47 protein-coding genes and 1 pseudogene (2 of these 48 cut by a window edge) are annotated in these 56,945 nt (G+C 74.2%); 22 read left to right on the top strand and 26 right to left on the bottom strand.

What is annotated here, in order from left to right:
* A protein-coding gene (locus ACIBQZ_RS12515) for a hypothetical protein (RefSeq protein ID WP_396088681.1) crosses the window boundary here: on the top strand, positions 1-138 show its 3' end. 264 nt of this gene lie to the left of the window's left edge; 138 of the gene's 402 nt are visible here — the last part of the coding sequence; the start codon falls outside the window, past its left edge; it ends in the stop codon at positions 136-138.
* A gap of 7 nt (positions 139-145) precedes the next feature.
* On the opposite strand, the gene ACIBQZ_RS12510 is transcribed toward ACIBQZ_RS12515, so the two are convergent.
* From ACIBQZ_RS12510 to ACIBQZ_RS12495, 4 genes are all read right to left on the bottom strand, one after another.
* On the bottom strand, positions 146-1,075 hold the full coding sequence (locus ACIBQZ_RS12510; protein WP_396088680.1) for a diacylglycerol/lipid kinase family protein: 930 nt from the start codon (positions 1,073-1,075) through the stop codon (positions 146-148).
* 26 nt (positions 1,076-1,101) lie between these two features.
* Positions 1,102-1,785: an alpha/beta fold hydrolase gene (locus ACIBQZ_RS12505; protein ID WP_396088679.1), complete on the bottom strand. Its 684-nt coding sequence runs from the start codon at positions 1,783-1,785 to the stop codon at positions 1,102-1,104.
* A gap of 54 nt (positions 1,786-1,839) precedes the next feature.
* Entirely contained in the window at positions 1,840-1,965 is a 126-nt protein-coding gene (locus ACIBQZ_RS12500; RefSeq protein ID WP_396088678.1) for a hypothetical protein, read from the bottom strand.
* A gap of 76 nt (positions 1,966-2,041) precedes the next feature.
* A complete protein-coding gene (locus ACIBQZ_RS12495; RefSeq protein WP_396088677.1) occupies positions 2,042-2,647 on the bottom strand; it encodes an HAD family acid phosphatase in 606 nt (201 codons plus the stop codon).
* Positions 2,648-2,860: 213 nt separating this feature from the next.
* Here ACIBQZ_RS12495 and ACIBQZ_RS12490 point away from each other — a divergent pair, with 213 nt between their 5' ends.
* From ACIBQZ_RS12490 to ACIBQZ_RS12480, 3 genes are read left to right on the top strand one after another with little or no spacing between them, the layout of a single operon-like run.
* Entirely contained in the window at positions 2,861-3,379 is a 519-nt protein-coding gene (locus ACIBQZ_RS12490) for a SigE family RNA polymerase sigma factor (RefSeq protein ID WP_396088676.1), read from the top strand.
* Positions 3,376-4,203 carry a hypothetical protein gene (locus ACIBQZ_RS12485; protein WP_396088675.1) on the top strand — a complete coding sequence of 276 codons (828 nt, stop codon included), beginning with the start codon at positions 3,376-3,378 and terminating at the stop codon, positions 4,201-4,203. The genes ACIBQZ_RS12490 and ACIBQZ_RS12485 overlap by 4 nt, the downstream gene beginning before the upstream one ends.
* Complete coding sequence (locus ACIBQZ_RS12480; protein WP_396088674.1) at positions 4,200-5,321, top strand: amidoligase family protein; 1,122 nt, start codon at positions 4,200-4,202, stop codon at positions 5,319-5,321. The genes ACIBQZ_RS12485 and ACIBQZ_RS12480 overlap by 4 nt, the downstream gene beginning before the upstream one ends.
* Positions 5,322-5,479: 158 nt before the next feature.
* Here the strand turns inward: ACIBQZ_RS12480 and ACIBQZ_RS12475 are convergent, their stop codons facing one another.
* Positions 5,480-6,574 carry a Gfo/Idh/MocA family protein gene (locus ACIBQZ_RS12475; RefSeq protein ID WP_396088673.1) on the bottom strand — a complete coding sequence of 365 codons (1,095 nt, stop codon included), beginning with the start codon at positions 6,572-6,574 and terminating at the stop codon, positions 5,480-5,482.
* Positions 6,559-7,260, bottom strand: a complete 702-nt coding sequence (locus ACIBQZ_RS12470) for a ThuA domain-containing protein (RefSeq protein WP_396088672.1) — start codon at positions 7,258-7,260, stop codon at positions 6,559-6,561. Before ACIBQZ_RS12470 ends, ACIBQZ_RS12475 begins: the two co-directional genes overlap by 16 nt.
* Positions 7,261-7,395: 135 nt before the next feature.
* On the opposite strand from ACIBQZ_RS12470, the gene ACIBQZ_RS12465 reads away from it, so the two are divergent.
* The 5 genes and pseudogenes from ACIBQZ_RS12465 to ACIBQZ_RS12445 all read left to right on the top strand — a co-directional run.
* On the top strand, positions 7,396-8,781 hold the full coding sequence (locus ACIBQZ_RS12465; protein ID WP_396088671.1) for an AI-2E family transporter: 1,386 nt from the start codon (positions 7,396-7,398) through the stop codon (positions 8,779-8,781).
* A gap of 140 nt (positions 8,782-8,921) precedes the next feature.
* Positions 8,922-9,605 (top strand): DivIVA domain-containing protein, encoded by a 684-nt coding sequence (locus ACIBQZ_RS12460; protein WP_396088670.1) that lies wholly within the window; start codon positions 8,922-8,924, stop codon positions 9,603-9,605.
* A 35-nt stretch (positions 9,606-9,640) separates the two neighbouring features.
* Positions 9,641-11,140 (top strand): FAD-dependent oxidoreductase, encoded by a 1,500-nt coding sequence (locus ACIBQZ_RS12455; RefSeq protein ID WP_396088669.1) that lies wholly within the window; start codon positions 9,641-9,643, stop codon positions 11,138-11,140.
* Between the two features lie 110 nt (positions 11,141-11,250).
* Complete coding sequence (locus ACIBQZ_RS12450) at positions 11,251-11,496, top strand: PspC domain-containing protein (protein ID WP_396088668.1); 246 nt, start codon at positions 11,251-11,253, stop codon at positions 11,494-11,496.
* Positions 11,497-11,735: 239 nt separating this feature from the next.
* Positions 11,736-12,071 (top strand): annotated as a pseudogene (locus ACIBQZ_RS12445) (DedA family protein); the annotation flags it as partial.
* A 171-nt stretch (positions 12,072-12,242) separates the two neighbouring features.
* Here the strand turns inward: ACIBQZ_RS12445 and ACIBQZ_RS12440 are convergent.
* The 3 genes from ACIBQZ_RS12440 to ACIBQZ_RS12430 all read right to left on the bottom strand — a co-directional run bounded on the left by ACIBQZ_RS12440 (position 12,243) and on the right by ACIBQZ_RS12430 (position 17,220).
* Positions 12,243-12,923 carry a hypothetical protein gene (locus ACIBQZ_RS12440; RefSeq protein ID WP_396088760.1) on the bottom strand — a complete coding sequence of 227 codons (681 nt, stop codon included), beginning with the start codon at positions 12,921-12,923 and terminating at the stop codon, positions 12,243-12,245.
* Positions 12,924-13,017: 94 nt separating this feature from the next.
* Positions 13,018-14,781 (bottom strand): cellulase family glycosylhydrolase, encoded by a 1,764-nt coding sequence (locus ACIBQZ_RS12435; RefSeq protein ID WP_396088667.1) that lies wholly within the window; start codon positions 14,779-14,781, stop codon positions 13,018-13,020.
* 81 nt (positions 14,782-14,862) lie between these two features.
* Positions 14,863-17,220, bottom strand: a complete 2,358-nt coding sequence (locus tag ACIBQZ_RS12430; RefSeq protein WP_396088666.1) for a putative bifunctional diguanylate cyclase/phosphodiesterase — start codon at positions 17,218-17,220, stop codon at positions 14,863-14,865.
* Between the two features lie 92 nt (positions 17,221-17,312).
* Between ACIBQZ_RS12430 and ACIBQZ_RS12425 the strand changes: the two genes are divergently transcribed.
* The 5 genes from ACIBQZ_RS12425 to ACIBQZ_RS12405 all read left to right on the top strand — a co-directional run bounded on the left by ACIBQZ_RS12425 (position 17,313) and on the right by ACIBQZ_RS12405 (position 22,166).
* Positions 17,313-17,537: a hypothetical protein gene (locus ACIBQZ_RS12425; protein ID WP_396088665.1), complete on the top strand. Its 225-nt coding sequence runs from the start codon at positions 17,313-17,315 to the stop codon at positions 17,535-17,537.
* A gap of 9 nt (positions 17,538-17,546) precedes the next feature.
* The gene (locus tag ACIBQZ_RS12420; protein WP_396088664.1) at positions 17,547-18,425 is read left to right on the top strand and encodes a GNAT family N-acetyltransferase; all 879 of its coding nucleotides are present in this window, start codon (positions 17,547-17,549) and stop codon (positions 18,423-18,425) included.
* A 120-nt stretch (positions 18,426-18,545) separates the two neighbouring features.
* A complete protein-coding gene (locus ACIBQZ_RS12415) occupies positions 18,546-19,595 on the top strand; it encodes a LuxR C-terminal-related transcriptional regulator (RefSeq protein WP_396088663.1) in 1,050 nt (349 codons plus the stop codon).
* Complete coding sequence (locus tag ACIBQZ_RS12410; RefSeq protein WP_396088662.1) at positions 19,592-20,194, top strand: hypothetical protein; 603 nt, start codon at positions 19,592-19,594, stop codon at positions 20,192-20,194. The genes ACIBQZ_RS12415 and ACIBQZ_RS12410 overlap by 4 nt, the downstream gene beginning before the upstream one ends.
* Positions 20,195-20,738: 544 nt before the next feature.
* Positions 20,739-22,166 (top strand): YdiU family protein, encoded by a 1,428-nt coding sequence (locus tag ACIBQZ_RS12405; protein ID WP_396088661.1) that lies wholly within the window; start codon positions 20,739-20,741, stop codon positions 22,164-22,166.
* Between the two features lie 227 nt (positions 22,167-22,393).
* On the opposite strand, the gene ACIBQZ_RS12400 is transcribed toward ACIBQZ_RS12405, so the two are convergent.
* The 7 genes from ACIBQZ_RS12400 to pdhA all read right to left on the bottom strand — a co-directional run bounded on the left by ACIBQZ_RS12400 (position 22,394) and on the right by pdhA (position 31,121).
* Complete coding sequence (locus ACIBQZ_RS12400) at positions 22,394-23,269, bottom strand: hypothetical protein (protein WP_396088660.1); 876 nt, start codon at positions 23,267-23,269, stop codon at positions 22,394-22,396.
* Between the two features lie 11 nt (positions 23,270-23,280).
* Positions 23,281-23,775, bottom strand: a complete 495-nt coding sequence (locus ACIBQZ_RS12395) for a SigE family RNA polymerase sigma factor (protein ID WP_396088659.1) — start codon at positions 23,773-23,775, stop codon at positions 23,281-23,283.
* 127 nt (positions 23,776-23,902) lie between these two features.
* Entirely contained in the window at positions 23,903-26,140 is a 2,238-nt protein-coding gene (locus ACIBQZ_RS12390; RefSeq protein ID WP_396088658.1) for a rhamnogalacturonan lyase, read from the bottom strand.
* A 166-nt stretch (positions 26,141-26,306) separates the two neighbouring features.
* A complete protein-coding gene (locus tag ACIBQZ_RS12385; protein ID WP_396088657.1) occupies positions 26,307-27,566 on the bottom strand; it encodes a carbohydrate-binding protein in 1,260 nt (419 codons plus the stop codon).
* A gap of 78 nt (positions 27,567-27,644) precedes the next feature.
* On the bottom strand, positions 27,645-28,943 hold the full coding sequence (locus ACIBQZ_RS12380; RefSeq protein ID WP_396088656.1) for a dihydrolipoamide acetyltransferase family protein: 1,299 nt from the start codon (positions 28,941-28,943) through the stop codon (positions 27,645-27,647).
* Entirely contained in the window at positions 28,940-29,941 is a 1,002-nt protein-coding gene (locus ACIBQZ_RS12375; RefSeq protein WP_396088655.1) for an alpha-ketoacid dehydrogenase subunit beta, read from the bottom strand. Before ACIBQZ_RS12375 ends, ACIBQZ_RS12380 begins: the two co-directional genes overlap by 4 nt.
* 85 nt (positions 29,942-30,026) lie before the next feature.
* Positions 30,027-31,121: a pyruvate dehydrogenase (acetyl-transferring) E1 component subunit alpha gene (gene pdhA / locus ACIBQZ_RS12370; RefSeq protein ID WP_396088654.1), complete on the bottom strand. Its 1,095-nt coding sequence runs from the start codon at positions 31,119-31,121 to the stop codon at positions 30,027-30,029.
* 131 nt (positions 31,122-31,252) lie between these two features.
* On the opposite strand from pdhA, the gene ACIBQZ_RS12365 reads away from it, so the two are divergent.
* The 3 genes from ACIBQZ_RS12365 to ACIBQZ_RS12355 are packed head-to-tail and all read left to right on the top strand — an operon-like array spanning position 31,253 to position 34,138.
* Positions 31,253-31,717, top strand: coding sequence for an Lrp/AsnC family transcriptional regulator (locus ACIBQZ_RS12365; RefSeq protein ID WP_396088653.1), 465 nt, complete (start codon positions 31,253-31,255; stop codon positions 31,715-31,717).
* A 4-nt stretch (positions 31,718-31,721) separates the two neighbouring features.
* On the top strand, positions 31,722-33,158 hold the full coding sequence (locus ACIBQZ_RS12360; protein WP_396088652.1) for a gamma-glutamyltransferase: 1,437 nt from the start codon (positions 31,722-31,724) through the stop codon (positions 33,156-33,158).
* A 41-nt stretch (positions 33,159-33,199) separates the two neighbouring features.
* A complete protein-coding gene (locus ACIBQZ_RS12355; RefSeq protein WP_396088651.1) occupies positions 33,200-34,138 on the top strand; it encodes a phosphotransferase enzyme family protein in 939 nt (312 codons plus the stop codon).
* A gap of 140 nt (positions 34,139-34,278) precedes the next feature.
* Here ACIBQZ_RS12355 and ACIBQZ_RS12350 read toward each other — a convergent pair whose 3' ends face one another.
* The 3 genes from ACIBQZ_RS12350 to ACIBQZ_RS12340 are packed head-to-tail and all read right to left on the bottom strand — an operon-like array spanning position 34,279 to position 36,568.
* Positions 34,279-34,848 carry a copper resistance protein CopC gene (locus tag ACIBQZ_RS12350; protein WP_396088757.1) on the bottom strand — a complete coding sequence of 190 codons (570 nt, stop codon included), beginning with the start codon at positions 34,846-34,848 and terminating at the stop codon, positions 34,279-34,281.
* A gap of 8 nt (positions 34,849-34,856) precedes the next feature.
* Positions 34,857-36,026 carry a Dyp-type peroxidase gene (locus ACIBQZ_RS12345; RefSeq protein ID WP_396088650.1) on the bottom strand — a complete coding sequence of 390 codons (1,170 nt, stop codon included), beginning with the start codon at positions 36,024-36,026 and terminating at the stop codon, positions 34,857-34,859.
* Positions 36,023-36,568: a copper chaperone PCu(A)C gene (locus ACIBQZ_RS12340; RefSeq protein ID WP_396088649.1), complete on the bottom strand. Its 546-nt coding sequence runs from the start codon at positions 36,566-36,568 to the stop codon at positions 36,023-36,025. The genes ACIBQZ_RS12345 and ACIBQZ_RS12340 overlap by 4 nt, the downstream gene beginning before the upstream one ends.
* A 275-nt stretch (positions 36,569-36,843) precedes the next feature.
* Here ACIBQZ_RS12340 and ACIBQZ_RS12335 point away from each other — a divergent pair, with 275 nt between their 5' ends.
* Together ACIBQZ_RS12335 and ACIBQZ_RS12330 are read left to right on the top strand one after the other, a co-directional pair.
* A complete protein-coding gene (locus tag ACIBQZ_RS12335; RefSeq protein ID WP_396088648.1) occupies positions 36,844-38,676 on the top strand; it encodes an ATP-binding protein in 1,833 nt (610 codons plus the stop codon).
* A complete protein-coding gene (locus ACIBQZ_RS12330; protein WP_396088647.1) occupies positions 38,669-40,384 on the top strand; it encodes an ATP-binding protein in 1,716 nt (571 codons plus the stop codon). The genes ACIBQZ_RS12335 and ACIBQZ_RS12330 overlap by 8 nt, the downstream gene beginning before the upstream one ends.
* 150 nt (positions 40,385-40,534) lie before the next feature.
* On the opposite strand, the gene gntF is transcribed toward ACIBQZ_RS12330, so the two are convergent.
* The gene (gene gntF, locus ACIBQZ_RS12325) at positions 40,535-41,842 is read right to left on the bottom strand and encodes a guanitoxin biosynthesis pre-guanitoxin forming N-methyltransferase GntF (protein ID WP_396088646.1); all 1,308 of its coding nucleotides are present in this window, start codon (positions 41,840-41,842) and stop codon (positions 40,535-40,537) included.
* Positions 41,839-43,410: an AMP-binding protein gene (locus ACIBQZ_RS12320; RefSeq protein ID WP_396088645.1), complete on the bottom strand. Its 1,572-nt coding sequence runs from the start codon at positions 43,408-43,410 to the stop codon at positions 41,839-41,841. Before ACIBQZ_RS12320 ends, gntF begins: the two co-directional genes overlap by 4 nt.
* Before the next feature lie 95 nt (positions 43,411-43,505).
* Here ACIBQZ_RS12320 and ACIBQZ_RS12315 point away from each other — a divergent pair, with 95 nt between their 5' ends.
* The 3 genes from ACIBQZ_RS12315 to ACIBQZ_RS12305 all read left to right on the top strand — a co-directional run bounded on the left by ACIBQZ_RS12315 (position 43,506) and on the right by ACIBQZ_RS12305 (position 50,317).
* A complete protein-coding gene (locus tag ACIBQZ_RS12315; protein WP_396088644.1) occupies positions 43,506-46,832 on the top strand; it encodes an ATP-binding protein in 3,327 nt (1,108 codons plus the stop codon).
* Positions 46,833-46,919: 87 nt separating this feature from the next.
* Positions 46,920-49,100, top strand: coding sequence for a nitrogen regulation protein NR(II) (locus tag ACIBQZ_RS12310; protein ID WP_396088643.1), 2,181 nt, complete (start codon positions 46,920-46,922; stop codon positions 49,098-49,100).
* Positions 49,097-50,317 (top strand): HDOD domain-containing protein, encoded by a 1,221-nt coding sequence (locus tag ACIBQZ_RS12305; RefSeq protein WP_396088642.1) that lies wholly within the window; start codon positions 49,097-49,099, stop codon positions 50,315-50,317. The genes ACIBQZ_RS12310 and ACIBQZ_RS12305 overlap by 4 nt, the downstream gene beginning before the upstream one ends.
* Here ACIBQZ_RS12305 and ACIBQZ_RS12300 read toward each other — a convergent pair.
* From ACIBQZ_RS12300 to ACIBQZ_RS12280, 5 genes are all read right to left on the bottom strand, one after another.
* On the bottom strand, positions 50,283-51,473 hold the full coding sequence (locus ACIBQZ_RS12300; RefSeq protein WP_396088641.1) for an HD domain-containing phosphohydrolase: 1,191 nt from the start codon (positions 51,471-51,473) through the stop codon (positions 50,283-50,285). The two genes, ACIBQZ_RS12305 and ACIBQZ_RS12300, sit on opposite strands and share 35 nt — an antisense overlap.
* A 40-nt stretch (positions 51,474-51,513) precedes the next feature.
* Positions 51,514-53,724: a sensor histidine kinase gene (locus ACIBQZ_RS12295; protein WP_396088640.1), complete on the bottom strand. Its 2,211-nt coding sequence runs from the start codon at positions 53,722-53,724 to the stop codon at positions 51,514-51,516.
* A 53-nt stretch (positions 53,725-53,777) separates the two neighbouring features.
* On the bottom strand, positions 53,778-55,490 hold the full coding sequence (locus ACIBQZ_RS12290; protein WP_396088639.1) for a S8 family peptidase: 1,713 nt from the start codon (positions 55,488-55,490) through the stop codon (positions 53,778-53,780).
* Between the two features lie 117 nt (positions 55,491-55,607).
* Positions 55,608-55,994 (bottom strand): response regulator transcription factor, encoded by a 387-nt coding sequence (locus tag ACIBQZ_RS12285; protein WP_396088638.1) that lies wholly within the window; start codon positions 55,992-55,994, stop codon positions 55,608-55,610.
* 43 nt (positions 55,995-56,037) lie between these two features.
* Positions 56,038-56,945: the 3' portion of a response regulator gene (locus tag ACIBQZ_RS12280; protein WP_396088637.1), read on the bottom strand. The gene runs 286 nt beyond the window's last position; 908 of the gene's 1,194 nt are visible here — the last part of the coding sequence; its start codon lies off the right edge, out of view; its stop codon occupies positions 56,038-56,040.

The raw sequence follows: 56,945 nt of genomic DNA, 5'->3' as shown, positions 1-56,945 counted from the left end.
CTCTGGGTGCACGTGCTGTCCCCGGCCGGCGGCGCCATCACCTGCACCATCTGGGTGGACCAGAAGGTCGTCATGGAATCGACCGCGCTGTCCGGCGCGACCTGCGAGATCCCGTTCGACGACGCGCTGGACCAGTAGCCGCCGCTCAGAGGTCCCGGGTGTGCGCCGGCGCCATCACGCGCAGCGCGTTGGCGGCCAGGCCGATGCGCAGCGGGGTGCGCCCGGACGGCTCGCCGTCGACCTCGACCCGCGCCGGGCGGTCGGTCTCCAGCCACAGCTCGCCGACGGCCAGGAACGGCTCCTCGCCGAGCGTGCGCCGGTGCCCGGTCGCCGCGTTGCGCGCCGTCTCCCGCAGCAGCCCCCACCGCCCGCTGCCACCCACCGGGTACGCCACCAGCAGCCGGTCGTCGGCGTGCGCGTCGGCGGTGATCGGCCGGCCCGCGTGGAACCCGCCGTTGGCGACGTAGAGCTGGTGGGTCACGAACGTGTGCGCGCGCCCGTCGGCGCGCACCACGACGCGCAGCGGCCGGTGCCGGGCCAGCAACGCCAGCGCGGTGACCGGGTATGCGGTCCGCCCGATCACCTTCTTCAGCAGCCGCGGCGCCGCCAGCATGAGGTCGGCGGACAGGCCCACGCCGACGTGGTTGGTGAACGCGGTCGCGCCGGCCAGCCCCAGGTCGACGTCGACCACCTTGCCGTCGGCCAGCGTGGCCACGGCCTCGTCCAGGGTCAGCGGGATGCCCACGGTGCGGGCGAAATTGTTGGTGGTGCCCAGCGGCAGCAGGCCCAGGGCGATGTCGCGGTGGGCCAGCAGCCGGGCGGCGGTGCTGATCGTGCCGTCGCCGCCGCCGGCCACCAGCAGGTCCGGGCCCCGGTCGAGGGCCGCGGCCAGGATCGCCTCCAGCTCCCGGGGCCGGTCGACCGGGTGCGCCTCCAGCAGCTCGAACCCGGCCGCGGTGAGCTTGGCGCGGGCGGCGTCGTACAGCCGCATGCCCTGCCGGGAGTGCGCGTTGACGACGAGCACCGCCCGGCGGTCCCGCTTGACGGCCTCGGTCAGCTCCTGCTTGGTCCGCATCGGGCCAGTTTCCCGCACCGGCCGCCTCAACCGGTGAGCCGGGCGGCCAGTTCGGCCGGCCGGCTGAGCGCCACGAGGTGCCCGCCCGGCACCGGCTCCGCGGTGATCCCGAGCCGCTGGCGGGCGATCCGGGCCTGGAACGCGGCCGGGAACAGCCGGTCCTGCTCGCCGCTCAGCACCCGGGTCGGCACGGCGGGCCAGGCGTCCAGCGGCCACGGCTCACCGAACGGGGTGCCCGACTGCGGCGTCTCGACGGCCATCGCCGCCTCGGTGACCTCCGCCGGCACGTCGTGGAAGAACATCACGCGCGGATCGAACGGCGCGTCCGGCGCGCGGCCCTCCCGCTCGTCGAGCGCGCGGCGGGCCTGCTCCTGGCCGGTGACGGTCCACCAGTCGCCGCCGGTCTCGCCGGGCGCCGGGATCATCGCGTTGACCAGGATCAGCTCGGTCACCTCCAGCCGGTCGCAGGCCAGCGGGGCGCTGAGCCCGCCCATCGACTGCGCCACCAGCACCAGCCGCTCGTGGTCACCGGCGGCGGCGACGATCGTGTCCGCATACTCCCGGAGCCCGGCCCTGTCGTCGGCGGCGGGCAGCTCGACGGCGATCGCCTCGTGGCCGCGCCGGCGCAGCTCGGGCACCAGGCGGTGCCAGTACCAGGCGCTGCCACCGGCTCCGGGAACCAGCAGGTAGGTCCGGTCAGGGGTTGTCATCCGCCGAGCATGGCACGGGGGTACGACGATTCCCGCGCCCGCGGCCCGCCCCGGTCAGGCGCCGCGGATCAGCCGGTAGGACCGGTGCAGGTGCACGGCCCAGACCGCGACGAGCTCACGGGCGGCGGCGAGGCGACCCGGCGGCTTGTCGGTGATGCTCCATCGGCTGATGACGACCATGCGCCCAGTCTGCTGGCCGACGGGCCGCCGCCCGGGACCCGGACGGCAGCAGGACGGTTGCAGCCGGGCCGGCGGCTCAGTCCAGCTGCCCGTCGTAGTCGGGCAGCTTGAACGTACGCTCGGCGTGGCCGCCGCCGAGGTCGGAGGCGCTGTTCCCGACGTTCGCCACGATCGTGTAGCCGCGCCGCTCGATGTCGGCGCGGGCCGCGGTCTTCAGCGTCTGGTTGTCGTCGAAGTTGAACGTCGGCCGGGTGTAGAGGCCGGTCCAGCGGTAGCCGACCGCCTGGAGGTTGAGCTCGGTGGCAGCCTCGATCAGCTCCGGCCGGGCGGTCACGAAGAAGACCGCGGCGCCGCCCGCCCGCGCCTGCCGGGCCAGCGCCAGCACCGGCGGCGTGGCGAGGTAGGGCCGGTACCGGCTCTGCAGCGCGGTGTTGTCGATGTCCAGCACGATCGCGGGCCGGCCGACGGCGCCGGGCAGCCGCTCCGCCAGGTACGCCGACGCCCCGTCGGTGACCGCGGCGACGTCCGCCAGCCACGTCTCGTACGGGGGCAGCGCCTGCGCGACGGCCGCATCCGCCCGCGGGGCGGCGGCCGCACTCGTCGCGGTCAGGGCAGTGCCGGGAACCACCAGCGCCGCGGCAACCGCCGCCAGCACCAGACCCCGCCGCAGCACAGGTCGCATCCCTGCCGTCCTCTCACCGAACCGGGAAATGTGAATCAATTTACACGGATCGATGGACGGAGCGCCACGTGCGGACCACCTCTAGAGTCGGCGACACGAGGATCATCGTTACTTTGAGTGACGTCCTCTTCACTGATCGCGGGAGTGCGGACCGTGCGAAAAAAATCGGATCATGAGTGCACAACCGGGGACCCGGCACCCGTCATAGAGGGTGTGACCTTCGAGCAGTTCGCGGTGGCCCGGCTTCCCAGTCTGCTGCGCTACGCGGTCGTCCTCACCGGCGACCGTGATCTGGCGCAGGATGTCGTCCAGGAGGTGCTGGCCAGGGCGCAGGTCCGATGGCGGCGGATCAACGGGGCCGACTCCCCGGAGGCCTACGTCCGGCGGATGGTGCTCAACGAGTACCTGTCGTGGCGGCGCAGCTGGGCGGCGCGCAACATCCACGCGGTCGGCGAACGGCTGGTCGACATCGACGACGCCCGGGGCGGGGTACGCGACCACGCCCACGACGTCGTCGAGGCCGACGAACTGTGGAACCGGCTGGCCACGCTCGGGCGCAAGCAGCGGGCGGTGCTCGTGCTGCGCTACTACGAGCAGCTCGACGACGACGCCATCGCCGATCTGATCGGCTGCTCACCGGCGACGGTGCGCAGCCACGCTTCGAGGGCGCTGAAAACGCTCCGGCTCTCGTCGGAGCGACAGAACAGGATCCACGCCGAGGAGAAGTCGTGAACGAGCACGGAGACCAGCTCCGTAATGCCTTTGAGACCCACGAACACCTGGCACCCGACGCGGCTGCGGTCTACAGCCGGGTGCAGGAGCTGTCCCGCTCGTACCAGCGCCGCCGCTGGGGAGTGCAGGCCGGCGGCGCCGTGCTGGGCGTCACCCTGATCGCCGGCGCGGCGATCACCCTGCCCGGGCTGCTGCCGGGCCAGGACAAGCAGCAGACGGTCGGCGCCGGGGCGGCCACCATGCCGAACATGACCCCGTCCGCCGCACCCTCCGCCGCGTCGCCGGAGGAGGAACTGCAGAAGCAGTACGACGCCTACTTCGCCGCCGGCTACGACTTCGACGACGCGATCAAGCTGGCCGCCCTGTGGCGGTCGAAGGAGGATCCCGGCGCGATCAAGGCGGAGGCCGGCCGTCGCCTGCTGGCCGGCGAGACGCTCCCGATCAAGCCCACGCCGAACGACCCGGGGACGGGCGGAGAGCAGATCAGCCCGACCGAGCAGAAGCGGCTGGACGCCTACTTCGCCGCCGGGTTCAACTATGACGACGCGGTGAAACTGGCCAAGATCTGGAAGCTCGCCGACCCGTACGCCGCCAAGGTCGAGGGTGGCAAGCGGCTGCTGGCCGACAAGAAGCTGCCGGTCAAGCCGAGCGCCGTGGCCGAGGCCAAGGAGACGGCCCGGGTGAACAAGTTCTTCTCCGCCGGGTACGACTACGACGACGCGGTCAAGCTCGCCAAACTGTGGAAGCTCGCCGACCCGTACGCCGCCAAGGTCGAGGGTGGCAAGCGCCTCCTGGCCGGCGACACCCTGCCGATCAAGCCGTGACCGCCGAGCTGCACCGGCGCACGGGGTTCGAGATCGAGCTGATGGCCCCGCCGGGCCACAGCCGGCGGAGCCTCGCGCGGAACCTGGCCGACCGCTGCGGCGGCCGGGTCCACCCGGTGTGGCACCACGACAGCGAACCGTCCCTGGTCCCGGGCCTGGGCCGGTTCCTGCACCTGACCCAAGGTTTTGCGGTGCGCCGGGCCGACGGCACACCGCTGTGCTCGCTGGTCGACGACGTGACCCTGACGGCCGGCCTGGACCCGCGCACCCCCGCGCCACCGGGCTGGTTCCGCATCCTCAGCGACGATCAGCGCCTGCTCAGCCTGCTGGCGGCGCACAGCGACCCCGGCGGCACGCTGCCGGCCGCGCTGGACGCGACGGCCCAGCTCTGGGGCAGCAAGGTCCACCGGCACGACGACGTGTACCGCCTCGACGACGCCTCCGGCGCGACGATCGCGCTGGCCGCACCGCAGGGTGGCGAGCGCGAACGCGCCTGCGAGATCGTCACGCCCCCGCTCAGCACCGGGCACGGCGCCGCGCTGGAGGAGCTGCTCGGGCCGGCCCGCGAGCTGGGCTTCACCATCCCCCGCGAGGCCGCCGTGCACCTGCACATCGACGGCGCGCCGTTCCGCGAGCCACACGCCCTGGCGAACGTGGTCCGGCTGTTCGCGCACTGGCGGGAGCCGCTGCGGCTGCTGCTGCAGACCAACCCGGCCTGTCGCCGGCTGGCCCCGCTGCCGGGCCCGCTGGTCGACGCGGTGGCGGGCCTGCCGTCGACCGACGACCTGCGCAAGGCGGCGGCCGAGGGCGGGCTGACCAAGTTCTTCGACGTCAACCTGACCCAGCTGCTCACCGACACGCCGATCCGGGACACCATCGAGATCCGGATCCTGCCCGGGGCGCTGACCGCGGACGACATCCTGAACCGGGCCGGGCTGGTCGAGCTGCTGCTGGACCGCTGCGTGGACCCGGAACCGGTGCCCGCTCCCCCGGCCGACCCGGATGCCGCGATCGAGCAGCTGCTGCACCTGGCCGCCCGCACGCTCGCCGCCCGCGAGGACGCCCGCGAGGACGCCCGGGGGCTCACCCCGCCGACCACGCCGCCACGCCGGTCGTGACCGTACGGCCGGTGTCGGCCGCCGCCTCGACCGCCGGCGCGACCAGCTGATCCTGCGCACCCTCGGCCAGCGGGTACGGCGCCGGCCCGGCACCGCGGACCCCGGCGGCGGTCGCCGCCAGCAGGATGGCCGGCGCGGGGCCCGGTGGGTGGTTCCGGTCACTCCAGCAAGATCACTCCTGGGATACCGTCAGGCCGCTCGCAGGTGCTCCGCACCGGGACCGAGGCGCCGCCGCGGGTGCTCGCCAGCAGCGCCTCCATCACGTCCAGCACGTGCAGGGCCACGTCCGCGGCGGCGCGGTGCGGGCGGTCCTCGGCCAGGGCCTCGGCCAGGTCGAGCAGGCCCACGCCGCGGCCGGCGCCCGCGTACCCGGCGCGCGGCGGGAGCACGGTCCAGGCGTCGCGGCCCGCGGTGAAGCGCCGGACGTCGCCGTCGAAGTAGTTGGGGTCCGGCAGCGACAGCGAGCCCGCGGAGCCGTACAGCTCCAGGAACGGCAGGTGGGTGGCCCAGATGTCGAAGCTCATGAGCAGCGTGGTCAGGGCGCCGCTGTCGTGCTCCAGGAGGCCGGTGACGTGGGTGTCGATGTCGACCGGGAAGGCCGTACCGGCGCGGGGGCCGTCGGCGATGGTGCGCTCGGTGCGGGGCCGTGCCGACATCCCGGACACCCGGAGCACCGGGCCGAGCAGCTGCACCAGCGCGGTCAGGTAGTACGGGCCCATGTCCAGCAGCGGGCCGCCGCCCTGCTGGTAGTAGAACTCCGGGTCGGGGTGCCAGCGCTCGTGGCCGGGCCCGGTCATGAACGCCGTGGCCGCGTGCACGACCCCGATCTCGCCGGCGTCGACGGCCGCCCGCGCAGTCTGCACGCCGGTGCCCAGGACCGTGTCGGGGGCACACGCCACCCGCACCCCGGCGGACTCGGCGGCCTCCACCACGGCCAGCGCGTCGGCGCCGTGGGCCGCGAGCGGCTTCTCGCCGTACACGTGCTTGCCGGCGGCGATCGCCGCGAGCGCCACCGCCGCGTGCTGGTTCGGGGTGGTCAGGTTCAGCACCACGTCGACGTCCGGGGCGGCGTACAGCTCGGGCAGGCCGGCCACCCGGGCCCCGGGGTGCTGCCCGGCCAGCCGCGCGGCCCGGTCCGGGTCCAGATCCGCCACCGCGGTGACCTCGACCGGCGCCAGCCGGGCCAGGGTGGCGCTGTACTGGCCGCTGATCCGGCCCGCGCCCACGATGCCGACCCTCAGCGGCTCGCCCACAGCAGTCCCCTCTCGACGATGGTCCGCACGGTCGGCTCCTCCAGCACCTCGACGGTGTGCCCGGGCGTGGCGACGAAAACCCGGCCGCGCCCCCACTGCCGGGTCCAGACCGCCGGGGCGGTGACCGGCCGCTGCCAGGGCGCCCACGGCCGCACCGCGGTGGTGGTGGTCGCCAGCACGTCGTTGAGGTCGTCGGTCAGCACCCAGTACTGCTCGGTGTCGAGGTCGAAGTCCGCGAGGCCCGCCGTCACCGGGTGGCCGGCCGCCGCCGGGGTCAGGGTGATCCGGTGCCGGACGTAGTTGTCGGACTGGTCGCCGGTGCGCTCGGCCGGCCCGCACCGGGCGGCGTGCGCGGCGAACTGGCCGCCGACCAGCTGGAGGTAGTCGGCGCTGGCGCGGTAGGAGTCGGCGATGCCGCCGTGCCACCCGGCCAGGCCGGTGCCCGCGGCCACGGCGGCGACCAGCCCGGCGACCTCCTCGGGTGCGATGGTGGCCATCGTCACGCACTGCACCACCAGGTCCGTGCGCGCCATCAGCCCGGCGTCGGCGTACGGCGCCGGCGAGTCGGCCACCTGCACCGCGAAACCCCGCTCCCGCAGGTACGGGATGAACAGCTCGGTGGCCTTGACCGGCTCGTGCCCGGCCCAGCCGCCCCGGACGACGAGTGCCCTGCGCTCGATGGTCATCGATCCCCTCTCGTGCCGTACCGCCGTCGTCCGGCCCTGTCTGCACGATAGTGCGCGTGAACCCGCACCGGACCGGGCAGTTAGGAGATGCCCGGCCGGTGCGGCCGGAGTTGATCGGCACCACTGGAGGATTCGATGACAGGTACGCCCACCACCGGGAGAGGTACCTGGGCACAGACGCTCCGGTCCCGGGCGAGGGACCGGCTCGCCGCGGCGGCGAGCCGGAACGCGCCGCCGCCGTTCACCGGCGACGCCGAACTGCAGGACGCCACGCCGGTGATGGTGGTGCAGCAGCAGCGGCCGAGCACCGACGACGTGCTGCCCCGGTCGGTGCGCACGGCCGGCGCCTGGGCCTGGCGGTTCATCCTGTTCGTCGCGGCCGCGTACCTGTTCCTGCGGGTCGTCGGGCTGCTCCGGGTGGTGATCATCCCGGTGGTGATCGCGATCCTGCTGGCCGCGCTGTTCCAGCCGGCCAGCGCCGCGCTGACCCGGCGGGGCATGAAGAAGTCGCTCGCCGCCGGCCTGGTGCTGGTCGCCGCGCTGCTGCTGGTCTTCGGCGGCCTGGGCCTGATCGTGCGGACCTTCATCTCCCAGATCGACAGCCTGTCCGCACAGGTCAGCGACGGCATCAACGAGGTGCAGACCTGGCTGTCCCGGGGCCCGCTGCACCTGACCGACGCCCAGCTCAGCCAGTACGTCGACCGGATACAGACGGCGGTCACCGAGAACCAGGGCGCGGTGACCTCGGGCGCGCTGAGCACCGCCACCACGCTGGGTGAGGTGGTGACCGGGTTCTTCCTGGTGCTGTTCACGCTCTTCTTCCTGCTGCGCGACGGCGGCCAGATCTGGACCTTCCTGTGCCGGCTGCTGCCCCGCGAGGCCCGCGTCCCGACCGCCCGGGCCGGGCACTACTCCTGGCACACCCTGGTGTCGTACGTGCACGCCACCGTCCTGGTGGCCTTCGTGGACGCCGCCGGCATCGGCATCGGGCTGGTCGTGCTCCAGGTGCCGCTGGCGCTGCCGCTGGCCGCGCTGGTCTTCCTCGGCGCGTTCATCCCGGTGGTCGGCGCCACCGTGACCGGCGTCGTCGCGATCCTGGTCGCGCTGGTCGCCAACGGGCCGGTCACCGCGCTGATCGTGCTGGCCGTGGTCATCGCCGTCCAGCAGCTCGAGGGCCACGTGCTGCAGCCGCTGATCATGGGACGGGCGGTGGCCCTGCACCCGCTCGCGGTGATCCTGGCCATCGCGACCGGCATCGTGGTCGCCGGCATCGTCGGCGGCCTGATCGCCGTGCCGCTGCTGGCGGTGCTGAACACCGCCATCCGCTACCTGGTCCGGCACCCGAGCGGGGAGCCGACCGCGGACCGCGAGTCGCCCGGCACCGAGTCCACCGACGACGAGGTCGCCGAGGCGGAGGACCGGGAGCAGGAGGCCGACCGCCGCGCCGACCCGGCCGATCCCCCGCCGGCGGACACGTCCGTGTCGGACGAGCAGCCGGCGGCCCCCGCCCGGATCCCCTGAGCCCGTGCCGCGACCGGGCGGACCGGCGTACCCGCCGGTCCGCCCGGGACGTCCGGCTGATCACACCCCCGTGGGTCCGCGTGGCATCCTGCGTAGGATCGATGCGCAGAACCTGAGCCCGCCATGATCCAAGGAGCACGATGCCGTTAACGCCCGCTGACATCCACAACATGGCCTTCAAGAAGCCGCCGATCGGCAAGCGCGGCTACGACGAGGAGGAGGTCGACGCCTTCCTGGACGAGGTCGAGCAGGAGCTGATCCGCCTGCTGGAGGAGAACGGCGCCCTGCACGGCCAGGTCCAGCGCGGCCCCGGCGGTCCCGGCCCGGCGGCGTCGACCATGGTGCTCAGCTCCGAGTTCTCCGACCTCACCGCGCAGCTGGAGCGCATGCAGGAGGCCCGGGCCCGGGCCGAGCAGAACGCCCGCAGCCTGCAGGCCCAGCTCGAGCAGGCCCGCAACGCCGCACCGGCCGCGCCGGCGCAGTCGCCGGAGAGCGACGACCGCAACGCCCGGGTGCTGATGATGGCCCAGCGCACCGCCGACGACCACCTGCGCGACGCCCGCCAGGAGTCGGACGTGCTGATCTCCAACGCCCGCAGCAAGTCGGAGCAGATCACCAGCGAGGCCCAGCTCAAGGCCGGCACGATCGAGGGTGACGCGCGGCGCAACCACACCGAGGCGATGAACAGCCTCGGCGCCAAGCGGGCCGCCCTGCTGGACGAGATCGAGCGGCTGGGTCAGCTCGCGCAGAGTTACCAGGCGGCGCTGGACAGCCACATCAGCCAGCAGCTCCAGGAGCTGAACAGCTCGCCGAGCGCCAGCTGACCCGTGCCCGGCCGTGGTGCACGTAGGGTCACACCGTGATCCGACGTAGCGGCGAGCGCGCGCACCTGGTGGTCCGGTCCCGGCCCGACCTGCCCCGGACCGTCGGCGGGCCGGTGACCGCGGTGGTCGTCGGCGGCGGGATCGCCGGGGTGACCGCGGCCCTGCTGCTGGCCGAGCGGGGCGTGTCCGTGACGCTGCTGGAGCGCGAGGCCCAGCTCGGTGGCCGGCTGGCCGCCTGGCCGCGTACGCTGCCGGACGGCTCGCGGCACATGGTCGAGCACGGCTTCCACGGCTTCTTCCGGCAGTACTACAACTGGCGCAACGTGCTCCGGCGGATCGACCCCCGGCTGGCGTTCCTGCGGCCGGCCGGGCACTATCCGATCATTTCGCAGCAATGGCCCGAGGAGAGCTTCGCCGGGCTGCCGCGGACGCCGCCGGCCAACCTGTTGGCGCTGCTGGCCCGCTCCCCCAGCATGCGGCTGCGCGAGCTGCGCGGGCTCGACGGCACCGCCGCCCTGCCGCTGCTCAGCTACGACCGCGAGGAGACCTACCGCCGCTTCGACGGCGTGTCGGCCAAGGACTTCCTCGACGCGCTCGGGATGCCGGCCCGGGCCCGGGCGATGCTGTTCGACGTCTTCGCCCACTCGTTCTTCAACCACCAGGAGGACATGTCGGCGGCCGAGATGCTGATGCAGTTCCATTTCTACTTCCTGCGCAACCCCGAGGGCCTGGACTTCGACGCGACCGGCGAGGACTACGAGACGGCGATCTGGGCGCCGCTGGCCCGGCAGTTCGAGGCGCTCGGCGGCCGGATCCGCACCGGGGTCACCGTGGCGAGCGTGACGCCGGGCTGGACCGTGACGCTGCGGGACGGCGCCGAGCTCACCGCGGACCACGTCGTGCTGGCCGCCGACCCCGCCGCCGCCCGCGCCATCGCGGCCGCCTCGCCCGGCCTGGCGGAGCACGCGCCGGTGCTGGCCGCCCAGCTGGCCGCGGTCGAGACCACCGCGCCGTACGCGGTCAGCCGGCTCTGGACCGACCGGGACTGCCGAGCAGAGCGGGCGGTCTTCAGCAGCGTCTCGCGGGAGGCGACGCTGGACTCGGTCACGCTGTACCACCGGATCGAGCGGGCCGCCGGGCAGTGGGCGCGCCGGGGCGGCGGGTCGGTGATCGAGCTGCACGCCTACGCCGCTCCCACCGGGCTGGAGGCCGCGGAGCTGACCAAACGGATGTGGACCGAGCTCGGCAGCCTCTGGCCCGAGACGGTCGGCATGACGATCCTGCACGTCGAGGAGCGGGTGGGCCATGACGCGCCGGCGTTCTCCGTCGGCAGCGACGCCGCCCGCCCGCAGGTGGTGACCGACGCCGACGGGCTGTACCTGGCCGGCGACTGGGTCCGGGTGCCGTTCCCGTCGGCGCTGATGGAGCGCGCGGCGGGCTCGGCGATCCTCGCGGTCAACGCGATCCTGGAGCGGCACGGCGCCGGCCCGCACCAGGTCTGGTCGGTGGCGCCACGCGGCCTGCTGGCCCGCTGAGGGTCACGGCTCAGGGGCCGACCGGGGTCGTTCCCCGATGCGGCCAGGGCCCGCCGGGCGCGACTCTTGGAGGGTCAGGTACGACGCCACGGCAAGGAAAGCGAGACATCATGAACACCGTCCACGACTCCATGGCGCGCCAGGGGCTCGTCCGTCCGCGCGAGGGCCGGATGCTCGCCGGTGTGTGCGCGGGGCTCGCCCGGCGGTTCGGGCTGGACCCGTGGATCACGCGGCTGCTGTTCGTGCTGATCCTGTTCGTCATCCCGGGCAGCCAGATCCTCGTCTACCCGGTGCTCTGGCTGCTGATGCCGGCCGAGGAGCGCTCCTACGCCTCGACCTTCCCGCCGGCGGCCTGACCGCACCACCCGTACCGAAGGGCCCGGCCGTGCGCGGCCGGGCCCTTCCGTGTCCGTACCCCCGAGCCGGGATCAGGGGTTTCTCGGGGGATAAACCGATATCCCGCCGGGGCCCGATCGACCAGGCTGAACGGGTGCTCGCAGACCTGCTCCACGCCGCGACCCTGCTCGTCGACCGGTTGACCACCCTCGACGAGTGGTCGGTCCTGCTCTTCACGTTCCTGTCCGCGGCCGTCGAGATGACGTTCCTGCTGGGCCTGCTGATCCCGGGCGAGTCGGTGGTCATGCTGGCCGCTTCGCTGCACGGCCCGGGCGGCTTCGCCCTGGCGGTGGCGGCGGGCACGGCGGGCGCGCTGACCGGCCAGGTCTGCGGGTACGCGGTCGGCCGGGTCTTCGGCGCCCGGCTGCGCCACACCCGGCTGGGCCGCCGGATCGGCGCGCAGCGCTTCGACCGCGCCGAGGACTACCTGCGCGAGCGCGGCGCCCCGGCGCTGGTGGCGGTGCGCTTCGTCGCGGTCATCCACGCGGTCGTGCCGATCGTGGCCGGCGTCGCGCGGATGCCGTTCGGCCGCTTCCTGGGCTGGTCGGCGCTGGGCACGCTGCTGTGGGTCGGCACCTTCGCCGGGGTCGGCGCGGCGACGGCGAGCGCCGACTCCACCGGCGGGATCGGCGTGGTGCTCACCGCCGTCGGCGCGACCTGCCTGGGCGTCGTGCCCTTCGCCGCCCGGCTGTTCCGGCGCTCCGCGCTACCCGGCGGACCAGTAGCGGGCGCGGGCGAACTCGGCGTACAGGACCTTGGGGTAGGCGCGGAAGAGGGGCTCGGTGCCGAAGAGAACCGCCTTGCCGCCGCGGGCCGTCCGGCCGGAGACCGCCGAGGCCTGCCCGGCCGCCTGCTCCGGCCCGCCGGCGCCCGGCGCGGTGGGCAGCCAGTCACCGGCGATCAGCGGGCCGGCGGCGTAGCGCTGCTCGACCGTGAAGCCGGAGCCGGTGAACCACAGCGGGGAGTGGACGACAGTGTGCGGCAGCGCGTCGGCGCCGGGCACCGCACCGGTGGTGCGCACCACGACGACACCGTTGGCGTCACCGCGGCCGGTCACCGCCGTCGCCGGCAGCAGGCCCGCCGCCGCGTTGAAGGCCGCGCCGGTCGCGCCCCGGGTCACCACGCCGACGCGGGCCAGCAGCTCGTCGACCGGCCGGCCGAACGGGGTGCCGGCGGAGCCGCGGGACGCGGCGGTGAACCGCACCCCGAGGCTCTTGGCCAGGGTCTCGGCCTCGCGGCGCGCCTCCGCCGGGACCACGACCGTGCCCGCCTCCGTGCGGCGCAGCTTGATCCCGAGGTCGAGCAGCGCGTCGGCGGCCCGGACGGCGGCCGGGTCGCGCAGGGTCAGCGCCAGGTCCTGGCCCTCGCGGGCGGTGACGGCGCGCAATGACCCCTGTGGACAGAGAGGGACCGGGGACGACGCCCGTGCGAACGCAATTCGCCGCTCGCGTCGTCCCCGGTCCGGTTCCGCCGGCGTACGGTCAGCTCACCGAGCCGGTGACCGCCGTGCCCGACCTGGTGACGGAGTAGGTCACCACGGCGCCGCTCCAGAAGTGGAACTTGAGGGTGACCCGGGCGCCGTCGGTGACGTCGGCGAAGAACTCCGGCTTCAGCGTGATGACGCCGGCGGTGTAGTCGGGGGCGAAGGTGTAGTCGAACTCCTTGTAGGACGTCCAGTTCTGCGGGCCGGCGTTGCCGCCGTCGGCGTAGGTGGCCTCCATGGTGGCGAGCTGGTCGCCGCGGAACGTGGCCGGGATGCTGAACGCGCTGGTCGTGCCGGTCGTTTCCCGCAGCACCGGGGTGTCGTAGGTGATCAGGTTGAGCCGCCACGGCACGCCGGCGGAGAACCGCACGTGCAGGGTCGCGTTGACGCCGTACGCCCGCGCCCCGGACAGCCGGGTGAGCAGCGCGGCCGTGAGCGTGAGCTGGTCGCCGGAGATGGTGTAGTCGGCGCCGCGGACCAGCGCGGTGCCGCCCCGGCGCAGCCCGGCGAAGGTGGTGTTGTTGAGGTTGAGCGTGATCGTCTTGCTGGTGACGGCCGACGCCTTGGCGGAGAAGACCAGGTCGCCGGCGGCGGTGCCGGAACGGGTGGTCCAGCTCGACCTGATCTGCGCGATCAGCTCCGGGTCCGACCACCGCAGCGAGGTACGGCCGAAGTGCTGACCGTTGTCCCACAGCATCGTGGTGACCTTCCGCGTCCGCGCGTGGTAGCCGAAGAGCTCGAAGAACTTGAGCTTCTCACCCTGCTCGACGGTGCCGGTGTGCCGGTCGAAGCCGAGCAGGCCGTACTCGCCGATGATCACCGGGATGCCGCGGGCCACGAAGGTGGCGGAGATCCGGTCGAACATGTCGGTCAGGTCTTTCTGCGCCGTGGCGTCGAAGCGGTAGCCGCCGGCGATGTTCACGCTGAACGGCCAGTAGCCGTAGTAGTGGACCGTGGCGATCAGGTGGGGGTCGTTCAGCGCGGTGAAGGTCGCGGACAGCTCGTCCAGCCGGGCCTGGTCGGCCGAGGTGTGCAGGGTCGGCAGCACCAGCAGCCGGGTCGCGTTGCCGCCGCCGGAGCCGCGCACGATGCCGTGGAACGCGGTGTTCAGCTCGTTGAGCAGCGTCGCGTTCTGGGCGTCGCCGGAGCCGCCGGTGAACTGCGGCTCGTTGACGCTCTCCAGCACCAGCTTCTTCGGCGAGTCGCGGAACGTCGCGGCCAGCTGGGTCCAGGTGGCCCGGTAGCGGTTCAGCACGGTCGTCCGGTCGGCCGGCATGGTGTTGATCCACTGCCAGGAGTCGTGGTGGAGGTTGACCATGACGTAGAAGCCGTCGGCCAGCGCCCAGTCCACCACTTCCTTGACCCGGTTCAGGTACGCCGCCTCGATGGTGTGGTCCGGGGCGCTGCCCTGGTGCGCGCTCCAGGTCACCGGGATGCGGATGCTCTTGAAGCCCTGCGCCTTGATCCCCTCCAGCAGCGCCTCGGTGACCCGCGGGTTGCCCCACGAGGTCTCGTCGGCGCCGGTGGCGTCCAGCGAGTTGCCGAGGTTCCAGCCGGGTTGCATCGCGGCGACCGCGGCCATCGCGGAGCCGGCCGGCCGCGGCATCGCGGGTGCGGAACTCGGCGACGGGCCGGGGCCGGCAGCCGCGCCGGCGTTGGTCGCCGTCGCCATCCCGGCCCCCGCGATCAGGGCGGCGACAGCGCCGGCAAGCAGCCCGGCGCGCCACCGGCTCCGGAGCAGGGACCTCTGCAAGCCGATCATGATGCTCCTCGATCCGGGCAACCCCAGGCGGTTGGCCAGCGAAGACTAAGTCGGGAATCTCAACTATGTCAATCGATGGAGCTAGATCAGCACACGGGGCCGGCCGGCCCAGAGCCGGCTCATCTCGGCGGCGGCGACCGGGCGGGAGAACAGGTAGCCCTGGCCGTACTGGTAGCCCAGGCTCCGCAGCAGGTCGCGCTGCTCCTCGGTCTCGATCCCCTCGGCCACCGAGGCGAACTCCAGCGCGTTGGCTATCTGGCTCACGGCCGTCGCCACCGCGGCCTGGCGGCCCACCGTGACGATCGACTCCACGAACGAGCGGTCCAGCTTGAGGGTGGTGACCGGGCAGGTCAGCAGCAGCCCGAGCGAGGACGCCGCGGTGCCGAAGTCGTCCAGGGCCAGCTTCACGCCGAGCCCGCGCAGCGCCAGCATGGCCTCGTTGGACACCTCGTCGTCCAGGACCGCGGTCTCGGTGACCTCGACGCTCAGGCAGGCGGCGGGCAGCCCCGTCGCCACCAGCACGGCGGCCACCTCGTCGACGAAGCCCGCGGTCCGCAGCTGCCGGCCAGCGACGTTGACGCCGATGGTCATCTGCTCGGCACCCGGGTGCTCGCTGCGCCACTCGGCGGCCTGCCGGCAGGCCTCGCGCATGGCCCAGGCGCCGATCGGCACGATCTGCCCGGTGCGCTCGGCGAGCGGGATGAACTCCACCGGCGAGACCAGGCCACGGGTCGGGTGGTGCCACCGGATCAGCGCCTCCACGCCGGTCAGCGCCAGGTCGTCCAGGCGCACGATGGGCTGGTACACGAGCCGGAACTCGCCGGCGTCCAGCGCCTGCGACATCTGGTGGATCAGCTCGGCCTCGGAACCGATCCGCGCGCCCATCGCCTCGGTGTAGACCACCCAGGTGCTCTTGCCGCGGCGCTTGGCCTCGTACATGGCGATGTCGGCGTTGCTGAGCAGGACCGAGGGCTCGTCGCCCGGCACCGCGCCGGCGATCCCGATGCTGGCCCGGGTGGCGACGGTGTGGTGCTGGATCTCCATCGGCACGGCCAGCAGGCGCAGGATGTGCTCGGCGGTCCGTTCGGCGGTGGCCACGGGGTCGACGTGCAGCTGCACCGCGAACTCGTCGCCGCCGAGCCGCGAGACGATGTCACCGGGCCGCACCGCCCGCAGCAGCCGTTCGGCGACGCTGACCAGCAGCGTGTCGCCGGCCGCGTGACCCATGGTGTCGTTGATCGTCTTGAAGTCGTCGAGGTCGATGAGCAGCACGGCCAGCTCGCCCGGCGCGCGCACGGCGGCGAGCGCCCGGCCCGCCTCCTCGCTGAAGTGCGTGCGGTTGGCCAGCTTGGTCAGCCCGTCGAAGGAAGCCTGCTCGCGGAGCAGCACCTCGCGGTCGCGCAGCTCGTCGAGCACCACGTCGAGGCGCCGGATGAGCACCATGTTGTCCTGGAACGCCACCAGCTGCCGGCCGGCCACCAGGCAGGTGATCACGACGACGCCGGCGGTCGCACCCCACAACTGCGAGGAGACCCCGTCCGGCAGCATCGCGAAGAAGACCGCGAGGGTGACGGCGATCATCCCGTACGGCAACAGGCTGTACGGCCGTTTCTTGGCGGCGCCGTGGCTGCCGTCGATCCGGACCACCAGCTCCTGGATCCGGGGGCCGACCGCGATCAGCAGCGACGGCAGCAGCCGGATCGCGAACACGTACGCGTGGTCCTGCTCCTGGAACGGCCCCGGCAGGAACGCGCTGACGCCCTGGAGCATCGCCGCGCCGACCATCGGCCACGCCGCGATCCGGGCCATCGGCGGCGCCTTGATGAGCGCGACCTTGGTGGCGGCGAACGCCGCGACCAGCACGAGCGCCGCGGTGATGCTGGCCGTGACCCGGTCGGTGGGCGCACCGCCGAGCGGGTTGACCGCGAAGCACCAGGCCATCACGCTGCCGCCGACCAGCACGGTGGCGGCGTCCAGCCAGAAGATGAACCGTTCCCGGGCGGTCCGCAGGCCCTGCGGGAAGATCAGGCAGGCGATGACGTTGCTGCTCATGCCGACGGCGAAGAACGCCGTCTGCACGCTGCCGCCGGTCATCGACGGCGTGCCACCGCCCCAGGTCAATGCCAGGAACTGCCAGGTGTCGCCGAGCGTGAACGAGGCGCCGGCGAAGGCGATCATCGACCAGAACCGGCTGAACCGGGCCTGCGCCAGCTGCCGCAGCCGCCAGCCGCCGACCGCCAGGGCCGCGTCGAGCGGCACCTGCCCGGCCCAGTAGATCTGCACCTGCCGCCGCGAGTCACCGGCGAAGACGAAGAACAGCACACAGCCCAGCAGGGTGAACGCGGCCAGCGTCAGCAGCGCCGGGTCGCGGCGCAGCGCACTGAACGGGCTGCCCGCCGGAACGGACGAGCGCCTCGGTGCCGGCCGCAACAAACCCATGGTCGTCTCTTCGGACACGCCCGGCGGGAACCGAGGAGAACCGCCGGGTGATCACTCCCACCGGGGCAGCACCCCGGCATAGGCTGGCCGCCATGGGACAGCTGGTGCCGTGGCTGATCTTCATCGCCACCTTGGCCACGATCCTCGGCGCGCTCGCCCGGCTGGCGGCGCGGACCCGGCGCCGCGGGGTGGGCCTGGAGGTCATGGGCCCGGTGGACCTCGTCTACCGGCCGCACACGTACGAGATCAACCAGGAGATCCGCCGCCAGGAGCAGGCCGCAGTGGAGATCTCTGACTCAGGTCAGCCAAAGCGGTAGCATCGGCCGATGGACGCCGCCATCGAGCAGGTCGAATCGGTCCGGTCCTTCAACCGCTACTACACCCGCCGCCTGGGCATCCTGACCGACCGCTACCTCGGCCAGGGCCGCCCGCTGGCCGAGGCCCGGCTGCTCTTCGAGATCGGCGACCGGGCCGACGTGCGCGAGCTGCGGGCCCGGCTCGGCCTGGACTCCGGCTACCTGAGCCGGCTGCTGCGCGCCCTGGAACAGCAGCACCTGGTCCGCACCGTCACCCACCCGGCGGACCGGCGGGTCCGCGTCGCCGAGCTGACCGACGCCGGGCGCCGGGAACGCGCGGAGCTCGACGCCCGTTCCCGCGCGGGCATCGGCGAGCTGCTGGCGCCCCTGACGGCCGGGCAACGCGAGGAACTCCTCGCCGCCCAGGACCGGGTCCGGCACCTGCTCCGGCTCGCCGCCATCACGGTACGGGCGGACGACGCCGGCTCGGTGGACGGGCGGCGCTGCCTGCACGCGTACGCGACGGAACTGGCCGCACGTTTCCCCCAGGGGTACGACGACGCGGCGCTGACCCCGCCCGCGGAGCTGACCGGGGACGAGGGCGCGCTGCTGGTGGCGTACGAGGAGGACCGGCCGGTGGGGTGCGGGGCGTGGCGGCGGCTCGGCCCGGAAGTCGCGGAGATCCGGCACCTGTGGGTGGCCGGGGAGGCCCGCGGCCTGGGGCTGGGCCGCCGGCTGCTGGAGAGCCTGGAGTCGGCGGCGGCCGCGCACGGGATGACGACAGTGCGGCTGGGCACACACGGCGTGCTGCGCGAGGCGATCGCGCTGTACCGCTCGGCCGGCTACCGCGAGATCAAGCCGTACGACCGGTCGCCCTACAACCAGCTCGCCTTCGAGAAGCGGAGGTAGCCGACCGGTTGCACGATCCTGCAACGCCCGCGCCGGACGCCCTTCCACCGTCGGCCGTCGGATGGTCTGCTGGGTGGGACGAAGGTGCACACGGCCGTCGACATCCACGGGGGACAAGGCATGCCGACATCCACGGGAGTGATTCCGCAGCTGACCCGGTGGGGGGTCTCGGCGGACGCCGACCTGGTCTACCGGGCGCTGGTCCAGCTCGGACCACGCAGCGAACGGGCGCTGAGCCGGGAGCTGGGCCTGCCCGGCAGCCGGGTCGCCGCCGCGCTGGACGAGCTGGCCCCGCTCGGCGGCGCCGAACCCGGCCCGACCGGGTCGGGCAGCGCCCGGATCTGGTCGTCCGCCGCCCCACCGGAGCTGCTGACCCGGTTGCGCCGGCCGCCGGCGCTGCCGTCGGACCACGAGCGGTTGCTGCGCCACCTGCACGCCCTCGACGGACTGGACCTGCCCACTGTGGACCGCGACGCCGTACGGCACTGGCCGAGCCGGGCGGTGACCCGGCGCCGGATCGCGCATCTGGTCGCGGCGGAACAGCACGAGCACCTCGCGGTCAACACCGAGGAGGTGTTCAGCTCGGAGTCCTGGGCGGCGGCCCTGCCGCTGGACCGCAGCCTGCTCGACCGCGGCATCCGGGTACGGGTGCTGAGCCGGCCGCCGAGCGACCACGACCGCGGCGTACCGGCCCCCGCGGCCGGCTCCGAGGCCGAGGGCCGGTTCCGGCAGTCGACGGAGCTGCCCCTGAAACTGATGCTCTTCGACCGCCGGATCGCGCTCTTCCCGGCCGACCCGCTGAACTTCGACGCCGGCTTCGTGGAGGTCGCCCACCCGCCGGCCGTGCGGGCACTGTGCGGCTTGTTCCAGCGGCTGTGGGCCCGCGGCCACGATCCGTTCCGCCAGGGGGTGCGTCCGATCAACCTCACGCCACGGGAGAGAACCCTGGTGGCCCTGCTGGCCGCCGGCCACACCGACGTGACCGCCGCGGCACAGCTCAACCTCAGCGTGCGCACGGTCGCGTACACGATGCGGGCGCTGATGGACCGCCTCGGCGTGGAGAACCGCTTCCAGCTCGCGCTGCTGCTCGGCGCCGCCGGCGCCGCGCCCCTGCCGGCCGGGTCCGACCCGCCGGAGCAGGCCGAGCAGACAAGCCGAGGAGACCGATGATCCGCCACCGCCGATCCAGCTCCGCCCTCGCCGTGCTCGCCGCCGGCACCACCCTGCTGGTCACGTCGGCGGGAACCCCGACCCAGGCCGGACCCGCGCCGAGCCCGATCGGCTCGGCATCCGCCACGTCGGCATCGGGCGCGCCGTACCGGAACTGGAACCCGGCCTCCTGCGCCACCGGCGGCTTCGGCCCCCTGGAGATCGACGCCGACCACAACGTGATCATCGAAGGAACGGTGACGAACTGCGGCATCCGGGCCGACAAGTTCTCGTTCACCGTCGTGGCGTTCCGCCCCGACCGTGACACGGCGTTCGCCTTCAGCTCCCGCTTGCGCCCGTACGCGGTTACGGGCCCCACCGCGATCCGCGCGGGCTTCGTCACTCCGCCGGCGGTGGGCAGCACCGGGGTCTGCCTGCTGCGCAGCACCACGGCCCGGATCGCGTGCCTGGCGATCGACGTGGACGCCCAGCATGAGGTCACGGCCCGGCCACTGTCCACAGACGACCCGCTGGTGAGCAAGCCGGTGCTCTACCAGGACGACGCGCTGTCCCCCGAACCGGGAACAGGCTTCTGCGCCACCTGCGTCGGCCTCGGGTGAAGGCGGCGGAGCCGCATCGCCCCCAGCCGCAGTCACAAGGATCAGCGTGGGCCGTCCCGCGCGGGCCCGAGCTCAACCCACCGCATGACGTAGTCGAGATCAAAATGCAGCCGCAGGGCAGGCGGCGTGGTGGGATCGAGGTCGTCATGCTCCCTCCAACGCACGCCACCGCCGGTGCTCCGATCAGGCAACGTCCCTCCGGCGCGGCGGGCACTCTCGGGCGCGGACTGCCGGCGACGGGCCCAGCCGTGCCCGTCGCACCGGTCGGCGGAAGCGCCCAACGACCGGCCCGGCAGCCGGTGCGGCGTGCCTTCTGGTACGACCCGCCACCCGGTGGGGTGTGCCGGCCGGTGCAACCCGCCACCCGGTGGGGCCTGCCGGCCGGTGCAACCCGCCCACCCGGTGGGGCCTGCCGGCCGGTGCAACCCGCCGGCCGGTGCGGTGTGCCGGTGTCGTGGGTAGGCGTCAGGTGTTGTGGGTGGCGCAGGGTCGATGACGTTCCGCGCCGGGTTCGTTGGTTCTGGTGGCCGCGTAGGCTCGGTGGGTGAGTATCGCCCTGCCTTCGGCCGTTGCGCTGGACAGTCGTTTTGCCCGCGAGCTTCCGGAGATGGCGGTTGCCTGGCAGGCCGCGGATGCTCCCGAGCCTCGCCTGCTTGCGCTTGATGAGTCGCTCGCCGTTGAGCTCGGGCTTGATCCTGACCGGCTGCGTGGGCCCGACGGGGTGCGGTTGCTGGTCGGCGCCGCTGTGCCCGCCGGTGCCACCCCCGTTGCGCAGGCGTATGCCGGGCATCAGTTCGGTGGGTATTCGCCGCGGCTCGGGGATGGGCGGGCGCTTCTGCTCGGTGAGCTGGTCGATGGCGATGGGCGGTTGTGGGATCTGCATCTCAAGGGGTCCGGGCGGACGCCTTTTGCGCGCGGTGGCGACGGGTTTGCCGTGGTCGGGCCGATGCTGCGCGAGTATGTCGTCAGCCGGGCCATGCACGCCCTCGGCGTTCCCACCACCCGGTCCCTGGCTGTGGTGGCCACCGGGCGCACCGTCCGGCGGGAGACCGCCTTGCCCGGTGCCGTGCTGGCCCGGGTTGCCGCCGGTCATCTGCGGGTCGGGAGTTTCCAGTACGCCCGGGCGACCGGTGATCTCGGGCTGGTGCGCCGCCTCGCCGACCATGCGATCGCCCGGCATCATCCCGGCGTGGACGGGTACCTCGGGCTGTTCGACGCCGTGGTCTCCGCGCAGGCTTCGCTCGTCGCGCGGTGGATGCTTGTCGGGTTTGTGCACGGGGTCATGAACACCGACAACATGACCATCTCCGGCGAGACCATCGACTACGGGCCGTGCGCGTTTCTGGACGCCTTCGACCCCGCCGCGGTCTACAGCTCCATCGACCATGGCGGCCGGTACGCGTTCGGTAACCAGCCGGCGATCGCCGAGTGGAATCTGGCCCGGCTCGCCGAGGCGCTTCTTCCGTTGCTGCACGACGATCAGGAGCGGGCGGTGGCCGTTGCCGTGGAGGCGCTCGGCCGGTTCCGTCCGCAGTACAACGCCGCTTTCTCCGCCGGCATGGCGGCCAAGCTCGGGCTGCCCGGCGGCGCCGACCTCGACGCCGGGCTGGTCGACGAGCTGCTCGCGGTGCTGCGGGACGGACACGTCGACTTCACCTCGTTCTTCCGTACCCTGTCCGGTGTCGCCCGGGGTGCGGCCGCGCCGGACCTGGCCGGGATCGGCGGCTGGGTGGCGCGCTGGCGCGCCCTGGGCCCGGACGCCGACGCGATGGACCGGGTCAATCCGGTTTATATCCCCCGCAACCACCTCGTTGAGGAGGCACTCGGCGCGGCCACCGACGGCGACCTCGCGCCGTTCGAACGGCTGGTGGAGGCGGTGAGCGCGCCCTTCGACGAGCGGTCCGGCCTGGAGCGGTACGCGGCGCCCGCGCCGGCGGACTTCGGTGCCTACCGCACGTTCTGCGGCACCTGAGCGCGGGCTCCGCGGCGGTATCGGGGCCACCTACGCCCCACGTTCGGGAGAGGGCCCGCGACGGTGCCGGACGAGTGCCGGCAGCGCCACGGCCGGTCCGGGCCTCGACCAGCCGGCCCAGAACAGGCCAGACCGGGATGAGCCGGCCAGACCGGGATGAGCCAGCCAGACCGGGATGAGCCGGCCAGGCCGGGGCCTGGTCGAGCCGTGGCCGGGACCGTCTGCTGTCAGCTCAGGTGGAAGCGGTCGTCGGTTGCCACGCCGGCGAGTTCCTGGCGGGACAGCGGCAGTTCCTTCAGCGGCTTCAGCGCCGTCTCGACGTTGGCCGCGTACTTGCTCTGCGCCACATACACCACCGTGCCATCCGAGTGGCGGTACGCGGCCCACTGGTCGAGCCGGTCGTCGCCGGGGGCGGCCTTTGTCACCCCGACCTTCTTCTTGCCGACCGTCACCACCGTGCAGGTGCCGCCCATTCCCCAGAACTGCCTGGCCAGCGCGCACGGGTCCGTCGGCAGGCCGTTGTCCTTCGTGTGGACTTCCGCCAGCAGGCGGCCGGTCCGGCCGTCCTTCGCGACCGCCGCGGACGCCAGGTAGCTCCAGGTCCTGCCGCTGTTGTCGCCCTCGACCTGGGCCTGGTGGTCCCGCAGCCTAAGCCCGGGGGCGGCGTCGCCCTGCGGTGCGGTCCAGCCGTCGGGCACCGCCGTCAGGAGCTGCGCGAGCAGTTCCTTGCCCTGGTTGTAACGCTCGCCCGAGCGGGCGGTCGCGTCCTCCTGGGGCTGGCCGTCGCCGTCGAGCGGCCAGACCGGCTTGGTGGCCTCGTCGGCGGGCGGGGTGCCGAGCGGCGCCGGGACCGAGCCGGTGGCCGCCGGCGGTTGCCCGGCCCAGGGCGAGTCGCCGCCGCCGGCGCCCGAGGTGAGGCGCAGACCCGGTACGGCGAGGGCCGTCACCGCGAGCACCGCCGCGGCTGCGCCAGCACCCGTCAGGGTCGCACGGCGGCGGACGGCGCGGCGGCCCGCAGCCACCGCCACCGCCGACTCCATCGGGGGCGGTGGGGTGATCGTCATGCTGGCGCGCATGGCTTCGCGCAGGTCGTTCTCGTTCACGACAGTTCTCCTCATTCGGCGGGGACGGGGTGGGACATCAGCGTCCGGAGGGCGTCCAGGCCGCGCGCCGCCTGGCTCTTGACGGTGCCGGTCGAGCAGCTCAGGGCCACGGCGGTCTCCTCGACCGACATGTCCTCCCAGTACCGCAGGACCAGCACCGCACGCTGCCGGGGCGGCACCCCGGCGAGCGCGCGCAGCAGCACCAGGCGGTCGTCGGGCGACGACTGCGTGGCCGGCTGCTCGATCGGCGTCTCCTGCGGCCGCTCCCGCCGCCGCCAGCCCCGGCGGCCGTCGTCGATGAAGGTGCGGATCAGCACCTGCCGCACGTACGGATCGAGCGACTCGTGCCGGGCCACCCGGTGCCAGTGCGTATAGAGCTTGGTGAACGCGGTCTGCACCAGGTCCTCCGCCCGGTGCCAGTCCCCGCAGAGCAGATACGCCGTTCCCCGCATGGCCCCCGACCGGGCCGCGAAGTACTCGGCGAACGCCACGTCGCGATCGCTCATCCCCACCCCTATCCGTTCAGTCCCGATAAGCACGAGACCGGACCGGCATCAGGTTGCATCGGCTTCCCGATCCGTCCGCGCCGGCCAGGCCGCCGCGACCACGATCCACCCACTGCGCCCCTGACCGTCACCGGCCCGGGCGCAGCGGCACCTCCGCCCAGTTCAGGTCCGACGCCAGGTAGAAACCCGGGTACGCGGGCTGGTTGTACGTGGTCTGCTGGCGGGCCACCTCCACCCGGTACTGCGGGTCGTGCATCAGCGTGTAGAGCTTGTGCCCGGTGACCTCGGTGCTCAGGTAGATCCGTACCGCCGTGCTGTCCGCCGTGCGGACCAGGAGTTCCTCGCGCCAGTCGCCGAGCACGTCCGCGACCAGCGACGGGTTGCCCTTGGTGCCGTTGTTGGCCAGGGTGCCGGTGGCCGTGAGCAGCGTGCCGCGCCGCCAGTCGTCGACGGTCGGGGTGACCGTGCCGGCGCCGTTGACGATCTGCGTGGTCAGGTCGGCCGCCCAGCGGATGCTCTGGTTGGTGCCGGGCACCGGGCCGGGCAGCACCGTGCCGGTCGCGGTGTGCAGACCCGAGGCCTCCGAGCCGCCGGGCATGCTCGCCCACGACTCGATGCCGCGGACCTCCGGCAGCACGTCGCCGATCATCCCGCGCCCGGTGTCGCGGCCCGAGTACGTGCCGAACAGCACCGCACCCGTGGCCGCGTCGCGCATCGCCATGCCGTACGGGGCCATGGTGGCGTTCTCGTGCACCGTGAAGCTCTCCAGGCCCGACCGGTCCGGGTTGATGTCCGTGACGTGCATGGCGTCGCCGTGGCCCAGCCGGACCCGTTGACCCGGCGCGGCGCTGCCCTCCGGGAGCGTGTCGAACGACGAGTACAGCAGGCTGCCGTCGTCGTCGATGGTCGCGCCGCCGTAGACGATCTCCTGGCGGCCGTCACCGTCCACATCGGCCGCGCTCAGCGAGTGGAAACCCTGGGTGGTGAGCGTGCCGTACCGCGGGTCGGTGCCGTCGCGGCCGTGCGGGGAGTCGTTGAACGGGTTGGTCATCGGGGTCCAGCCGCTGTCCACGTACCAGTTCTCCCGCAGCCGGCGCCCGTCCCAGCGGTAGGCGACCAGCGTGGTGCGGGTGTAGTAGCCGCGGGCGAACACCGCCGACGGGTGCCGACCGTCGAGGTACGCCACCCCGGCCAGGAACCGGTCCACCCGGTTGCCCGGCTCGATCCGGGGCATCGCGTAGTCGCCCCACATCAGCCCGTCGTCGTGCCGCCCCGGCTTGTACGGCACCGTCTGCAGCTCCCGCCCGGTGTCGCCGGCGAACACCGTCAGGTACTCGGGTCCGTCCACAATGAATCCCTCGAAGGCGCGCAGGGCGTTGCGGGGGCTGCGGGACGGGGCGTACACGTCGAGGAAGTAGTCGACCAGCGCCTCGACGTCGGCCGGCGGCGCGATGCCGAGGGCGGCCTCCACTGTGGCCGGCCAGTGCCCGGCGACGACCTCCGGATGCGCGTGCCAGCCCCGGAACATCGTCACGAGGTGCTCGCGGTAGCCGGCCGCGCTGAGCCGGTAGTCGTCGGTGTGCGCGTAGCCGGCCCGCACGTCGGCGCGGGGCATCGTCACGTACCGGCTGGAGACCTCGCGGCCGGCGGCGTCGTACCGGATCACCCGGGTGCCGGGCGCGGTCTTGAGCATCAGCTCCGCGCGGCCGTCGCCGTCGAAGTCGTAGACCGGGAACTGGGTGTAGTGCGCCCCGGCGCGGATGTTGACGCCCAGGTCGATCCGGTACAGCAGGGTGCCGTCGGCCCGGTACGTGTCCAGGTAGACGGGGCCGGTGTAGCCGACCTGGGAGACGTCCTTGGAGTTGGACGGGTCCCACTTGACCACGTACTCGTACCGGCCGTCACCGTCGACGTCGCCGACGCTCATGTCGTTGACCGTGTAGGTGTAGGCCTGACCGGCCGGGGTCACGCCGTCCGCGGGCTTGCGCAGCGGCAGGTCGTGGTGCCCGGCCGCCCAGGGCGTGACGGCGGCGCTGCGGCCGGCCTCCCGCCCCCGCACGACCGCGGCCACCCGGTACCGGGACTCCGGCGTGCCGTCGCGGTCCAGCCAGTTGGTGCTGTCGGTGACCAGCGCGACCGGCCGCCCGTCGCGGTAGACCCGGAAGTCCGGCCCGGCCAGGCCGGTCGCGGTGGCGCCGGTGGCCTCGGCGCCGAGCAACCGCCAGCTCAGGAACACGCCGTCGGTGGTGGCTGCGGCGACCAGCCCGCGGTCGAGACGTTCCAGCACCGGCCCGCCGGGCCGCTGACCGGCCACGGCGGGCGGCGAACCGCCGAGCAGCAGCAGCCCGGCGGCCAGGAAGATCACCCATCGACGGTACGGACGCAGCGAACCTCGCATGGTGACCCCTCTCCGGCCTGAAACGAATCAACGCAGGCTAGGAATCCATCATCATGGATGTCAATGGCCGGCGGCCGTTTCGCCGGTAAGCGCATACCCAGGCAGCCGGGGCGGTGTGGGCGCAGGCCCGTCCTCAGTGCCGGAAACGGATCCAGTCGATGTTGGCGTATTCCTCGGTCTGGGTGCTCGTGAACGTCAGGTAGACGGTGTGCACGCCGGTGGTCGGCTTCATCGCCATGACGTAGGTGGTGAAGGCGAACCAATTTCCGTTGTTGGGAATCGTCAGCGTGCCGATGGGCGCCCGGGAACGGCTGTCCAGGCGCAGCTCGACCTCACCGGTCCGGTTCTCCTTGGCCCAATTGGCGGCACTTATCTGTAGCGCCGATGCCGGGGTATCGGTGAAGTCGATAGCGTCGTACCGCACCCAGTCGCCCGAGGTGATGAATCCGATGTGCCGGCCGGGTCCACTCTCGGCGGCCTCGATCCGGATGCCGTTCTGCTCGTCGAAGCTTTCCGCCTGAATGGTGGTGTAGGCGGTGGCGGCCCCGGCCGGCGACGACGTGGCGCCGGGCTTCGCCGGCTTGGCACCCGGCGGATCACCGGCCGGCACGTACGGCGGAGGGTCGTCCGGCACCGCGGTGCGGGTGTCCTCGGGCGACGGACCGGGCGAGCCGCCGGCCGGCTGCGACGGGGCCGCGGCGCCGGGGACGAGCGGGGCGGGGGTGAACCAGCCGGAGATACCCTCCACCTTCGGCTTTTGCTCCGGCCGGACGCCCGGATCCCTGGCCTGGACCACGAGGATGACCACGGCGACGGCAAGCACCGAGGACGCGGCGACGAGCCGGTTCCGGTGGAACATCCCGGCCGGTCGCTTCCCGGCGACCCCGCCGACCAGCGGTTTCCCGGCGACCCCGCCGGTCACCAGCCTCCCGGCAAAAGCCACCAGCCTCCCGGCGGCCCTGCTGGCCGGTAGCTTTCCGGCGGCCCCGTCGGCCATGCCTTGGCTGTCGGCGGGGTGGGTGGGCCGGGACGCGCCGGTGGATCGGCGGGCACCCGACCTGGCCCGCCGATGAGAGGTGGACGGCGCTTCCTCCGGCGGCGTCTCACCGGGTCGCGCTACCGGGCCGGGCTCAGGTGGCGACGCGGCACCTCCGGCCGGCGTGCTCTCCTCCCACCGGCCGGGGTCGCGCGGCTGCTCAGCTCGCCCCGGCGCCCGCACGCCCGGCTCGTCGTTCGACTCCAGGACGTAGGGCCGAATCAGCGCGGATTCCTGCCGCTCTTTCACCGCGGTATTTCCCTTCGTCGGCCCGGCTCCAGCTGGCGGCAGTTCTTGGGCCGTTCGCGCGGATGGTGCGGCACCGATCATAAAGGAATGCACGGTCGAATACGACATTTACTGCGGACAATGTTCAGTAACTAATCTTTGCTATTCGGACGGGTCGTGGCGGCATTTTTGGGAACGGTGACGCGGTCACAGCCGGGCGATCGCCGACGCCGGGTCCTCGATCGCGTCGGCGACGCTGCGCATGAAGCCGGCCGCCGTGCCGCCGTCGCAGACCCGGTGGTCGAAGACGAAGCTCATCTGGGTGATCTTGCGGACGCACACCACCCCGTCGACCACCCAGGGCCGATCCAGGATCCGGCCGAAGCCGAGGATCGCCACCTGCGGATGGTTGATGATCGCGGCGCTGCCGTCGACCCGGAAGCCGCCGTAGTTGTTGAGCGTGAAGGTGCCCGCCTCCGCCCCGGTCACCCGGCCGGCGCGGGCGTCCGCGGTGACCCGGCGGATCTCCTGGTCCAGCCGCCCGGTGGTCAGCGCCTCGGCGCCGGCCACCGCCGGCACGACCAGCCCGCGCTCGCCCTGCACGGCGATGCCGAGGTTGATCCGGTCGAACTCGACGATCTCCTGCCGCTCGGTGTCGACCCGGGCGTTGAGCATCGGGTACTGCCGCAGCGCGGCGACGGTGAACCGGGCGAGATAGGCGAGCAGGCCGGGGCCGTCGGGGTGCTGCGCGCGGAGCTCCCAAAGTGGGGTGGCGTCAACATCGACCCAGACGGTGGCCTCGGGAATCTCGGCCCGGCTGCGGCTCAGCGCGGCCGAAACCGCCTTCCGGAACCCGGAGAGCGGAACACGCCGCTCCCCCGGCACGGCCTCAACCCCCGCAGCCTGAACGCCCGCAACAGCCGAGCGGTCCGCAACAGCCGGAGCGATGCGCGCGGCCGGAGCGGCCGCCGAGGGGTTGCCGGAAGAGCGGGCCAGCGCGCGCTCCACATCGGCCCGGATGATGACACCCCCGATCCCGGTCGCCTCGACTGTGGACAGATCGATCCCGCCCTCCCGGGCCAGCCTGCGCACCAACGGTGAGATCACCAGCGGCACCCGGCGCCCCGCGACCGGTGCCGCCTCCCGTCCCCGGACCCGGGGACGCCGGCGCCGCGTCGTCGCCGCGCCGACCGTCGTCCCGTAGCCGATCAGGACGTTGCCGGATCCCGCCTGCTCCTCCTCGCGGTAGGTCTCCGCCGCCGGCACCACCGCCGCCACCGTCAGCAGCGGCTTGCCCACGTCCAGCGTTGCCCCCTCCGCCGCGTGCCGCACCGCGACCCGGCCCGCGTACGGCGTCGGCACCTCGACCAGCGACTTCGCCGTCTCGACCTCGACCACCGGCTGGTCCACCTCGACCGTGTCGCCCTCGTGCACGAGCCAGCGCACGACCTCCGCCTCGGTCAGGCCCTCGCCCAGGTCCGGCAGCAGGAAGATCTGCGCGCTCATCGGTCCTCCCACTGCAGGTCGTCCACCGCGTCCAGGACGCGGTCCACGCCGGGCAGCTGGAAGTGCTCGAGCTTCGGCGGCGGGTACGGGATGTCGAAACCGGTCACCCGGCGGATCGGCGCGGCCAGCGCGTGGAAGCAGCGTTCGGTGACCCGCGCGACGATCTCCGAGGACACGCTGGCGAAGCCGGACGCCTCCGCGACCACGACCGCGCGGCCGGTGCTGCGGACCGCGGCGCACACCGTCTCGTCGTCGAACGGCACGATCGAGCGCAGGTCCACCACCTGCAGACTGCGGCCCTCGGTCGCGGCTACCTCGGCGGCCTCCAGCGCCACCGGCACCGACGGGCCGTACGCGATCAGGGTGGCGTCGGTGCCCTCACGGCGTACCACCGCTTTGCCGATGCCCGGCACGGGCGCACCCAGCTCGACCTCCTCCTTGCTCCAGTAGAGCTTTTTCGGCTCCAGGAACACGACCGGGTCGGGCGAGGCGATCGCCTCGCGCAGCAGGGCGTACGCGTCGGTCGGCGTCGCCGGCGCCACCACGTGCAGGCCGGGCGTGTGCGCGTAGTACGCCTCGGAGGAGTCGCAGTGATGCTCGACCCCGCCGATGCCGCCCGCGTACGGCACCCGGATCACCATCGGCAGCGCGACCCGGCCCCGGGTGCGGTTCCGCATCTTCGCCACGTGGCTGACGATCTGCTCGAACGCCGGGTAGGCGAACGCGTCGAACTGCATCTCCACCACCGGGCGCATGCCGTTCATCGCCATGCCGATCGCCACCCCGACGATGCCGGACTCGGCCAGCGGGGTGTCGAAGCACCGGTCCGGGCCGAACGCGGCGGTCAGGCCGTCGGTGATCCGGAAGACGCCGCCGAGCGCTCCGACGTCCTCGCCGAAGACCACGACCGCGGGGTCCGCGGTCATCGCGTCGCGCAGCGCCCGGTTGAGCGCCTGCGCCATCGTCAGCTTGACATGAGCCGAGGCGGTCACAGTCATCGCTGTGCCTCTTTCGCGATGCCCTCGTGGCCCTCGCCTGCCATGCCGTCGTTCGGTGCGGCCAAGTGCCGCTCGGTGCAGTCGGTCATCGCAGGGCTCCTTCGCGGGACAGTTCGTCGGCGACCTGCGCCGCCTGCTCGGTGAGTTGCGGGGTGGGGGTCGCGTACACGTGGTCGAAGAGCATCGCCGGGTCGGGCTCGACGTCGCGGTTGAGGCCGTCGCGCAGGTGGGTGGCCACCCGTTCGGCCTGCGCCGTGATGTCGGCCCGCACCGCGTCGGTCAGCACGCCGCGGCCGCGCAGGTGGGTCTCCAGCCGGGTGATCGGGTCGCGCTCGGCCCAGGCCGCGACCTCGTCGTCCTTGCGGTAGCGGGTGGCGTCGTCGGCGTTGGTGTGCGCCTGCATCCGGTACGTGTGCGCCTCGATGAGCTCCGGGCCGCCGCCCGCGCGGGCGCGTTCGACGGCGGCGCCGAGCACGGCCAGCAGCGCGGCCGCGTCGTTGCCGTCGACCCGCTCACCCGGTACGCCGTACCCGATGCCCTTGTGCGCCAGGGACGGGGCGGCGGTCTGCCGGTCGAGGGGGACGCTGATCGCGTACTCGTTGTTCTGGACCAGGAAGACGACCGGTGCGCGCAGCACCGCGGCGAAGTTGAGCGCCTCGTGGAAGTCGCCCTCGCTGGTGCCGCCGTCGCCGCACAGCGCGAGGACCACGGTCGGCTCACCGCGCAGGCGGGCGGCGTGCGCGACCCCGACCGCGTGCGGCAGCTGGGTGGCCAGCGGGGTGGCGTGCGGGGCGACGTGGTGCTCGTACGGGTCCCACCCGCAGTGCCAGTCGCCCTTGAGCAGGGTCAGCGCCTCGACCGGGTCCACGCCCCGGCCCACCGCGGCGATCGTGTCCCGGTAGGTGGGGAACAGCCAGTCCCCGTCGGCCAGCACCTGCGCGGCGGCGACCTGGCAGGCCTCCTGGCCGTGCGAGGACGGGTAGACCGCCAGCCGGCCCTGGCGGACCAGCGCGTACGCCTGGTCGTTGAGCCGCCGCGCGACGATCAGCGCGGTGAAGGCGCGGAGCAGCGCGGCGTCGTCCGGCGCGGGGAACCCGGGCGCCTCGACCGCCCGCCCGTGCGGGTCGACGAGCATGACCGGCTCGGCGGAGGGCAAAAGGTGGTGCGCGTCACCTGTCATGCAGACATGGTCGTTGTCCGACCAATCGAGTTCCATACGTGGCGGAAAACCGAGAAAATGTACGAGCGTGCCGCATCATTGGCGGCCGAACGTCCAGACACCGAGGTCTGGGGACGGGGAGGACGAGACAAGTGGCCAGCGCGCTCGACGAGATCGACCGGCAGATCCTGGCGGAGCTCACCCGCGACGGGCGGATGTCCATGCGCACGCTGTCCGAGCGGCTGCACATCTCCCGGGCCAACGCGTACGCGCGGGTCGAGCGGCTCCGCGCCGCGAAGGTGATCAGGGGTTTCCGGGCCGACATCGACCCGGTCGCGGCGGGGCTGGGCACCTCCGCCTACGTCACCGTGAACCTGCACCAGGCGGAGTGGCGCGACGTCGGGGAGAAGCTGCGCGGGCTGCCCGGCGTGGTGCACATCGCGCTGGTCGGCGGCGAGTTCGACGCGATCCTGCTGGTCCGCGCCAAGGACAACGCCGACCTGGGCCGGCTGGTGCTGGACGTGATCCAGGGCATGCCCGGCGTCGTCAACACCCGGACGCTGCTGGTCTTCGAGGAGGCCGAGCCGCTGTCCGCCACGGCCATCTGGGAACAATAGGGCCATGATGACTGCACCGGGCCGGGTGGCGCTCGCGGCGCCGCATCCCGCCGCCGTCGAGGCCGGCCGGGCCGTGGTGACCGCGGGTGGCAACACGATCGACGCTGCGCTGGCGGCCGCGGCGGCCCTGACCGTCGTCTATCCCCATCAGTGCTCGATCGGCGGCGACCTGATCGCCGTGGTCCGCCCGCCCGGCGGCGCCCCGCGGGCGGTGCTGTCCGCCGGTGCCGCGGCCGCCGCCATCAACCTCGGCGGCGCGACCTCCATGCCGGCGAGCGGGCCGTTGACGGTCACCGTTCCCGGGGTGGTCGCCGGCTGGGCCGCGGTCGCCGGGCTGGGCGCCCGGCTCGGCTGGGCCGACTGGCTGGGCCCCGCCGAGGCGCTCGCCCGCGACGGCGTACCGGTGAGTCCGGGCCTGGCCCGGGCCCTGCGGGACGGCCGCGCGGTGATCGCCGCCGACCCGGGTCTGTCGGCGGTGTTCGGCGGCGGGCCGCTGCTCGTCCAGCCGGCGCTGGCGGACACCCTCGCGGCCCTCGCCGCCGACTGGCGCGCCTTCTACACCGACGGCCGGCTCGCGGCCGGGCTGCGGCGGCTGGGCAGCCCGCTGTCCACCGCGGACCTGGCCGCGCACCGGGCCGAGGTGGCGGCGCCGCTGACGGCGCACGCGCACGGCGCCGAGTGGTCCGTCGCGCCGCCGCCCAGTCAGGGTGCGACGTTCCTGGCCATCGTCGGTTCCGACCGGCTGCTCACCGACGCCCGCCGGGCGCAGCTGGCCCGCGACGCGCTGCTCGGCGACCCGCGGACCGGCCCGGTGGACCTGGCCGGGCTGCTGCTGCGCGACGGCCGGGCCGTCGCCCCGGCGGCGGCCGGGCCCCCGCCGACCGGCGACACCGTGGCGGTCACCGCCGTCGGGTCGGACGGCACCGCGGTCTGCCTGATCCAGAGCGTGTTCCAGAGCTTCGGCGCCGGCCTGCTGGAGCCGGAGACCGGCGTCGTGCTGCACAACCGCGGCTCGAGCTTCCGGGTCGACCCGGCGCACCCGGCCCGCCTCGTCCCCGGGGCACGCCCGCCGCACACCCTCTGCCCCACGGTCGCCGTGGCGGGCGACACCGTCCTGGCGCTCGGCTGCCAGGGCGGACGCTCGCAGCCGTGGATCCTGGCGCAGCTGGCCGGGGACGCGCTGCACGGCGCCGACCCGGCGGCGGTGGTGAGCCGGCCACGCTGGATCATCGAGAGCGGCGAACGGCCCGCGGTCGTGCTCGAGCCCGGCGTGCCCGGGGCGGACGAGCTGACCACCACGGCCAGGGCGCTGGGCCTGCCGGTGGTCACCACCGTGGGGCCGCACGACAGCGCCGGGCACGTGCAGCTCGCCCGGCTGCGCGGCACGGTCCTCGACGCGGCCAGCGATCCCCGCGCGGACGGCGTCGCCGCGGTCGCCTGAATCCGTTTTCGCCGCGCGCCGAGGTGTGGTGGAGTGTGCCCGTGGACGCCGCCGAACTCGCCAGCCGCTTCGCGCTCGGCCGGGCGGTGCGGCTCTCCGACGGCCCGGTCGCCCGGGGCAAGCAGGGTGTGGTGTGGCGGCTGGAGACCACGGACGGCAGGTGGGCGGTGAAGGTGCCGTTCCACTCCGGCGACGAGGAGGCGATGCGCCCGGCGGCCGAGTTCCAGGAGGCAGCCTGGGCGGCCGGAGTCCCGACGCCGCGCATCCTCCGCACCGCCGAGGGGTCCGTCTTCGCCACGGTGTCCGGCACCCGCGTCCGGGTGTACGAGTGGGTGGACCTGCTCGCCCCGGACACCGGCCTCGATCCGGAACGGGTGGGTGCGATCGTCGCCACCATCCACCGGGCCTCCGCCGCCGGGCCCGGCTCGCTGGACCCGTGGTACCGCGAACCGGTCGGCGCCGCCGGCTGGGACGACCTGGTCACCCGGCTCCGGCGGGCCGGCGCGCCGTTCGCCGACCGGCTGGCCGCGCTGCGGGACGAGTTGGTGGCGCTGGAGTCCTGGCTGGAGCCGCCCGGCCCGCTGCGGACCTGCCACCGCGACCTCTGGGCCGACAACTTCCTGCCCACCGCGGACGGCGACGTGTGTGTCATCGACTGGGAGAACAGCGGTCCGGCTGACCCGGCCCACGAGCTGTGCTGTGTGCTCTTCGAGTTCGCCCGCACCGACGCCGGCCGGGCCCGCGCGCTGGCCGGCGCCTACCGCGCCGCCGGCGGGCCGGCCCGGGTGGACCGGCGGGGACAGTTCTCCATGCTCATCGCCCAGCTCGGGCACATCGGCGAGATCGCCGCCCGGGACTGGCTGGAGCCCAACGCCCGCTCGCCGCGCCGGGCCGACTCGGCCGCGTGGATCGGCGAGATCCTCGACGACCCGCACTCCCGCCGGTCGCTCGACGCGCTGCTGACGGCGGTGCGGCCCTGAGTCAGTGGGGCAAGCCGGAGCCGGGTCCGATCCGGACCCTCGCCGTCGCCACGCTGGGTGATCCCGACGTTGGTGACCGAGCGCAGGCAGGGCGCGGGTGTCATCCACAGCCCGCTGCCCACCGTGTTGACACCGCACAGTCAGGGTCGAGCTGCCGCGCGCCGCCGCCTGGCGACGTACAGGAAGGCCGCGGTGCCCGCGAGCAGCATGCCGGCCGCGCCGATCCCGGCCAGCAACCCGGCCGGGACGCCGGAGTCGGCCGGCGCCGCGACGGCGACCGGCGTGACGGTGACCGAGGGAACCACGGCGGGGCCGGCCACGGACGGAGCCGCGGAGGCAGCGGCGGACGGCGGGTTCGGGTCGGCGACGGTGAACGTGTACGAGCCCTGCACGGTGTGCCCGTCGACGGACACCACCCGGTACGCGACCGTGTAGGCCCCGTTGTCCAGCGCCTCGTCGAGCCGCACCGAGGCGGTCTTGGCCTTGACCACGGGCGCGGACGCCGCTACCCGTCGCTTGCCGGAGTCGCTGACCGCGACGGTGGTGAACGCGGGGTCGAGCCGCTGCAGGAAGGCGAGCGTGACCGCGGTGGGCGCCTCGCGCAGGGTGGCGTCGCGGGCCGGCTTCGCCGAGACGAGCTGGTTGTGCGCCAGCGCGGGGCCGGCCGGCGCCAGCAGCACGCCGGCGCCGGTGAGCGCGAGCACGAGCAGCAGCCGGGTCAGGCCAGCAGCTGCTCGCCGATCCAGCCCCCCGGGCCACAACCGGGCGGGACGGCGAAGACTGCGGAGCCGATCGGAGTGATCCATTCGTTCAGGAGGTCCTTGTCTGCGAGGCGTTGCTGGATGGGCAGGTACTGGCGGACGACGTCCCGCTGGTAGGCCGCGAAGATCAACCCCGCGTCCGGCCGGCCGGTCGCGTCGGGCGCGCCGTCATAGTTGTACGGACGGCGCAGGATCTTCGCCGCGGGGTCCGTCACGTGCGCGCGGGTGACGTGCGAGAAGTCCGGCATCACCGGCAGTCCCGCGGTGTCCAGGGCGGTGAAGTCCGGCTCGTCGTGCTCGTGCCGGCCGCTCAGCGGCGCGCCCGACGCCAGCCGCCGGCCGACCGCGCTCTCCTTGTCGGCGGTGGCCAGCAGGTCCCATGTCTCGATCTCGGCGCGGATCCGGCGTACCACCACGGTGGTCGAGCCGTCGGCGTTCCAGACGGCCGCATCGAGGTCCGCGCCGCGCGGGTTGGCGGTGCCGTCGAGCTGACCGAGCACGTTGCGCTGGGTGTGCCCGGCCGGCTGCGCCCCGGGGCTGCGCCGGAAGCCCTGCTGCACCCACCGGACCGCCGCGAACGGGCGCGCGTCCTTGATGAGCATGCGCTGGGCGTGGGCCACGGTCAGCGGGTCGTCGGCGCACAGCTGCAGCAGCAGGTCGCCGCCGGACCAGCGCGGCTCCAGCCGGTCGATGGTGAACCGGGGCAGCGCGGCGACCGGGGACGGCAGCCCGGCGGCGCGGTACAGGCCGGGTCCGAAGCCGACGGTGACGGTGAGCCGCGCCGGCAGGAGCGCCAGGTGCGCGTCGGTGTCACCCAGCGCGGGCACGCCCCGGGTCAGCCGGGCCGCGTCGTCGGTGAGCAGCCGCAGCAACCGGCCCAGCGCCCGCCGGTCGGTGCCGGCGGCCAGCGTGAGGGCGACGAACGCGGCGTGCGCGGGCGGGTCCTCGCTCACCCCGGCCTGGCGGGGACCGTGGAACGGGACTGTCGCCGTACCGGTGTCCGGGGGTGCGGGGGCCGCGGCCGGGAGCGGCGGATCCCGGTCGGCGGCGACCGCGACGCCGGCCCCGGCGACCGCGCCGAGACCGGCCGCCACACCCCCGGCGAGCAGCCGGCGCCGGGACGTCACGGCGCGGCGCTCCCCATCGGCATGCCCGGGTCGTAGCTCTCCCCCGCGCCGGCGAACGGCTTGGCGATCGCGGTGGCCGGCACCGTGGCGCCGCCGGCCAGCTTGAGGGTGAACGTCACCTGGTCGCCGGGCTCGATGGCGGTGGCCGGGCGCATCAGCATCAGGTGGTCGCCGCCCGGGCCGAGCTCGTGGGTGCTCCCGGCCGCGACGACAAAGCCGCCGGCCTTGGGCCGCATCACCATCTTGCCGTCCTGAGTGGTCATCTCGTGCAGCTCCATCGGCGAGATCGCGGACTCCACGCCCACCACGGTGACGTCGGCGGCGGTGTTGTTGACCAGCACCCCGAACGCGGCGGTCATGGTGCCGGCCGGCGCAGCCTTGACCCACGGGTCCTTGACGACCAGCACGGCGGCCGGCGCGGGCGGGGCGGGGGTGGGCGTGCCCGCGCCGGCGCTGCCGCCGCAGCCGGCCAGGCCGAGGGCGGCCAGCGCGCCGGCCAGCACGAGCGCCGTCCGGGTGCCGCCGGCGAGAGTGTTTCGCATCGTGTCTGTTCCTTCGCTCGGTTGTCGCAGCGTTGGTCGGGCGGCACGGCGGCGAAGTTCCCGGTGTGATCCTTCCCGGGCCCGCCTCAGCCGGCGGCGCGGGAACCCGGCCGACGAGCAGGACCCCGGCCATCGCCCGCTCCAGGCAGCCCGCCGCGTGATCGACGAAAGCCGGCGGCAGCAGCGCCTCGCGGGGTCGGGAAGTGCCGGACCTGGTCACGCCGGCCTCCCGGAAAGGCCCGTGCCGGGCGCCGCCGCGGCGTAGCGTCGGCCGGGTGAAGTCCGCGCCGACGGTCGAGATCCCGGCCGGCGGCCAGCCCCGCGCGCGGGAACGCCGGTCGCGCATCGTCGTCCTGGTGATCGCGCTCGGGCTGGTCGGCACGGTGCTGGCGGCGCTGGCGCTGCGGCGCACCGATGAGGAGCGGCTCGGCCAGGCGCTGGACGAGCGGACCGCGATGGTCTCGCAGACCCTGACCAATGAGATCAAGCGGTACACCACCTCCCTGCTCGATCTCGCCGCCGCGGTCGGCGCCCAGGCGCAGCTCATGGTGCCGGAGTTCGACGCGATGACCGCGGCGACCGACCGGCAGCGGCTGCCCGGCGCCACCGGGATCGCGCTGGTGGTGCCCGCGACCGGCGCGCAGGTCGACCGGGTGCAGGCCGCATGGCGCCGTGCGGGCAGCCCGGACCTGCGGCTGCGGCCCGCGCCCGGGCACACCTCCGAGCACCTCTTCGTCGTGCTGAGCCGGACCATCGACGGCACCGGCACGAGCGCCGGCGAGGACCTGGCGGCGGCACCGGAGGCGGCCGCCGCGCTCAGCCAGGCCCGGGAGGGGCACCAGGTGGCGATCAGCGCCAGCTACCGGCTGCTCCAGGACGCCGAGGTGCCACCGGAGGCGCAGCAGCTGGGGTTCGTGGTCGCCGCGCCGGTGTATGCCACCTCCCCGTCGGCGCCGGACGCCGGGCGGTTCCGCGGCTGGATGGTGATGGGCCTGCGCGGCGGCGAGTTCCTGCGGGACGCGGTCGGCCGGATCGCCGGGGACGCGGTGGCCGTCACGCTCGCCGACCCGTCGACGGGCGTCAGCGTCCCGGTCGGCCGGCTGGTGCCGGACACCGGGGTCGACGGGAGCCGAAGCGCCCGGACCGTGCCGATCGCCCTGCCGCAGCGCACGTGGGAGCTCACCGTCGCGCCCACCGACCGGGTGCTGCTCGGCGCCGACCTGCACCTGGACGTCGTCGCCGCGCTGATCGGCATGCTCATCACCGCGCTGCTGGCCGCGCTCACCGGCACCGTGGTCACCTCGCGCAACCGGGCCCTGCGCCGGGTCGACCAGGCCACCGTCGCGCTGCGCGAGGACATCAACCGCCGCGAGGCGGTCGAGCAGCAGCTGCGCCGCCGGGAGGAGGAGCTGATCGGCTTCGCCGGTGTCGTCGCCCACGACCTGCGCAGTCCGCTGGCCCGGATCACCGGCTATGCCGACTTCCTGCGCGAGGAGGCCGCGCCCCGGCTGGAGCCGGCGCACCGCGACTTCCTCGAACGGCTGTACAGCGGCGCCCAGCGGATGCAGTCGCTGATCGACGACCTGCTGGACTACGCCACCGCGGACAACCAGACCCTGGTCTCCACCCGGGTGGACCTGAACCGGCTGGTGGCCGAGGTGATCCGGGACCGGGTGAACGGCGCCGGCGAGCAGCAGCCCGCGATCGTGCTCTGGCCGCTGCCCACCGTCGAGGGCGATCCGGTGCTGCTCCGGCAGGTCATCGACAACCTGGTCGGCAACGCGCTGAAGTACACCCCGGCCGGGCAGCACCCGGACATCGAGATCTCCGGCCGCCCGCTGGCCGAGGGCGGGTGGCGCATCGAGCTGGCCGACCGCGGCATCGGCATCCCGGCGGCGCAGCGGGAGTCCGTCTTCACCCCGTTCACCAGGGCGGACGGCAGCCAGGACTACCACGGCACCGGATTGGGGCTGGCCATCGTGCACCGCATCATCGAACGCCACCACGGCCGGGTGGGCGTCGAGGAGAACCCGGGAGGCGGCAGCCGGTTCTGGTTCACGCTGCCCGCGGAGAGCCGCGCGGAGCAGACCATGGCCACGGGTGGCTAAGCCGCGCGGCTTCCGGTCCGATCAGATCGGTGTGCCGGATCACATCAAGGCGCTGCGTCGCTGGTACGGCGCCCTGCTCCGCCGGGGCGCCCGCTACCTCGATCCCACCGGTGCGCAGCGTCAGGACGTCGCCGACGCGCGGGAGCGGGCCGCGCGGGACCTCGCCGAGAACCACCGCGCCACGCTGGCCGCCGTCGTCGAGCACAGCGACAACGCGATCATCGGCACCACACTGGGCGGCATCGTCACGGCGTGGAACGGCGGCGCGGAACGCCTCTTCGGCTACCCCGCGGCCGAGGTGATCGGCCGCCCGGCGTCCGTGCTCGCCGACCCCGGCGGGCTCGACGAGCAGAAGGACGTGCTGGCCCGGATCACCCGCGGCGAGCGCAGCCTGCAGTACGAGGCGCGGCGGGTGCACAAGGACGGCTCGCCGCTGGAGCTCGCCGTCACCGTCGCGCCCATCCTGGAGCACGGCGGCACGATCATCGGCATCTCCGTGGTGGCCCGCGACATCGCCGCCGCCAAGGAGGCGGCCGAGCGGCGCCGGCTGGTCGAGGAACGCACCCACCAGGCGCAGCGGATGGAAAGCCTCGGCAAGCTCGCCGGCGGGGTCGCCCACGACTTCAACAACATCCTCGCCATCATCGTCAACTACACCGACTTCGCCGCCGAGCAGTCCCGGGACCCGGCCGTGCAGGCCGACCTCGAACACGTCCGGATCGCCGCCGACCGGGCCATCAGCCTGACCCACCAGCTGCTCGTGTTCACCCGCGGCGACACCATCCAGCCGCAGCACCTCGATCTGAACGCCGCCATCGACGAGGTGCGGTCGATGCTGTACCGGACCATCGGCGAGGACGTCGAGCTGCGGACCACCCCGGCCCCGGCGCCGCTGACCGTGCACGCCGACCCCGGGCAGATCCAGCAGATCCTGCTGAACCTCTCGCTCAACGCGCGCGACGCGATGCCGGACGGCGGCACGCTGGTGATCGAGGCCAACCGGGCGTCGCTGGACGAGCACCAGATCGACATGCACCCGGCGCTGGCGCCCGGCTCGTACGCGCGGCTGCTGGTCAGCGACACCGGCGAGGGCATGACGGCGGCGGTGGCCGCGCACATCTTCGAGCCGTTCTTCACCACCAAGCCGCGCGGGCAGGGCACCGGGCTGGGACTGTCCACTGTCTACGGCATCGTGGCGGAGGCGGGCGGGAGCATCAACGTCTACTCCGAGCCGGGGGTCGGCACCACCTTCCGGGTGTACCTGCCGCTGGTCGAGGCACCGCGGGACGCGGCGATTCCGCGGGCGGTCGAGACGGCGGTGCCGCAGGGCCGCGAGGAGACGGTCCTGGTGGTCGAGGACGAACCGGCGCTCGGCCGGATCGTGGCCCGGATCCTGGTCCAGGGCGGCTACCGGGTGCTGTCGGCGGAGTCCGGGCAGGAGGCGCTCGACCTGGACGCCGAGCACGGCTGCGATCTGCTGCTGACCGACGTGATCATGCCGGGGATGTCCGGGCCGCGCCTGGCGGAGCTGCTCGGGACGCGGCATCCCGGGCTGCCCGTGCTGTACATGTCGGGCTACAGCAACGGCCTGCTCGGCACGACGCACGTGCTGGACCCGGAGATCGCCTTCATCGAGAAGCCGTTCACCGCCCACGACCTGTTGCGCCGGATCAGCGCGGTGCTGACCGGCGCGGCCACGAAGAGCTGACCGGGAACTGCCGGGGTCCGGACGGCAGCCCGTGCCGTCCGGGGTGTCCGGGCAGGTCCATCGCGGTCCGTCGGCGGCGACGGCCGTGACCGCGGCGATCAGCCGGTCGCAGTCCGCGCCGGCGCCACGGCGCCGATCAGGCCGCGGTCGTCAGCTGCGACTTCCAGCCGGCCCCGCGGGCCGGACCCGCCGGCGCACGTGGCAGAGCACGATGGCCGAGTAGCCGTGCGCGGCGGCCAGCGGCACCCGGCGGACCTCGATGCGCGCGTCCCGGACCGCGAAGTCCCGCTCCAGCACCGCGCACAGGTCCCGCTCGTTGATGCCGGCGCCTGGGAACGCCTTGCCCGCCACCGAGTACTGCCGGCAGTTGCGCAGCGCGGCGGTGACGAACAGGCCGCCGGGACCGACCAGGTCGGTGAGGTGACCCATGAACGTCCGCCACGTCCCGCGGTCGCCGGTCGCGGATTCGGCGCAGTAGCCGCTGACGACGGTCGTATACCGCCGCGGCACCGGGATCGGCTGCCGGCCGTCGGCCCGGAACAGCTCGGTGATCTTCTTGCGGGTCAGCTCCTCCCGGGCGGTCACCTCCTCCTCGGCCGGGTCGGCGCCGGCCTCGCAGCGCAGGGTGTGCCGGACGAACGGCCGCCAGTCGTGCGCGCGTGCGTCGCGGTCGAGCCAGCGCCGGATCTCCGCCAGGTTGGCCGGCAGCAGATCGGCCACGTGGAGCTCGCCGGCCACCTCGGCGAAGGCGAACACGTGGTGCAGGGTCGGGCCGACGCCGAAGAACAGCACCGGCCGGCCCGGTTCGGCGTGCCGGGCCGCGTCGACCAGGAACGCGATCGTGGCCAGTTCGTCCGGCTCGACGGTGCGGTAGTAGCCGGACAGGTACTCCGCCGGGACCCAGTCGGTGTCGAAGGAGGCGTGACCGCGGCGGCGGACGAACGCCCGGGTGGCGCGGGCCAGCCCGTACTCGTAGAGGGCGGCGCCGAGGTTGGCGCCGCTGAGGAAGATCAGGGCCTGGTCCGACGTGATGGCGTCGCTGACCGCGGCGGCACCGAAGGCGCCGAGGTAGAACGGCGCCTCCTTGGCCAGCTCGGTGCCGAGGTAGCCGGCGGCCGCCGCCAGGCGCGGGGTCCGCTCGCCGGTGCTCCAGCGCCGGGCGAGGTCGTAGGCGGCTTTGCTCAGCACGTTGGTGCTGGTGCCCGTGGCGGTCAGCAGCGCGGCGTTCGCCCGCAGGTTGACCCGCAGGCCCAGCCCCCAGGCCGCGTAGCTGACCACCAGCAGCGCGACCAGGCCCGGGCGGCCGAGCCCGGCGAACAGACCCGCGGCGACGAGCGCGGCGCCGGTGGCCGCGGCGACGGCGTCCAGGGCGTACGTCGACGCCACGGTGGCGCCGAGGCTGACGGCCCAGCGGACCAGGCCCCGGCGCGCCGTGGGCGCCCCCACCGAGAGCGTCACAGCCGGCCGGCCCGTTCCGCCTCGACCAGGACCCGCCGCAGCAGCTTGCCCGCCGGCGATCTCGGCACCGCGCCGGTGAGCCGGACCGCGCGCAGCCGCTTGTACGGCGCGACCCGCTCGGCGACGTACGCCAGCAGTTCCTCCGCCGTGGCCGGCCCGCGCAGCACCACGTGCGCGACCGGCACCTCGCCGGCCTCCGGGTCGGGCCGGGGCACCACCGCAGCGTCCGCGACCGCCGGATGGGTCAGCAGCAGGTGCTCCAGCTCGGCCGGCGCCACCTGGTAGCCCCTGCACTTGATCAGCTCCTTGAGCCGGTCGGCCACGTACAGGTAACCGTCCACGTCGACGTAGCAGAGGTCGCCGGTGTGCAGCCAGCCGTCCGCGTCGACGGTCCGGGCGGTCGCGGCCGGGTCGTGCCGGTAGCCCCGCATGAGCTGGGGGCCGCGGATCCACAGCTCGCCGGTGCGGCCGGCGGCCAGGTCGGCGCCGTCCGGGCCGACGATCCGCGCCTCGGTGCCGGGCACCAGCCTGCCGACCGAGCCGCGGCGGGGCCGGTCCAGCGGCCCGCCGGCGATGAGCGCGGACGCCTCGGTCATGCCGAGGCCCTGGCTGACCGCGCAGCCCAGGCGCTCGGCGCAGCGCTGCTCCGGATCGGCGCCCAGCGGCGCCGCGCCGACGCCGACCGCGCGCAGCGAGGACAGGTCGTACCGGTCCACCACCGGGTGGTGGGCCAGCGCCAGGATGATCGGCGGGACCACGATGGTCAGCGTCGCCCGGTGGTCCTGGATCACCCGCAGGAAGTCCTCGAGGTCGAAGCGGGCCAGCGTGACCACGGTGGCGCCGGCGGCGAGGCTGCCCGGCAGCAGGCAGTTGAAGCCGAGGGCGTGGAAGAACGGCGCCACGGCCACCACCACGTCGTCCTCGGCGAAGCCCAGGGCCGCCTGACCCTGCCGGACGTTGGTCACCAGGGCGCTGTGCGTCAGCTCCACGCCCTTGGGCAGGCCCGAGGTGCCGCTGGAGTACGGCAACGCGGCCAGGTCCCGGTCCGGGTCGACCGGCACCCGCACCGCCGGGTACGGGTGTCCGATCAGCTCACCGAACGGCGTCGCACCCGGTGCCTCGCCGAGCACGTACACCTGCTCGACCCCGGCCTTCGCCGCCGCGGCCACCGCGGGGTCGGCCAGCGCCGGCACGGTGACCAGCACCCGTGCCGACGCGTCGGCCAGCTGCCCGGCCAGCTCCTCGACGGTCAGTCCCGGGTTGGCCCCGGTGACGATCCCGCCCGCGGCCATCGCCCCGTAGGCGATCAGGGCGTACTCCGGCAGGTTGGGACAGTGCACGGCCAGCACGTCGCCGGGGGCGAACCCGCGGGCGGCCAGCCCGGCCGCCATCCGGTCGACGCCGGCGGCCAGCTCGCGATAGCTGATGGTCCGTCCGCTGAGCCCGTCGACCAGGGCCGGCTTGTCGCCGAGCCGCTCGGCGTGCCGCAGGACGAACGCGGGCACGGTGGACCCGCCGACCTCCACATCGGGCAGGTCACTGCGCAGGATGCTGCTGGAAAGGTTCATGACCCGGACCGTAGGCAGCGGGCGTGTGCTGACCGTTTCCCGACCGTGTGCGCAGCGTGGTTCGCGATAAAGTCCTGCTGACGACGGCGGTGGCTATGGCGCAGGAGGAACTCCGGGTCCGGGTGCTCGGTGCGGCCGAGCTGACCGTGGGTGGGCGGCCACCCGCGGAGCTGGCGTCCGTCAAGGCCACGGCGCTGGTCTGCTACCTGGCGGTGACCGGCGCCGCGCACTCCCGTTCGGCGCTGGCCGGGCTGCTCTGGAGCGACCTGCCGGAGCCGGCCGCCCGGGCGAACCTGCGGCTGGTGCTGAGCAAGCTGCGCCGGGCGCTGCCCGGCCATCTGGTGGCGACCCGGGAGACGGTGGGGCTGGACGGGCGCCGCCCGATCCACCTCGATGCCGCCGAGGTGGCCCGGGCGGCCGCCGGCGAGCGGCCCGGCCCCGAGCTGCTGGCCGCCGTCCGGCTCTGCCGCGGCGACTTCCTCGGCTGTCTCGCCGTTCCCGGCGCCCCGGTGTTCGAGGAGTGGGCCGACGAGCGCCGCGCCGCGGTCCGGGCCGACATGCTCGCGGCCATGGAGCGGGCGCTGCGGTACGCCCGCGACGAGCACGACGCCCCGGCCGGCATCGAGGTGGCCCGCCGGATGCTGGCGCTCGACCGGCTCGCCGAGGACGCGCACCGGGCGCTGATGTGGTTCCTGGTCGAGGCCGGTCAGCGCGGCGCGGCCCTGGCCCAGTACGAGACCTGCCGCGGCCTGCTCCGCGACGAGCTGGGCGTCGAGCCGGCCGCGGCCACCACCGCGCTGCGCGACCAGATCGCGGCCACCGGCGGGTTCGCCGTGCCACGCCCGGCGGCGCCGGCCGCGGATCTGCCGCGTCCCCTGACGACGCTGATCGGCCGCACCCGGGAGCTCGCCCGCGTGCACGAGCTGCTCGACGACCCCGCGTGCCGGCTGGTGACGCTGGTCGGGCCGGGCGGCATCGGCAAGACCCGGCTGGCCGTCGAGGTCGCCGCCACCCGGCAGCAGGCGCACCGCGACGGCTGCGTCTTCGTCTCCCTGGTGGGCACCGAGGACGCCGGGGACGGGGTCGTCAGCGCGCTGGCCCGGGCGCTGGGGGTGGCCACGGCGACGCCGAGCCCGCCGCTGGAGCTGATCGCCGAGCACCTGGCCGGCCGCGAGACGCTGCTCGTGCTCGACAACCTGGAGCACCTGCCCGGCGCGGCGGCGGTGCTGGCCGAGCTGCTCGGCCGGGCGCCGGCGGCGCGGCTGCTGGTGACCTCCCGGCGGCAGCTGGGGCTGGCGGCGGAGCAGCTGGTCGAGGTGCCGGGCCTGCCGGGCCCCGAGGCCGTCCAGCTCTTCGCGGAACGGGCCCGGCTGCTGCGGCCGGGCTTCGCGGCCGGCGCCGGGGACGAGGGCGTCGACCGGATCTGCCGGCTGGTGGCCGGCGTGCCGCTGGCGATCGAACTGGCCGCCCGCTGGATCCGGTCCGCCGCGCCGCCGGTGATCGCCGACCGGCTCGCGGCCGGGCTTGATCTGCTGGCGACCGCGTCGCCGGACGTCGAACCGCGGCACCGCAGCCTGCGCACGGTCGTCGACCGGTCGTGGGAGCTGCTCACCGCCGAGGAGCGCGGCGTGCTGCGCCGGCTCTCGGTGCTGCGGGGCGGCTTCGACCTGGCGGCGGCCGCCGCGGTGGCGGAGGCGGGCCTGCCGCTGCTGGCCGCCCTGGTCGACCAGTCACTGGTCGCGGCCGGCGAGGACGGCCGCTACGGCATGCACGAGCTGCTCCGGCAGTACGCCGCCGAGCTGCTGGCCGCGGACCCGGCGGAGGAGGACCGGACCCGGCGTCGGCACGCCGAGCACTACGCGGCGCTGCGGCTGACCCCGGCCCGGGCGGGCCTGGAGGCGGAGAACCTGCGGGTGGCCACGGAATGGCTGATCCGCGAGGCCGACCCGGACGCCTTGGACGCGCATCTGCTGCGGGTCTGGGAGCTGTACCAGCGGGCCGGCTGGTTCCGGGAGGCCCGGGCCTTCTTCGGTGCGGCGCTGCGGCGCCCGGACATCACCGCGTTGCACCACGCCCGCTGGCAGCGGCTGCTCGGCGAGGCGCACCAGCAGCTCGGTGCGGCCCCGGCCGCCCGGCACCACCTGGAGCTCGCCCTGTCGGCGCTGGGCAGCAGGTCGCCGGCCTCGCCCGCCGGCTGGCACGGGATGCTCGCGGCGCAGGCGGCCCGCCGGCTGCTGGGCGGCCACCGCCCCGCCGCCGGCGACGGCCGCGAGCCGGCTCAGGAGCGCGCCGCCGCGAGCTACACGATCATCGAGGTCTACTGGGTGCTGCAGGAGCGGACGCCGCTGCTGCCGGCCGCGCTGCGGGCGCTCACCGACGCCGAGCGCGCCGGGGATCTCGAGCTGACCGCCCGGGCCCGGGCCGGCGTCGGCATGGTCCTGGGCACGGCCGGCCTGCGCGGGCACGCCCGCCGCCAGCTGGCCGCCGCGAGCGCCGCCGCGGCGCGCACCGACGACCCGCTCACGATCTGCTGGGTCGCCATCGTGGGCGGCCTGCACTGGGTCGGGGCCGGCGACTGGGCGGCGGTGGAGGTGGCCGCCGCCCGGGTCCGGGAGCTGGGCCGGCGGATCCCGATGCACCGGTGGGCCGACGAGGTGCTGCTGATCACCGCGGTCGTGCACTACCTGACCGCCCGGTACCCGCAGGCGGCGGCTGCGGCGGCCGAGGGGCTGGCCGCGGGCCGGGAGCGCCGCGACCCGGTGGTGCAGTTCTGGGGCCTGATGGTCCTGATCGAGACCGGCCTGCGGACCGATCCGGCGGACCCGGCGCTGCCCGGGCTGCTGCGGGAGGCCGAGCGGCTCCGGCCCTTCGCGGCCGGCATCGACGGCGCCCGGCTGCACGCGGCGCAGGCCAGGGCGCACCTCGCCGCCGGCCGCCCGGAGCAGGCCTGGCTGTCGGTGCGGGCCGCGGACGAGCTGGTGGGCCCGCGGCCGTCCGTCGAGCAGTACGTGCTGGAGGCCCACGCCGGCATCGTGGAGGTCTGCCTGGCCCTGCGTGAGCACGAGCCGGACCGGGACGGCCCGCGCGCCACCGCGGCCGCGGCCGTACGCCGGTTGCGCCGCTATGCGCGCACGTTCCCGATGGCCCTGCCCCGCGCGTTGATCTGCGCAGGATTGCAGGACGCCCTCGACGGGCGGACGGGCCGGGCGCTGCGGGCGTGGACCCGGGCGGTCCGCGCGGCCGAGCAGCTGGCGATGCCGTACGAGCTGGCCCGGGCCCACGACGAGCTCGGGCGCCGGCTGGCCCCGGGGCAGCGCTCGCCGCTGGGGCTGGACCGGGACGGCCACCTGGCCCGGGCCGACGCCGGGTACCGGGCCATCGGCTGCCCGCGGGCCGGCGCCGCCGAACCCCGCCTTCCGTAACGCTGGTTCCGTGTTTCTGAGACTATGAACCCATATACACCATGGGTCCGGTAACAGCTGATACGGGATCTGCCTGGAGGGGCGGCCATGACCAGTAGGGCGTGGTGGGTACAACGCTGGCTGCGCGGGACCGACACCATGCTGGGCCAGGTCCGCACGCTGTTCCTCGGCATCCTGCTGGTCTGGCCCGGGTTCGGCCTGTGGGGCCTCATCGGCGGAGCCCGGCACGGGCTGGGCGTGCCGGCCGTGGTGGCGGCCCTGCTGGTGGTGGCCTGGCTCTACCTCGGGTACCGCCGCCAGCGCTTCCCCGCCTGGAGCTGGATCCCCGAGGGCGCCTGCGTGTGTGTGGTGGCCGCGGCGTCCGACTACGGCATCACCATCGGCCTGCTCTTCGTCTGGGTCAACTTCCGCTCGCTGTACGGCCGGCTCCGGCAGAAGCTGCTCGCCGCCGCGGTGCTCTGCGTGATCATGGCCGTGGGCATCATGCTCGGCGTCGCGCCCGGTGCCGCCCTGCCGCTGCTGTTCACCGCGCTGATCTCCGTCGCGGTCAACCACGTGCTGGCCCGCGGCAGCAGTGCCCGGGACCGGTCGGCCGACCGGGAGGCCACGCTGGCGTCGGCCGGCGCCGGCCTGGTCGCCTCCATGTCGCGGGCCGAGGCGATGGACGTGACCCTGGGCGCCGCGCTCAGCCTCGACCGGGCCTCGAGCGCCGCGCTCGTCCTGACCGTCACCCGGCAGTCGCTGCACGTCATCGCCGCGGCCGGGAACGTGGGCAGCGAGGCGGCCGGCTGGATCACCGAGCTGGCCCGGCTGCCGGCGGGCACCGACGCCGCGCTCCGGCCCGGCGAGTACGTGGCGGTCGGCGACGAGGCGGCCCGGGAGGTGACCGAGCTGCTCCGGCTGCCCCCGCATCCCATGGTCATGCTCGCCCCGCTGGCCGCGCACGGGCACGCCTTCGGCATGCTGGTGCTGGCGCTCGACCGGCGGCCGGCCGACGATCTGTCGGCCGCGCTGACCACCCTGGCGGACGAGGCGGCGCTCACCCTCGACCAGTTGCTGAGCCGGTCGCGGCTGAGCATCGTGGTCGAGCACTCCGCCGACGCGCTGATCCTGGCCGGCGAGAACGGCGTGATCCGGTTCGTCAATCCGGCGGCCGAGATGCTGCTGGCCTGCCCGGGCGAGATGCTCACGGGTCACGACCTGTGGTCGCTGGTGCACGAGGACGAGGTGTCCGTGCTGCGCGACGTAGCGTCGTCGTTCGTCCGGCCGAAGCCGGTGCCCTGCCGGATCCGGGGCAGCGAGAGCGCGGAGTGGGCCGACGTGGAGGCCCTGGTCGAGTACGTGAGCGAGCACGACGGCTCGCGCAGCATCGTCTTCACCGCGCGCGACGTCTCCGAGCGGCACCGGCTCGAGCTGGAGCTGCGGCACGCGCAGAAGCTGGAGTCGGTCGGCCGGCTCGCCGCCGGCATCGCCCACGAGATCAACACCCCGATCCAGTTCGTCGGTGACAACGTGCGGTTCCTGGACACCGCCTTCGCCGATCTGGACCGGCTGCTCGCCGCGTACCGGGAGCTGGTGTCGGCGGCGCAGGCGAACGGCGACCTCACCGCCGCGCTGCGCAACCTCGACGGGGTGGCGACCGAGATCGACATCGACTTCGTGATGGAGGAGGTGCCGGCCGCGGTCACCCAGACCCTCGAGGGCATCGGCCGGGTGGCCCACATCGTCCGGGCGATGAAGGCGTTCGGCCATCCCGGCACCGAGGAGAAGAGCCGGGCGGACCTCAACGAGGCGATCCAGAACACCGTCGTGGTCGCTAACAACGAGATCAAGTACATCGCCGACGTCGAGACCGACCTCGGAGAGCTCCCCCTGGTGCACTGCCATCTCGGCGACATCAACCAGGTGGTGCTCAACCTGGTGGTCAACGCCGCCCACGCGATCGGCGCGGCGGACCGGGGCCGGGGCACGATCCGGATCAGCACCCGCCTGGACGACGGATACGCCGTCATCGAGGTCGCCGACACCGGCACGGGCGTGCCCCCGGAGATCGCCGACAAGCTCTTCGACCCGTTCTTCACCACCAAGGAGGTGGGCACGGGCACCGGTCAGGGGCTCGCCCTGGTCCGCACCCTGGTGGCGGACCGGCACGGCGGCACCATCGACTTCACCAGCACGGTCGGCGCCGGCACCGTCTTCACCGTACGGTTGCCGGTCGGCGAGCTCGGCGAGATGCCGGACACCCGGCTCGCGGAGGCGTCCCGGTGACCGCCGGCAGCCCGCCGCCGCAGCGGCCGCACATCCTGTTCGTCGACGACGAGCCGCGGATCCTCGGCGGCCTGCGGCGCATGCTCCGGATCCATCGGGACCGCTGGGACATGTCCTTCGCCGAGGGCGCCGACGCGGCCCTGGCCGCCATGCGGGAGCGGCCGTGCGACGTGATCGTCTCGGACTACCGGATGCCCGGGATGAACGGCGCGCAGCTGCTGGAACAGGTCCGGATCGAGTACCCGGCGACGGCCCGGGTGATCCTCTCCGGCCAGACCAACGAGGACAACCTGCTCGGCATCATGGTGCTGGCCCACGAGTTCCTCACCAAACCGAGCTCACCGGAGCAGCTGGTCGCCACGGTGGAGCGGCTCATCGACGTCCGCGCCGGCACCGGCCCGGGCGCGCGACCGGACCAGGCCGACCTCCAGTCCCTGCCGAGCCCGCCGCGCACGCTCGTCGAGCTCGTCGAGGCGCTCGGCTCCGACGACGCGTCGGCGCAGTCGGTCGGCGCCGTCATCGAGCGGGATCCCGCCGTGACGGCCAAGGTGCTGCAGCTGGTGAACTCGTCGGCGTACACGCTGGGCCGCAAGATCAGCGACGTCGGGCAGGCGGTGACACTGCTCGGCGTGCACACCGTACGCGGGCTGGTGCTCATGCACGACCTGATCCGGACGTTCGACGTCGGCAGCGGGCTGCCCGCGGAATGGCTGGACGGGCTCACCCTGCACTCGGTCGAGACCTCACGGCTGTGCCGGATGTTCGCCGCGGGCACCGCCTGGGAGAGCAACGCCTTCACCGCCGGCCTGCTGCACGAGATCGGCCAGCTGGTGCTCGCCTCGATGCAGCCACGCGAGTTCGCGCAGGCCCTGGTGCGCTGGCGCGATCCGGCGCCGGATCCGGCCGGCGCCACCCTGCTCTGCGTCACGGAATCGGCGCTGATCGGCTTCTCGCATCTCGACGCCGGGGTCGGCCTGCTGCGGTTCTGGGGGCTGCCGGATCCGGTGATCGAGGCGGTCGCCGGCCACGCGTCCGCGGTGCCACCGGTGGCGGTGACCGACGCGCCGTCCGCCGTCACGGTGGCGCACCTGGCGGTGGAGGCGGAGCTCGGGCTGGTGTGCGGGTCGGCCGGCGCGTTCGCGCTCGACGAGGATCAGCTCGACGAGCCCGCCCGGGCCGTGCTCACCCGATGGCGACGGGAGCGGGCGCCGCGCTGACCCCGGCCGGGTCCAGCACCATCACCGGTTCGGCGACGCCGTCCTCCAGCGCGGCGAAGTTGCGCAGCCGGGTGAGCAGGCCCACGGTGACCTCCTGACCGGCGTTCACCAGCAGCACGTCCGACCGGCTCCGGACCGCGGCGGCCAGCACCATGCCGGACTGCAGGTCGGCCAGCAGCACCCCGCGGATCGCCTCGGCCGTCGCCGCCCCGGTCGCCGCGAACGCCGCCAGCAGCGCGGGATCGTAGAGCTGGGCGTTGGTCCGCAGCGTCGCCAGGGCGACCGTCGGGGACATCCCCTGCAGCAGCAGCGCGTCGTGATCCTGCACCAGGCGCAGCAGCCGGCCGCCGAGCGGGATCCGGTCGCCGGCGGTGCCGTCCGCCGGCGACCCCGAGCCGTCGAAGCCCTTGCGGGAGTAGCGGATGCAGTCGGCCACCGGCGTCATCCGGGGGATCGGCGAGATGAGCTGGACGGCGACGGCCGGCAGCTCGTCCACCATCGCCTGCTCGGCCGGGGTCAGCTCGGCGCCGGTGTCGAGCTTGCCGGCCACCGTCGGGGGCAGCGACACGATGCCCAGCTGGGCCATCTCCACGGCGAGCTCGGCCGCCCAGCGGTCCTCGATCTCCACCTGGTCGAGGATCGCCGAGGCCACCCGCCGCATCCGCGACGCCCGGCCGAACGCCGCCGGGCTGGCCAGCGACAGCACGTCGGACAGCGCCTTGACGCTGCCCTGCAGGGTGCGTTCCAGCAGCTCACGCTCGGCCACGACCAGCCGGTGCTGGGTCACGCAGTCGCGCAGGGCGGCCGTCATCGTCTCGGTGTCGACGGGCTTGAGCAGCATCCGGAAGACGCGCCCCTGGTTCACGGTGACCGCGGCGTCGGCCAGGCTGGTGTGGCCGGTGAGCAGCATCCGGGTGCTGGTGGGCGCCGCCTTCGCCGCCGCGGCCAGGAACTGCGCGCCGTTGATGCCGGGCATGAGGAAGTCGGAGACGATCACCGCGAAGGGCGCGGCCGGCTTCAGGGCGAACAACCCGTTCGCGGCGCCGACCGCGGTTTCCACGTCGAAGTCGCGGCGCAGCTGCCGGCGGAGCCCGTCGAGCAGGTTCGGCTCATCGTCGACCAGCAGGATCCGCGGTCGTTCGACGGCGTTCGTCATGCCCGCTCCTCGCAGTGGCTTGAATCACCCCAATATAGGCCTAAAGCGGTTTATCCACCGAGCTTCCGAAGGGCAGCGTCAGCGTGAACACCGATCCGGCGCCGAGCGTGGACACGACCGTGACGTCGCCGTCCATCGCCCGGGCCAGCCGGCGGGCGATGAACAGGCCCAGGCCCGTGCCGCTGGTGCTCATCGTCATCGGGTCCTCCACCCGGTGGAACTTGCCGAAGACCTTCTCGAGCTGGTCGGCGGGGATGCCGCGGCCGTGGTCGCGGACCTCGACGCGCACCTGCGCCCCGACGCGCCGCAGGCCGACCTCCACCTCGGCGTCGGCCGCGGAGTACTTGAGGCCGTTGCCGATCAGATTGGCGAGCACCTGCAGGGCCCGGCCGTCGTCGCAGTGCGCGAGGACCGGCTCCGGCGGCAGATCCAGCACCACCCGGGCCGAGCCGAGGTCGCGGGCCGCCTGGGTGACCAGCGCGCCGAGGTCGTGCGTGCCCGCCGACACCTGCAACGCCACGTCGTCCGGGTTGTCGCCGAACCGCGAGGCCAGCAGCAGGTCCTCCACCAGCCGGGACAGGTGCCCGGCGCGGTCGCCGATGAGGTTCAGCGCGTCCATGCGCTTCTGCGGGGTCATCCGCTCGCCCCGGGTCCGCAGCAGGTCGACGTAGCCGATGATCGGGGTCAGCGGGGTCCGCAGCTCGTGCGAGACCATCGCGATGAAGTCGGACTTGAGCCGCTCGGTGCGGTACTCCCGGGTCAGGTCGCTGATCACGATCACGTCCCGGACCAGCTGCCCGGCGGTGAAGATCGCCGAGTGGGCGAGGCGCAGCCGGCGCTGCTCGCCGTCCCGGCGGCGGATCGTCAGCTCGGCGACCGTCCTCGGCTGCGCCACCGAGACGGGCATGAGCCGTCGGCGTTCCTCCTCGTCCGGCAGGTCGAGCACCGCGGCGAGCGGCCGGCCGGTGGCGTCGCCGGCGTCGACGCCGGTGATCTCCGCGAGCGCCCGGCTCCAGACCTGCACCAGCCCGGCGCCGTCGATCACCATGATGCCCTCGGCGGACTGCTCGACGACCGCCTGCAGCTTGCTGGTCTCGGCGACCAGCCGGTCCAGGTGCTCGGCGCCGCGCATGGCCACCGCGAGGGCGCTGGCGAGCGAGGCCAGCAACGTGACGTCACCGGTTGTCATCCAGCCGCGGCTGCGGCCCCGGGTGCCGAAGGCCGCCGTGCCGAACCGCCGCCCGCCGCCCAGCACCGGGACGACCACCAGGTGACGCAGCCCGTCCGGCAGGTCGTCGGTGAGGTGCACGGGACCGTCGATCGGGCCGAGGGCCGCGAGGTGCGGCGGCACCGGCCCGGTCCGGACGGCGGCGGGGTCGGCGCCGTCCACCGACAGGGCGGCCCCGGCGCTGTCCAGCGCCACCATGGCCAGGTCGGCGCCGAAGGCCTCCCGCACCAGCAGCAGGAACTGGCGCACGACGTCCTCCCGCTCGGCCAGCGCGTGGGACAGCTGGAGCAGGCAGGCCGAGCGGGCGTGCTCGTCGGCCTCCCGCGCCGCCGCCCGGTAGGCGTAGGTGACGGCGAGGGCCGGCATCGCCATGAACGGCAGCAGCAACGGCGAGTGCAGCGCGATCTCGGCGGTGGTCAGCCCGGTCGCCATCGTGCCGACCGCCATGTACGCCGACAGCCGGGCCTCCGCGCGCACGATCCGCCACGGCGAGGTCTTGTCGATCACGCCCAGGATCTGGGCCAGGCAGCAGAGGTTCACCCCGGTGAACGCGACCGTGCCGGCCAGCACCCCGGCCAGCACGCCCAGGCTCAGCGAGCCGGGCGCGCCGCCGGTCAGGTGCACGGTGAGGATCAGCACGGAGGTGGCCGCCGTGTAGGTGCCGAGGTTGAACACGGCCTTCACCACCGGACGCCGTTGCAGCGCGCTGGCGAGCACCAGCCCGGCGGCGGCGGCGAAGAGGGCGGCACGGGGCGGCAGCAGCAGCACGTCGACGATGAGCGCCGCCTCGTAGAGGCTGAGCTCCTCGACGGCCTCCCCGTGCCGCAGCCGGACCACGATCATCTCGGCGAGACAGGTCAGCACCGTCAGGCCGAGCAGCAGCACCATGGTCGGCACGCCGAGGCCCCGCAGCACACTGCCGCGGTCGGCGAGGCCGACCACCACGACGGCGGCCAGGGCGACGCCGAGCAGGACCACGCCGGTGACCCGCCGCGTGATGGGATCACGCAGGTGCGCGCGCACGGCTCCGGCCGCCCGGGACAAGGCCGGGCGGCCGGAGCGTGCTGACGCTTGGGTCACGACGTGGGCATCCAGGCCCAGGCCCGGGCGTTCCACCGGTCGGCCGCCCAGGCCCGCGCGGCCCAGTCGTCGGCGGCCCAGGCCCGCGCCGTCCAGTCCGCGTCCGCCCAGGCCCGCGCGGCCCAGTCGTCGGACGCCCAGGCGCGTGCGGCCCAGGCCCGGGCCGCCCAGGCCCGCGCAGCCCAGTCACCGTCGGCCCACGCCCGCGCCGTCCAGTCCGCGTCCGCCCAGGCCCGCGCGGCCCAGGCACGGGCGGCCGGGTCCAGCTGCGCCCAGGCCCGTGCGGCCCAGTCCCGCGAGGCCGGGGTCAGCCGCTTCCACGCCCGCTCGGCGGCCTGCTGGTCGCCGTCCACCAGGGCCTTCGAGAACGCGGCCCAGCGCTTCGCGTCGCGCCCGACGGTGGCGGTGTCGGCGTCGTACTGCTGCTGGGCCCGGCCGGCACTCCAGCGCGGCGCCTCGGCGAGCACACGGACGGCGTCCAGGCCACCCGCGCCTGCCCCGGCCGCGCGGTCCAGCCCGGCACTCGGGTACGCCGTGCTGGTGAGCAGGTTCTTCACCGCGGCCGGCCGCAGGTTGGGCTGCTCGGCGAGCACGCCGGCGACGACCCCGGAGGTGACCGCGGCGGCCATGGATGTGCCGGAGCCGCGCAGGTAACCGTTGCCGACCCGGGCCTGCGGGTTGCCCCGCTCGACCACGCTGCCCGGCGAGCTCAGGCTCACCACGTGGCCGCCGGCCGCCACCAGGTCCGGCTTGGCGTCGCCCTGCCAGGTCGGCCCGCGTCCGGACCAGACGCCGACCACGTCGTCGTCCCGGCCGGCCGTGCCGCCGGCGTCCAGCCCGCCCGCGGTGAGCAGCAGCGGGTCGTTGCCGGGCGAGGTCACCGAGCCCGTACCGGGGCCGTCGTTGCCGGACGGCACGACGACCGTGATGCCCTGGTGCCACAGCGATTCCAGGGCCTGGGTCAGCGGGTCGATCTGGTACGGCAGCGGGCTGTCCGAGGAGAGCGACAGGTTGACCACCTGCACGTCCCGGCGGTGGTCGCTGACCCACTGCAGCCCGCGCAGCACCGTGGTGAGGTCGGTACGCCCGTCCGCGTCGGCGACCTTGACATCGACGATCTTGGCGCCCGGCGCGACTCCCCGGTGGGCGCCCGCCGAGGCCTCGCCCGTCGCGGCGATCAGCCCGGCCATGAACGTGCCGTGGCCGTAGCCGTCCCCGGCGCCGGTGCCGGTCAGGTCGACCCGGCCGGCCAGCTGTCCCGCGAGGTCGGGCACGTCGGCGATGCCCGTGTCGACCACGGCCACCGTGACACCGCGGCCCTCGTCGCCGTCGGCGGGCAGGCCGAGCATCTCGCGTACGGTCGTCGCCGTTGCCGTCCCGGCGGGCACCGCCGCCTCGGCGACGGTGATCTCCCGCTGCGGCGCCACCGACCAGGCCGGGTCGAGGGTGGTGTCCCCCGGCAGCCGCGCCGCGACACCGCGCACGACGGGCAGCAGCGTCACCACCCGGCCGCCGGCGGCCAGCACGGCCCGGGCCGCCCCGGCCGAGTCGGCGCCGGTCACGACGACGTCGCGCCACTCCCCCGCGGCGGGCTGCGCCCCGGCCGGAGCCGGCAGGCCGACGATCACGAGCGCGGCGGCGGCCGCCGTGAGCCGGCGGCGGTGGGCGGCGGTGACGCCCGGTGATGTCGCAAATCGGGGAATTCTCACGGTCCGCACTCTCCTTGCTACTGTGGGTAACCGTTCGACGTTGTCGGCGGCCAGGGCCAACTCGGTCCGTGGCGGCATCATCGGCCGCCCCACAGCCATCTTGAGAAGGATCGGTCGTCAATCGGTTTCGGCGGCGGGCACCGGCCCCGCCAGCACACCGTCGATCAGGTCGAGCACGGCGTCCGCGGTGAACGGCTTGGCGAGGTAGTAGTCCACCCCGCCGGCCCAGGCCCGGGCGTTGGCGTCGGACTCGGCGGCCGCGGTCAGCATGAGCACCGGTATCGGCTCGCCGGGCTGGGCGCGGATGACGTCCAGCACCCCGAAACCGTCCAGGCCCGGCATCATCACGTCCAGCACCACGAAGTCCGGGCTCGCCGCCTGCACCGCCGCGACGGCGGCCAGCCCGTCCACGGCGAGGCTGACCTCGTAGCCGTCCAGCTCCAGCACGTCGGTCAGCAGCTGCCGGATCGCCGGGTCGTCGTCGACGACCAGGATGCGTGCCATGTGCTCCCCTTCCCGGGCGGCGCCACGACGGCACCGCCGGTGCTCAGCGCCGGCGGTTGCCGTGCCACAAGCCGGCCTGGCGCGACGCCTCGTCGGCCGCCCGGCGCCAGTCCACGGCCTGCGCCGTCAGCTGCGGATGGGACAGCAGCCGAGCCAGCTCCGCGGGGTGGCGGCCGGCGGCCGGGCACGCGGACTCGGTCTCCTGGATCAGCAGGTGCGCCGTCCGGACGGCCGCGGCCACCCCGAGCCCGGACGGCTCCGGCGCCTGCGCGGCGTCGCGCCAGGCCACCGCGGCGACGATCGGCGGCGGCAGTCCCCACAGGTGCAGCAGCTCCACGCCGACGTCGCGGAACGGCACCCCGTCGCGGGTCTCCGCGCCCAGGTCGACGCCGGAGCCCTGTTCGTCACCCACCGCCGCCAGGCAGACCAGCCGGCCGACGTCCTGCAGCAGCGCCGCGGCCTGCGCGTGCGGGCGGTTGGCCGGCGAGGCCACGAAGTCCGTCAGGCAGGCGGTCGCCACCGCGTGCCGCCAGGCGGTGCGGAGGTGCTGCTCGATCACCGGGCTCCAGGGTGAGGTCGGGCGCAGCACGTGCCCCGCGCCGGCCACCGCCTGGACCATCGGCACCCCCATGGCGTTGACGATCGACTCGACGGAGGAGTTGCGGGGCCGGGAGCCGAAGAACCGGGAGTTGGACAGCTGGAGCAGCTTCGCGGTCAGCCCGACGTCGTGCATCGCCGTCTGCACCGCGTACGCCAGGTCGGCGTCGGGGGCGAGCAGGCCGACGATCCCGTCGGTGTGCTCGGGCAGCGTGGGTATCGCGCGGACCCCGCCGGCGATCCGCCGTGCCTCGCTCTGATGGCTGCTGGAGGTCCGGATCAGCAGCTGCTCGATCACCGCGATCACGCTCTCCGCGTCCGAGGGCTTGGTGAGGAACCGGTGCCCGGCGACGG

Source organism: Actinoplanes sp. NPDC049599 (assembly GCF_044465625.1).
In the GTDB taxonomy this organism is placed as follows: Bacteria; Actinomycetota; Actinomycetes; order Mycobacteriales; family Micromonosporaceae; genus Actinoplanes.
This window is presented reverse-complemented; position numbering and strand designations above follow the sequence as displayed.

What these genes read in the sequence shown, in the direction of transcription:
- ACIBQZ_RS12510 (WP_396088680.1), bottom strand. Translation starts at nt 1,075, where the DNA reads ATGCGGACCAAGCAGGAGCTGACCGAGGCCGTCAAGCGGGACCGCCGG.
- ACIBQZ_RS12505 (WP_396088679.1), bottom strand. Translation starts at nt 1,785, where the DNA reads ATGACAACCCCTGACCGGACCTACCTGCTGGTTCCCGGAGCCGGTGGC.
- ACIBQZ_RS12500 (WP_396088678.1), bottom strand. Translation starts at nt 1,965, where the DNA reads ATGGTCGTCATCAGCCGATGGAGCATCACCGACAAGCCGCCGGGTCGC.
- ACIBQZ_RS12495 (WP_396088677.1), bottom strand. Translation starts at nt 2,647, where the DNA reads ATGCGACCTGTGCTGCGGCGGGGTCTGGTGCTGGCGGCGGTTGCCGCG.
- ACIBQZ_RS12470 (WP_396088672.1), bottom strand. Translation starts at nt 7,260, where the DNA reads ATGACCATCGAGCGCAGGGCACTCGTCGTCCGGGGCGGCTGGGCCGGG.
- ACIBQZ_RS12465 (WP_396088671.1), top strand. Translation starts at nt 7,396, where the DNA reads ATGACAGGTACGCCCACCACCGGGAGAGGTACCTGGGCACAGACGCTC.
- ACIBQZ_RS12460 (WP_396088670.1), top strand. Translation starts at nt 8,922, where the DNA reads ATGCCGTTAACGCCCGCTGACATCCACAACATGGCCTTCAAGAAGCCG.
- ACIBQZ_RS12450 (WP_396088668.1), top strand. Translation starts at nt 11,251, where the DNA reads ATGAACACCGTCCACGACTCCATGGCGCGCCAGGGGCTCGTCCGTCCG.
- ACIBQZ_RS12435 (WP_396088667.1), bottom strand. Translation starts at nt 14,781, where the DNA reads ATGATCGGCTTGCAGAGGTCCCTGCTCCGGAGCCGGTGGCGCGCCGGG.
- ACIBQZ_RS12430 (WP_396088666.1), bottom strand. Translation starts at nt 17,220, where the DNA reads ATGGGTTTGTTGCGGCCGGCACCGAGGCGCTCGTCCGTTCCGGCGGGC.
- ACIBQZ_RS12425 (WP_396088665.1), top strand. Translation starts at nt 17,313, where the DNA reads ATGGGACAGCTGGTGCCGTGGCTGATCTTCATCGCCACCTTGGCCACG.
- ACIBQZ_RS12420 (WP_396088664.1), top strand. Translation starts at nt 17,547, where the DNA reads ATGGACGCCGCCATCGAGCAGGTCGAATCGGTCCGGTCCTTCAACCGC.
- ACIBQZ_RS12415 (WP_396088663.1), top strand. Translation starts at nt 18,546, where the DNA reads ATGCCGACATCCACGGGAGTGATTCCGCAGCTGACCCGGTGGGGGGTC.
- ACIBQZ_RS12410 (WP_396088662.1), top strand. Translation starts at nt 19,592, where the DNA reads ATGATCCGCCACCGCCGATCCAGCTCCGCCCTCGCCGTGCTCGCCGCC.
- ACIBQZ_RS12395 (WP_396088659.1), bottom strand. Translation starts at nt 23,775, where the DNA reads ATGAGCGATCGCGACGTGGCGTTCGCCGAGTACTTCGCGGCCCGGTCG.
- ACIBQZ_RS12385 (WP_396088657.1), bottom strand. Translation starts at nt 27,566, where the DNA reads ATGTCGTATTCGACCGTGCATTCCTTTATGATCGGTGCCGCACCATCC.
- ACIBQZ_RS12380 (WP_396088656.1), bottom strand. Translation starts at nt 28,943, where the DNA reads ATGAGCGCGCAGATCTTCCTGCTGCCGGACCTGGGCGAGGGCCTGACC.
- ACIBQZ_RS12375 (WP_396088655.1), bottom strand. Translation starts at nt 29,941, where the DNA reads ATGACTGTGACCGCCTCGGCTCATGTCAAGCTGACGATGGCGCAGGCG.
- pdhA (WP_396088654.1), bottom strand. Translation starts at nt 31,121, where the DNA reads ATGACAGGTGACGCGCACCACCTTTTGCCCTCCGCCGAGCCGGTCATG.
- ACIBQZ_RS12360 (WP_396088652.1), top strand. Translation starts at nt 31,722, where the DNA reads ATGATGACTGCACCGGGCCGGGTGGCGCTCGCGGCGCCGCATCCCGCC.
- ACIBQZ_RS12340 (WP_396088649.1), bottom strand. Translation starts at nt 36,568, where the DNA reads ATGCGAAACACTCTCGCCGGCGGCACCCGGACGGCGCTCGTGCTGGCC.
- ACIBQZ_RS12320 (WP_396088645.1), bottom strand. Translation starts at nt 43,410, where the DNA reads ATGAACCTTTCCAGCAGCATCCTGCGCAGTGACCTGCCCGATGTGGAG.
- ACIBQZ_RS12315 (WP_396088644.1), top strand. Translation starts at nt 43,506, where the DNA reads ATGGCGCAGGAGGAACTCCGGGTCCGGGTGCTCGGTGCGGCCGAGCTG.
- ACIBQZ_RS12310 (WP_396088643.1), top strand. Translation starts at nt 46,920, where the DNA reads ATGACCAGTAGGGCGTGGTGGGTACAACGCTGGCTGCGCGGGACCGAC.
- ACIBQZ_RS12300 (WP_396088641.1), bottom strand. Translation starts at nt 51,473, where the DNA reads ATGACGAACGCCGTCGAACGACCGCGGATCCTGCTGGTCGACGATGAG.
- ACIBQZ_RS12285 (WP_396088638.1), bottom strand. Translation starts at nt 55,994, where the DNA reads ATGGCACGCATCCTGGTCGTCGACGACGACCCGGCGATCCGGCAGCTG.